Genomic DNA, 57,671 nt, shown 5'->3' on the forward strand with positions numbered 1-57,671 from the left:
AATAAGTGTTAATATCAAATAAAATTCCTCCTAATATAGGCCCTACTACACTTCCTAGGCTTACATATGCATTGTTCATACCCGCAATAAATCCTTGCTCATTATTAGCTAATTTGGATAGTACTGTATTGATAACTGGACGCAGAATGGAAGTTGCTGTATATAGTAAACAAGTCAGCAATAAGATACTCCAAATGCGTGTGGTGAACAAGAGAAATAAAAAACTAACCCCACCAGCTATCATTGTTCCGTTCATAACCTTCGATTCACCAAAGAGGGAAACCAGTTTATTCGTTAATAACAGTTGCACCATAACACTTACAAATGCTGCAATTGTAATTACCATTGCAATATCCTTTGCCGTATAGCCGAATTGTTTGTCAACAAACAGTCCAAAAATTGCTTCAAAAATGTATAAAGATACACTATAGAGAAATACCAAAAGCAACGGAACAACGTAAGGTACCCGAATGGAGCGCAATATTTGCTGTACCATTGGTTGGGGTGAAACGATGTCCGCTTTCGTCATCTCCGTCTTTTTTTCTAACGTTTCAGGAAGTAAAAAAAAGGACAGTAAAAAGGAAACAAAAGATAAAACAGTTGCAAAATAAAAAGGTACATATAAACCATACGTTGTTAGAAAACCTCCAATTCCAGGCCCTATGACAAAACCAAATGATATGGAAGCATTAAGGAAACTTAGCCCCTTAGCACGTTCTTCCTCTGTCGTTATATCAATAATACATGCCATAGCACCGGGAATTAAAAGTGATACTGCAATACCTGTTAAAAACCTCCCTAAAAAAAGCAACCAAAAATGAACTGAAAAAGCAAAGACTAATTGAGATAAAGTAAGACAAATTAAACCAATCTCTATAATTCTTTTTCGACCATAGCGATCAGCAAAACGTCCAGCAATTGGAGATAAAAAAAGCTGAATAATACCGTATGTAGCTACTAGTAATCCCATCATTTGTCCGTTTGTATTAAATTTTCCCATAAAGTCGGGCAATATCGGGATAATTAACCCAAATGCAGCCGTAGCGATAAATACACAAACCATTAAAAGAAAAAGTGTTTTTATTTTACTAGGTTTAGATAGCAAATCATCATTCACCTCTTTTTCTAGATGTTAAACTGTAGTGTTAATAAAGTGTAAAATTCAAAGGAAACCTTCAAAATATGAGCTTCCATTATTCTTGTCAAAATAACACCCTCCGCTAGAATAAAATTAAATTTTTAAAACCATTAAATCTTCGTCAAAATACTTCCCGTTATCTTTTAAAGCATTCTTTTCTACTCCGTAATTTTGGAATCCTATGGATCTGTATAGATTCTTCGCAGGCTCATTATTGGATATCACTGTTAAATTAATTTGTTCCAAGCCGATGCAATCTTTTGCCTTTTTTAACAGTTCAAGCAAGAGCAACTTCCCTAATCCTTGTCCTCGCATTTCTGGCTTCACAAACATTCCGAAAACATTCCCTTTGTGAGCAGTTTTAAGACTACTTTCACGCACAAAAGTCACAATTCCCACTAATAAATTTCTATCCTCAAAAGCACCCAAGACAAATTTGTTATCGTTTAGTTTTAATCGTTCTGCTACAGTTTCAAGAGTGAACTTAGCCTCTCTCTCATAAGTTGAGCCAAATGCTTCAGGGTTGATTTTTAATGCACTTAAACGTAATTCTTGGTATAATTGAGCATCAGACTCATTTAAAATTCGAATAGTCATTAGCTTCTCCTCATTTCTTTTTCTCCACTTAATAATCATATTACTTCTTAAACTGGTATAGATGCTATTTCAAATACTAAAGTGGACCCCAATGTCAAGACAATACTTTTTTAAATAATAAGGTAGGTTAATAGATTGTGTCTTTACCTTTTCACGGTTAAAGCGAGTACTTGCCTCACTGAAAATGGGAACCACTTTTTCGATGTTAGAGCCAGCCTCAGCGACAGCTGCTTGCCGTTGACCGCCGCGCCCGATTCTTAGCAGGCGATATAAGGGGGGCGGGGCCCCGCCAGCGAATGCTTAGAATCGATTTGTCCGTGTTACAATTTAAAGCAGAATCAGCCCCTTCAGGCTATTTTTTGGGTATCCTGCGTGGGCTCAATGAACACGGGCAAAAGCAAGGTCAATGGTGGTGGACAACCGGCAATCCACCTACCCGAAATAAATAGATGCTGGTGTTTTATAGTTTAATGACTGATGGGGACGTTCGTGATTGTAAAAATCTATATAGTCCCTTATATTTTTCCTTGTTTCCCTTGGAGTCTCGTATTCTTTTAAGCAAACCTCCTCGTACTTTATGTTTCGCCAAAAACGTTTGATAATAATATTATCTAGTGCACGCCCCTTTCCATCCATGCTGATTTGAATATTCTTTTCATTTAACCAATATTTTAGACTAGTAAAATGGCTTATTTTAATGTTTTTGTGCCATTTGAATAACATCTTTAAATTTCACTTTTCCGCTGTAATTCATGACGCCGTTCACGTAAATTCTACTTGCCAAGTGGTTAATGATTGCAATGCTAGCTAGAAGAATGACGATGGTAATGCCCATCTCCGCATAGCCCGCTTCGCCGGATACGATTCTTGAAAATGTCACAATCGGTGATGTAATTGGGATATAGGAGCTAACAACAACAAGTGTTGATACAGAGTTAAAGATGGAGCTTATTCCGATAAAAAAAGCAACCATGATGCACATAATAATCGGGAAAGAAACTGAACTTAAGTCTTCCGTTCGGCTTACGACAGCACCGACTGCTGCATATCCAATCGCATATAATAGATAGCCGAGAATAAAATAAATGATAAAGGAAGCAACCACGATTCCGGTTAAATTGCTTAGATCAATATCAAAGCCGAAAAATGAAAATTGTTTCCCATCAATCCAACCTAAGGAGTAACTTGCAAGAAAGCCTAGAAGCATGATAACAATTTGCACTAGTCCCGTGACTAACTGTACAAGAATTTTTCCATACATCATATAGATTGGCTTTACTTTCGGTATCATGATTTCCATAACACGTGATGCCTTTTCGGCAGTAATGGTATTTGCAATCATTTGACCTTGACCGAGGATTAACAAATACATTAGGATAACAAAAATATAAACGATCCCCACTGTTCCAGTCGTATCTTTTAATGCTTTGTTTTCTACTGAAACGGGTGTTACCAGTTTAGCCGCAACCTCCGGGTTAACGTTCGAATCCGCAATTGTTTTATTGATCCCTACTTGTTGGATTTTTTGAGTTAGGATGGACACTAGCTCTTGATCAGCAAAAGATTTATACGTGTACGTCAATGCGGGTAAACCGTTCTTTTCTTTCATTTCGATAATGCCATCGAGCTCCCCGTCTCTAACTTGTTTCTTTAATTGCGCCATATCGCCTTCTTCTTGTAAAAACAGTTTTACCGAGTTCAGGCCTTTATTTAGCTGATCGATATTTGTTTTGTAGGACGTTGGATTAATGAATGCGACTTCATCCTTTGACCCGTTCGACGAAAAATGACTAAAGCCAAAAATCCCAAGTACAATTACAATTGTAATTAGATTACCGAAGATAAATGACTTCGAAGTCAATCCGTCTTTCAAATGAAACTTAAAAACGGTCATAAATTTCCCCATATTATCCTACCTTTTCAATAAAGATTTCATTTAATGTCGGCTCTAGCATCCTGAAATTGCGAATGGGGATCGAGCGTTCCTCGAATCGGTTGAGAAGTTGAATCGCTTCTTTATCATCCGTCACTTTCACGACGATGTCCGCTTGTTCTTTTTCAAAAGATATTTTCCAATCATGAAGTGCAGCTTCAACAGCTTCACTGTTCGAAATCGTTAAATTAGGGAAGCCGTAATCTTGTTTAATTTGATCCAATCTCCCTTTAACGATCGCTTCTCCTTTTTTCATTAAACAAATATGCTCGCAAAAGCTTTCAACTTGCTCCATTCGATGACTCGACAGAATGACGGTTTTTCCTGCTTTTATTTGCTCTTCAATAATCAAGGATAACAGATTGGCATTTACTGGATCTAAGCCACTGAATGGTTCGTCTAAAATAATCAATTCCGGATCGTGTAACAATGTTGCAATTAATTGAATTTTTTGCTGGTTTCCTTTTGATAATTCATTTGCTTTTTTTGTTTTATATTCGGTTATTTCAAGTTTTTCAAGCCAATGATCAATTGCCTCATCAACTTGTTTGCGGCTCATACCTTCAAGCTCACCAAAATAACGAAGTTGTGTGACAATCTTCGTTTTCGGATAAAGTCCCCTTTCTTCAGGAAGATAGCCGATTGAGACATTTGCCTGATCAAGCCTTTTTCCTTCCCACGTCATTTCCCCTCGATCCGGTGATAATAAGCATAGCAACATTTTAATTGTAGTTGTCTTGCCCGCTCCGTTTCTTCCAAGAAGTCCAAGTACCTCCCCCTTTTTCAAAGAGAAGCTAAGATTTTTAACAGCTATCGTTTCCCCAAATGACTTACTTAATTGGTAAATTTCTAACCCCATACATTGCACCTCTATTCTATTAATATTTTTTCTGATAATAAAAAGCTGCTTTCACAACTTCTCATGCATCACATTTTCGTCATGAGTTCTGCTGAGCGATCTGAATAAAATTGCCGCATGTATCGTCGAAGACAGCTATTGTAACTTCCCCCATTTCTGGCGGTTCCATGGTAAACTTCACTCTAAGTTTCACTAATCGTTCGTTCTCTTTTTGAACATCTTGAACTCCAAATATCGTTGCTGGAATGCCTTCAGCATACATCTTCTTTTGATACTCTTTCGCAGCTGAATAATAAATTGCAATGCGGATTTCATACTTTTGGAGAGTTTGATTACATGTTTGTTTTCATGTAAATTAAAATCAGTTAACAGTTCTTTTGCAAAATTCATGAATAATTTGTGCTTTTATCTCTTCAATGGGAAACTTCTGCGGATAGGTAGATATCATCAGCATGCTGCCTTGAAGCACGGACGAAAAATATAGCGACCGTTTCCTCGGCTCATTTGTTCCCATTCTTTCAAATATTTCACATTGAAACTCGAATTGCCTGGCATTTTCTTCAATAATGAGATAACTGTATTTTATCAACTCTTCATCAGCTTCTGGCTGAGTTTGCAAATGAAGATAGAACCGATGAACTTCCGGATTTTGATAAATGTTATCAATGGCGCCATTGACTATATATTCAAGCTGTTCACTAGCAGTCTCTAAAGTGGTTGCTTCTTCCATGACTTCAACCACTTCTCTGATTCTTGTCTCTACCATTTCAGCAAGCAGCTCTTCTTTTCCTTTGTAATAGTTATAGAGCAAACCTTTCGAAATCTCCCCTTGTTTAGCTATATCGCTTATAGAAGTAGCGTAATATCCCTGTTTCATAAATAACTCCATAGCTGCAGCTCTAATTTTTTCTTTGGATGCTTGGCGAATACGATTATTCTCTTCTGGTGTACGTGGCATTTTAACTTCATTCCTCCATAAAAGCAGTGATTGCCTGATTTAACTCTTCAGAATGTGTCAGAGTCAAGATATGATCAGCATTTGGTATTTCAATAAAATTGATATTTGGAATTTTTCTAAAGTGTTCACGAGCAAGAAAATTTTCAGGTAAATCCTTTTCGCCAATAATAAATAATGTTTTGGCAGTCAACTCTTCTAATCGGTCGATGGCAGGAGGATTGGGCCATATCATTTCAAAAGCAGGTCCACCCAACACTCGTTGAAACTGATCTTGAAGCATTTGCGTGGCAAGACTTCTTTGCGGACTATGGATAACGACTTGATACATTGGAGAATGCAGCATCAAATCTACCATCTTCTCCACATCCGGGGCAGCCCCCATCACCTTTTGCATTATTTGCTCATATTCTGTGTAACCTTGAAATCCTGATAAAGCAGGAGCAATTAAAACAAGATTTGTGACTTTTTCCGGATAAGTTAAAGCGAATTCAGTTGCAATTTGCCCACCAATGGAATGACCGATGATGGTTGGCTTATCAAGCTCAAGCTCATCTATAAAAAACCGCATATCTTCCACATAGTTAACTTGGTCTTTCGGAGTTGGTGATTGACCAACACCTCGACCATCAACAGAAATTACTTGATAATGTTTAGCCAGTAAAGGTGCCAAGTAATTCCATTCCCGCAAATCAGTACCTCCGCCATGGATCATAACAACTGGAAGTCCAGTACCATTAATCTCATAGTACAAATCCATTAAAATCCCCCCATAAAATTCAAGTTTATTAACATTTTATCTTTGAATGAACATTTAGTCAATAGAAAAAACTATTTACTTTCAAGATAATTGGCTATCTACACTAAGGATTGGTACGGTGAAAACGATCATACTGATTGGATTGTAAAACATGGATACAGGACACTTCTTAAAAAGGGCAACAGAGATGTATTGGGCACCTTTGGGTTTGCAAATCCCGATTATGTGAATGTTAACGACTTTGCGCTGGGTGCTACGTCCATTTCCATTGGGGAGAATTTGGCCTTTTCCTGTAAGATTGAAGCAAAAAAAAGCAACCAAGGTACGGCTCGAATATAGCATTGATTATGTGAAAGCAAATGGTAAGCGAAACTGTAAAATATTCCAAATATCCGAGCTTTTTTAAAGAAAAACGAGAGGAAGGCTTATACAAAAATCCATTCCTTTGCAAATCTAAGTACAAGAAAGCATTACACCGGCCTCCATCCGGTTACGCTTATTGTGAATGTCACCGAGCAAAGTACGCTGAATTTTGAAGTATTAACTGCTAAATAGTATACTCTACCAGCAGGCTGTTGAGGCTGCTTTCTTTAGGCTACAAATTTCGCGGTGTAGACAAACTCATTTATGACTGTCATAAGCTCAATATTAAAGTGTATTTGGCAAGTAAAAAATGTATGAAATGGCATTTAAAAATGCATGCCACTTGTCGCCTCCAATTATTGCTGTATTAATGATTCTTTATAACGAAAACTCTCACCGTTAAAAAGTAGTAAATGTGAATGATGAATAAGTCGATCAATCACAGCCTCTGTTAATATTGGATCCCCAAAAACATGATTCCATTGTCCAAATTGAAGGTTGGTAGTAATCACCAAGCTTTTGTTTTCATAACACATAGATATCACCTGAAACAATAACTCTGCACCTTCTTTGTGAAGAGGAATATAGCCTAGTTCATCTAATATAAGTAAATCCAGTCTTTCAAGCTGTTTAATCAGCCTGGGGAGGGAACCATTTTGGTTCGCCTCTATTAATTTATTTGCTAAAGATGCCAACGTAAAGAACTTCACTTTGGTGCCATACCTATGTATGGCATTTAAGCTAATTAATGTTGCCAAATAAGTTTTCCCTGTGCCGACTCCACCATATAAAATCAGATTTTCCTTTTCATGAATAAATTCCCCTTGGAGGATCTTATCACGATCAATCCCTTGAGGGATTTGAATATGTTCCCATTGAAAAGGTTGGTCGCCTGTCTTTGGTAATTGTGCTTGCTTTAGTAATAAGTTCACTTTTCTTTCCTCTCTATTTTCAACCTCCCTTTCAAATAATTGAAGAAGATAGTCATAATTATTTTCAGCTTTAATTTCATGGTAATGCTCTCTTATCCAACTTAACTTCAAGCGTTTGGCATGTGCTTCAATTTGCTCTTTCATCAAGATACACCTCCGCTTTGAAGTAAAGAATCATAATGAGAAAGCCCTCTGGTTGCCGCAGGCATAGTTGGTAGATTAATAGCTGGACTTATCTCCTTATATGTATTGCTTTGATTTATTACAGTGTAAAAACAATGCTTGATTTGATCCGTACTTGGATGGCCATGAGATGAAGCCATCGTAAGAGCTTCATTGAGTAATGAAAAATCATCATTCTTTAAAAGTTCTCCTAATAGGCGTAAAGCATTTTTTTGTTCTTCTTCTGTACAGTTCTTTAAATAGTCCGTCCAAATAGATGGAAACTGGTTGTAAATACTTGAATATTTTATAGCTCTTGGTCGTTTGGACAATAAATCTAGATAAGGCTGCCAAATCATAGATTTCCGCCTTACACCATAGAGTCTGGTGTGTTTGGCAATCACTTCGTTATCTTCGTTCAAAATGGCAATTTCGTTATAAGTAATACGGACTCTAATTTTTTGTTGCGCAAACCTTGGAGATGTCGAATATTGTTTTGTATCTACATTGACGATTCCATATTTGTCTGATTTCAATTCCTCATATCGAGCACATTCAAATCCCTTTTCAGGCAACATAAGAAAGCTATTTAAATCCTCTTCAAACAATTTTGACTGAAGGATCTTTTTATCGTAATGTAGTCGATCACGATCTTTTTCTGCCATTTCCCATAATGTTTCATTGAAATGATCAACGTTTATAATCCTATTTTCCGGTAATAAAAAGTTGTTTCTTACATATTTCACCATGGCTTCTACATGGCCTTTTTCATTGCCTTTACCTGGATTACAAAACTCATACTGAAAACCAAAGTGTAATACAAAGCGTTCAAATGTATCTGTTAATTCACGTTCCCCTTTAGAAAATATTTTGTTCACTGCAGGGGATAAATTATCAAATCGTATCGTCTTCGGAACCCCGCCCATATGTTGAAACATCCGTTGTAAACCTTCCAATAAGCATTCTGTATTTTCCGAAGGAAAAACTTGAAAATAAAAGCTATTACTATACGGAAACGACATCACTAAGTACGGTAAATCGATCGTTTCTGAATCATAGTTAAATGGCCCAGTTCCAAAGTCAACTTGAGCTGTACCTGGTATAGATTCAAGAGGTAAGGCTGCTTCTGTCATCGATTCCTTTAATTCCTTTTTTCTTTTGGATACATAATCGCGTACAGTGCGGTCTGACCCTGTAAAGCTATGAAAATCTCTTAATTGCTCATACATTTTTTTAGCTGTTCTCTGATACTTCTTTTTCTTCTTTAAATCTTCTTTAATCCACTTATCTATAATGGGCTTAACTGGCTCCATTACCCGTGCTTTTCGTTTTTGCTTTTTCTTTCTTTTGAACTCTTCCTGATTTGCATACTTACTAACTGTACGTGGGTCAACTTCCATTCTCCTTGCCACATCGGCATAGGATTCACCTTTTTGATTTACCTCATGTCTGATATAATCAATTTGTGCCACTGCTAACATCTCCTAATAACCTCCTGTCGAACGTTGTTGGTCCAACGAGGAGTTTAAAGTTATTTGGAGGAGTTGGCAAGTGGCGTATTTAATTTATGTATGCCCTACGGGCCATACATAAATTAAATGCCAATCCCTACATTATTAGTTTGCCATAAACATATTAAAGCGGCTAGTCTTTGATTCCGTCAAGGTGCCCTTACCATTTTCAATATGTACTACTTCTGTCCATGTTACTTCACTTTTTATAAAAATACATAAAAGGCTATAAATCCTTGTATAGTAAGGATTTATAGCCTTTTAAAATAAATTTACATTATTTCCCAATCATTCCCACTCAGTACTTCGCCAATACAATATAGTGAAAAATCGTTGATATGATAGGATTTCGGGAAGTATAAAAAACTATAAAAACATAAAAATTGATATAAAGTGTGCCACGACTGTGCCACTGATTTTAATAAATCGGAAAGCTGGAATGAGAAATCATTTCGGCTTTTTATTTTATCTTGTTTACTATAAAAACTATTAAGAGTTTCATTTTTATAAATAAACTTTTATAGATACCAAATTTCACAGTACTAGAATCACTTTTCCAATACCTCCATTAAAGACTTTTCATATTTCTCGGATACTTTTTTCAAATTGACTTTTTCTCTATTTTCATCTCTATAATTTTTATACATCTTGAGACTATCTATAATCTGCACACCAAATTCAAGTTGTGTTATATTGTTTTCGCGTATAGGATAGCATGTATTATTTACTATTGCTAATCTTTTTATTGGGTTTAGATTTAATATATTACTCAACTTTCGCAGCTAGAAAGAAGCATTCAATTTAACTAGCCGTAAAGCTTATTACTGTTCAAATATGGTCGTTGACATTAGAAATAGGTATAAAAAAACACCTCAACTTTTGGTATAGTGTAATTGACTAGAAAACACTACCAATACAGAAGAGGTGTCTCCTATATGATAGCGAATAATGACCAAAATAATCAACTACCAAATGAACTTTCTTCCATCTTTAAAGAATTAAACGTGTATAAGCATCTTAGAAAAGCTGGTATTACAAAGTCTGTCGGTTTTACTTGTGCCTATCTTTTTCAATTGATTTTTTGTTTGATCTTTGAAAATAAGAACTGGTATCAAATACTTCAAAGTAACAAAGCGAGTGATTGTCCAGAGAAGAATGCTGTCTATCGTTTTTTAAACAAATCTACCTTCGCTTGGAGAAGGTTCTTACTATTTCTAAGTGCTCATACCATTGGAAAAGTAACCAGCTTAACGCGTCATGATCGCCCCAAAGTATTGATTGTAGATGATTCTTCGTATGATCGTAACCGCAGTAAATCGGTTGAATTATTAGCTCGCTGTTTTGACCATGCATCCCAAAAGATGCGCTTTTATAAAGGGTTCCGTATGCTCACGCTTGGTTGGTCAGATGGTGCAACGTTCATTCCCGTAGACTTTTCTTTATTGAGCTCGAAGAAAAGCCAAATAAATGGCATATCATCAAAAATTGATAAGCGTAGTTCCGGTTATAAACGCAGAGTAGAAGCATTACAAACCGCACCTGAGCAACTACCAAGTATGGTGGAACGCGCGATGAATGCCGGTATCGATGCTTCCTATGTGCTGATGGACTCTTGGTTCACGTATCAGCCTCTCGTTAAGGAGATAAAAGAGCAAGGCTTGGACGTCATTGGCATGGTAAAGAACTTGAAACAGCGTTACCTTGTGAATGGCCAACGTGTAAGCTTAAAAGAACTTTATCGTTTTGCGAAACCAACAGATGGAAAGAAAGGCATTCTTCGTTCGATTCATACGACACAAGCGAATGGCATTCCTATTAAAGTTGTCTTTGTTCGTAATCGGAATAAAAAGAGCGAATGGTTAGCTATTCTAAGCACCGATTGTACACTTAGTGATCAAGAAATCATTCGTATTTATGGGATGAGATGGGACATTGAAGTTTTTTTCAAAACAACAAAATCTCTTTTAAAACTTCAAAAAGAGTTCCAAAGTCGTTCGTATGACGGCTTAATTAGTCATACGACCATCGTATTCGCACGCTATATTGTTCTCTCGTGGCAAAACCGATGTAGCACAGACGAGCGAACACTTGGCGGCATGTTTTATGAATTGTGTGATGAAGTTAGTGATCTCGATTGGGCTGTGGCACTTCAGCAGTTGATCGAGCTTCTTGAAGATGCCTTGAAAATGAGCAATAAAAAGGTACAAAAATTAATCAAAAGTCAAGTCCAACAATGGATTGCAGGTTTACCCAGCTATATCAGGGCTTACCTGCCTATTTCAGTGTGCGAAAGTTGAGTTAATTATTAATTCCAAAATCATGAGAACAAAAAAAATGAAAAAAAACATCTTTTGACTCAGAGTTTCTGGACGCAACTTGAGTTTCCAAATTTCTTAAATGCAGTAAATCCCAAGCCATAGCATTAATTTTAGAAATTACATTGTTTGAAGTTTCTTTAATACCACCAAAAAAAGAACTGATTCGTTCATCCTTGTCAAAAAATAGGTATGCTATATATAACTCATTCTCTGTATATGCAAATAGTTCTTTATTTACACATTCCAGTAATTCTAACATTTTATTTTTTGCACTTTTTTTAGATTTAAAGTTTATTTCATATATTTTAAGTAATAAACAGTAGATTAAATGATACTGTGGTAGTTGCAACAACGGTACATCTACTTTAATTGCTTGCATTACTCTAGAGACATTTTTAACGATTTCGCTATCATTTTTAATAGTATCAAAACTATAACTATCAAATTCCTCTATGCTTTGAGCTTTATCAAATGCAAAAAACGAAACTACACTCTCAAATATAAATTCAGTGTCAACATCATGTCTATTGGCACCAGCTTCTAATATATATGGACTACAACTAATTTGTGCTCCTGAACTTTTTAAATACACTAATAGCTTTTTAAATGAGGGGTCAATTTGCTTATATACTAAATAATTTCTTAAATAACTAATTATGTTAGAATCAAAGTCAAAGCAGCGATGTACTTTAATTTTTCTAAAATACGATTCAAAGTTATATTTATCAATGACCAAAGTGTTCTCCAAACTAGAAAAACTATGTACAATATATTTATCTATCTGCTTCGAGGTAAAATCCATACCAAAGTTATTGATCTCATTATCAAAACAAAACAGTCTAATATCTTGAGCAGAATAATAATTTTCCTTAAAGCTTTCCCAAGGCGTATCTGTTGTTAACAATTCTTCAATTATTTTTTCCATCAAATGCCCCCCTGTTTGATAACGATTTAATTATCTTTATACAGTTTCAATTATTTTTTCTATAAATAAAAAAAATGTCCTTGCCCAATATAAAAATCCTTATTTTCTATATTGAAAGTACACAAACGATATCTAAATAGAAGATAAAGATATGATACCAGTTTAACAATAACCTATTAGAGATACCAGAATTAAATAATCCATGCATTGCAGAATTTTATAGAAACTCGATTTTTTGGCATTTGGGATATTCTCATCTGACATGATTTTTTTTGGATAAAAACATTGGGAGACAGAAAGTGAATTTTGAGCAGAATTTGTATAATCGGATCTTAGGTAATGCACAGTCCTTAATGCATATGATAATTGTCTTGATTGGTATTTATTTAGTATTTAGGCTTGAGTATTTCAAACTGACTGTTTTTTATTATTGCTTTGGTTGCAGTAGGATTAATCTTTAATGCAGCTGGTTTAAAAGACGTATTGTTAAACTTATTCAATCGAATTATTGGTGCGTAGCTCAGATTTTTCATGATAAAATAAAATATATATTTTTTATTATGAAAGGATTTATAAATATGTTTACAGATGACCAGTTTAAATCAATATTAATTAAAACACTAGAAAGAAAGAGCTCTTCAAATTATCATGAAGGAGTTAATAAAATTGTTTCTAAAATAAAAATATCAGATGTGACTTTAGATGAGACTGAAGATTTTACTTATTATAAAGGATACATCAGGGGATGGAATACACTTTGTACCTATCTTAAAATAAAAGTTCCTTTTGATGATTTAGATTTTTTTGAAAGTCATAAAGATTTGCTCACCCAGACAGCAAGCTCTATATATGATAAACAAGGTGATAATGTATTAGTAGATACTATTTTAGTACCACTTCCAGAGAATTACGAAGTAATCGACTTTAGTCCGTTGAAAATTAGTGATGTGGTCTCACAAGCCATAGAAGATGCTGAGTCTTTCATGAGTAATGGTGAATATCCACGTGCATTTGATAGAGTGCACACCGCTTTTCATGGATACTTAATTGAAATACTAAAAAATTTTGGAATTACAGCCCCTAGAGACGAAAGTCTATCTAAATTATATAATAGGATACAAACGTTAATTGAAAAAGAAATTCAACCTGCTGACCTTGCTGATATGGTGAAGACAACAATAAGGTCATCAAATGGAATGATTAATTCTCTTAACGAAGCAAGAAATAGACATTCACTTGCACATCCTAATACAAATATTATTGGAAAAAGAGAAGCAAAACTAATAATAGGTATTGCAAGTACAGTTACAGATTACATTAGTGGATACCTTGATAAGTAGCGTCATTAACTGACTGCTACTTTTTTTATGACTGTTTTTATAAAAAGGACGTGATAACCAATGAAAATGCAAGTCTATATTGCGAAATGAAGAATATGTAATCCATGAGTACACCCCTATTACTGAAATCAATCGTTTGAGTGCTATGGTACAAGATATCGAAGGAATTCCGCTTTATGACGCTCTTGTCGAAATATAAAGTTACTGGTTTAATAGCGTTGAAGAAACACTGGAAAATCTAAACAGTATTATATGTTACAGCGGTTGTGATTCGATGGAAGATTTGGCACTTTACTATATGAAAGTATCAGGTCTACTTGGTGAAGTACCTACCAATTTATAGAATTATATTGACTATCAAGCACTCGGACGTGATATGTAAATCAAGGGTAATTTTCTTGTTACTTCTCTTGGTTTATTTGAATATATACCTTAATTTATACTAAAGAACTTAGATTAAAAACTGATTTCATTTTAACTTTTTGCTAAATGTACGATAATAATAATAGAGGACATTTTACAAGGAGAATAAAAATGATAGAAAAAATGCTGATTCATAAAATAGCTACGTATAGTAATCCTGTAGAAATACTTCCTAAAAAATTAAATTTTATATATGGAAGTAACGGAAGTGGAAAAACTACAATTTCTAATTTAATAGGCAATTTCGATTTATCTGATGATTGTTTGGTAGAAATGAAAAATTCGAGTAGCATCAAGACTTTGGTTTATAACAAACAATTTGTAGAGGACAACTTTAGCCAATCTACCAGTAGTGTAAAAGGGATTTTTACTTTGGGTGAGGATTCTATTCAAGCTCAAGAGGAGTTAAAAAAACTAGAGACTGAAAATCAAGAAAAATCGAGTATGATTGATAAAAAAGAAGAAACTATTAAAAAATTTGATGAAGAAATTACTTCAAAAAAAGGGTTAGTTATGGATAAGTGTTGGAAGCTCCAACAAGACATAGGGAATAGCTTTAGCAACGCTCTAGTTGGTTACAGAAAAAGCAAACAAAAATTTTTTGATAATTGTATTAGTGTTTATGAAAAATGGGATAAGAAAGGTGCTGAAAGCATAGATAAAATAAAAGAAAAGTACGATATTTCATTTTCTAAAGAAAGTCAAGTTTATACTAAGTTTCCTACTATTGATATTACTGAAATTCGAACTATTGAAGAATCTGATTTACTTCAAAAAGTAATCACAGGTAGTAAAGATACCCCAATGGGACAATTGATAGAATTACTCAAAAACAGCGATTGGGTAAAACAAGGGTTAGAATATATTCCTAATTCAAATCAACAATGCCCATTTTGCCAACAAACATTGTCTAAAGAAATCCAACAAGAAATTGTAGGTTATTTTGATGAAGAGTATGAAAAAGATTGCCAATCCATTAAAGAATTTATTTTTAATTATAATACTTATTTTAATAGGATTGAAAGTACTCTTTCTGAAATTTTAAAAACAACAATTCCATTTATTGATACTTCGAAGCTAGAAACCGAATATGAATTATTTAATAGTCAATTGAATGAATTTCATAATTGCTCTTTTTAAAAATACAAAGACGAACAGAATTTTCGAAAGTGTATTTTAAAAAACAAAAATTATGCAGCTTGTTGTTGCTGAATAAGCTCCGCTTGGATGCGATCCGCAGCTAATTTGGAAGCATTGTAAATCAAAGCGACCATGTCAAAATGGACTTTCGCACGCTTTCCAGTGCGATAGCGAACATTATTTAACTGATAGAACTCTTTTAAATAAGCGTTGACACGTTCTACTGCTGTCCGTTGTTTAAAAATCTTTTTCCAAGCTCTTGATCCGCGCGCAGGCGCCGTATAACGTCTTAAATCGGTGGTTATTTTGACTTTATACACTTTTTGACAGATACCTTCATTTGCAAGTGGGCAGTTGCTACATTCCTTAGGTCTGGTATACTTCAATGTTTCGTATTTCGGATCAAAGCTGTCATATTTATAGGAATGTTCTCGCAAACAGGTCGGGGCAAAATCCTTATCAAACCCGATCATTTCGCCTTCATTGCGTTTATTATAGGCAATGACAGACTGTTGTCCCATGCGATGAATTTGTTCATAAATCGGCTCGAAATCATAGCCCGCATCCAATGTCTGGTAAGAAGCAGACGTAAGCGGAAGTCGTTGATCTATCCCCTTCAATAGGGCGATAGCGGCTTTTCCATCATTTAAGCTGCCGGAAGAAAACAAGGATTGTAGAATATACTGGCTTGATGCCCCAACTGCGAGGTGTCCTTTGTAGCCAAACCAATACTCGTTTTTACCATCTGCATTCTTTTTCACACCCCATTTTGGGTTCTGTGGCACTTCTGCACGCAATACGTCTAATGGAACGTCTAATTGAGCTTCTATTTTCTTTTCATACAATGGAAGATTCGCTTCTTTTTCTGCTTGTTCTTTGAGATATTGGTCGCGTTCTTTCTTGGATTTACGCCCACGCTTTTTGGGTCTGATTTCCGATTTTTCTTCTTTTTGAACGGGCGCCTTGTCCCGGGCTTCAAAATGGGTTGCGTCAATGGCGATGACTTCATCAGCGATAAATCCTTCTGTGATAGCTGCCAGTGTTACGTTTTCGAAGGATTTCTCTAAAATATCTGATTCACTCAGTTTTGTAACCAAGCGAGAATACGCAGCTTCTGACGGTGTAGAATCGGAAACAAGAAATCCGCAGTTCATTTTAAAGATAAAGTCATCATTTAGACGCTTGATTAAGTCTTTGATCGTTGGGATGCGCTCGATGTAGCGAATAAAAAAAGAAATAATCATCCCTGCATAATTTAGCTCAACAGGCGCTCCAAGCCGGGATTTCTTATTAATCGCATGATAAATACGATCCAGATCAATCGCTGAAATAATCGCTTCATATTTTTGGGTAGGTTCCATGTCATATAATTCTTGGATGCCAAATAGACTCGGTTGTCGTATAATGGTCATAAGAAGTACTCCTCCAGTCTTTTTATGGTTTTGTGGTTATTACCATTATACAAGATTTGGGGAGGTACTTCTTTTTTTATGCCCTGAACTCATTGGGACGCAAGGGTTAAGAATTATGAAATTCACTCAATTGAAATTAAACAACGAAGAATTGCAAAAAAAATTAAACTCACCGTCAAACAAAATTACTATAAATAGTGTTAAAAAACTAATTGAAGAGATGAACCAAATTATAGAAGCATATAACAATGCAATTATTTCTAATAATAATATTGTAAAAAATCAAAAACAAGAACAAATAAATTGTAAAAACTTACTTTGGGATTACATTGTTAATGAATTGAAAGTAGACTTGGAAGATTATCTAAATTTTACAAATGGAAAGCAAAAAGCTAAAGATTCTATTGGACAACAAATTTCAACCTTAAAAAAGAAAATTCAAGATAATAAAACTAACATTGAAACTATTGAAGATTCTCTAACTAGTGTTGTACCAACTGTTACAGAAATTAATAACATTCTTACAAAGTTTGATTTCAAAGGATTTCATCTTAAAGAAAATGAAAACCAAAAAGGTACTTACCTCATTTTAAGAGATGATGGTACAAATGCTAGCAGCACACTTAGTGAAGGAGAATATAATTTTATTACATTTTTATATTTTTACTATTTGGTATATGGAAGTCAGGAAAAAACAGGGATATCGGCAAATAAAGTAGTTGTAATTGATGATCCCATTTCTAGTTTGGACAGTAATGTTCTATTCATTGTAAGTACATTAGTAAAGAATTTAATTAATGATTGTAAAAATAATGATAATGGCATTAAACAAGCCTTTGTCCTTACTCATAATGTCTACTTCCATAAAGAAATTACTTTTTTAGGCAGTCGAAAACAATTTTCTAAAGAGGAAGCTCTGTTTGGTATTGTGAGGAAAAAAGATAATGTAAGTACTTTTCACATCTACGATACAAATCCTATTGAATCAACTTATCAATTGATGTGGCGTGAGCTTATCTCTGATAAAATATCAACAGTAACTTCTTTTAACACTATGCGTCGAATATTGGAGTATTATTTCAAGATTATTGGTGATATGGATTATGAAAAATGTATTAATGAATTTGACGGTACAGATAAGATAGTTTGCAAAGCTTTAGTATCCGGTATTAATGATGGCTCACATTTTATAAGCGATGATTTTGTTATAGCCTTTGATGAAGAAAATATTGAAAACTATAAACGAATATTTCGGTTAGTATTCTACAAACTAGGACATATTCAACACTATAATATGATGATGGGTGTACCCACTCCTTAAAATTATAGTTGGCGATTTTCTTAAATAGCTCTTTTTTTACGATTAAAAAATAGTGTAAAAATCAGATTATCCGCATAATTATTGGATTTATCAATGCTTTTCTAGGATTAAGTAATCTTTTTTACCACTAATTTACTACTTTTGAAAGAGTCTTGATACGACTATACATCCTAAAAAAGTGAAGAACAATAAAAGATACTTCCATTATGAAAATTAAATAAGAAATAGATAGGCACTTCAAAATGAGGTGTCTATTTTTTTTAAAATTATTTAGAAACAGACAGTTGTTTTGACTAATTTAAATGAAAAGGAGAATGAGCATGATGTCTTTGAAAGAGCAAGAAATATATGAAGATAAAGTCATGCAATGGATTGACGACAATTTTGTATTAAATGAGATAGAAATTGAAGATTATCCGTTTTTTCTTCATGGGAAATTGGTTCGTGATAAACAAGGAGAAACAATGGTTGTGTTTTGGTGTGTGATTTATGGACGAGTAGATTATCGTTTTCAAGACGCATAAGGAGCGATGAATCATGCAGATGTTTAACTCTCGCTCCCCTCCCACTCCCTTTATGTCTAATTATGAACCATGAATCAAAAACTAAAATTAGAAAAGAGGTCTGTATCATGGAATTAAAATATGTAATACCGAACATGGAAAAAACATTCGGTAACTTAGAATATGCAGGAGAAGGCAAAGTCGAACAGCGACGGATTAATGGACGAATGACCACTCTATCTCGTAGTTATAATCTTTATTCAGATGTTCAACGGGCAGATGATATTGAAGTCATACTCCCTAATGAAGCTGGCGAAAAATTCTTTGAACATGAGGACAGCGTAAAATTAGTCAATGCACGTATTACCGCAGAAGGTTATAAAATTGGGGATCGTGGGTTTACGAACTATATACTACATGCAGACGATATCGTCAAAGCATAAGGAGGAATCACAGGTGAGATTAGCACAAGGCATTATTATTGATAAAGAAAAGACTTTTGGAATATTGAAGTTTTCGGCATTACGAAGAGAAGTCTTTCTTCAAAATGAGGATGGTACGGTTTCAACCGAAGTGAAAGAACGTACCTATGATTTAAAATCGAAAGAACAAGGACGGATGATTCAAGTCAGTATACCTGCTTCTGTCCCCTTAAAGGAATTTGATTATAACGCACAGGTAGAAATGGTCAATCCTGTAGCTGATACAGTCGCTACTGCCACCTTTCGTGGAGCTGATTTGGATTGGTATATCAAGGCAGATGATTTGGTGTTAAAAGGAAAAGCTGCACCAGTTAGTGATAAATCCGTAAATAAACCACCCGATAAGGATAAATAAATATGAAACTTCTTAAAAGACGAGGGAAACGGATTAAAGAAAAAGACGCTTCTCTCGTTTTTCAGTTTGTATTTACTCGGTTAGTTGGAACATGGCTTCTCTTTTTTACACCCTTTCACCTATCCTTTTTACTATCTACTAAATGGCAGCTTGATATATTTCAAGCTCATTTTATTAGTACGTATGGATTAATGACGCTGCTTATCAGTCTTGTATTGACGGGCGGTTGTGCTTTTGTCTATTACTGTTATCGGTATGACCACCTCAAACAGATTATTCACCGTCAAAAACTCGCTAAAATGATACTTGGAAACGGTTGGTATGAAACAAAACAAGTCACCAAAGAAAGTTTCTTTAAAGACATCCCTTCTGATAAAGCAAAGGAGAAAATCAGCCACTATCCTAAAATCTATTATCGTTTTGAGAAAGGATTGCTGCATATTCAAGTGGAAATTACACTCGGAAAATATCAAGAGCCATTATTAAATTTGGAAAAGAGGTTGGAAAGTGGCTTGTATTGTGAGTTGGTATCAAAAGAATTACATGATTCCTTTGTGGAGTATATCCTACTTTATGACACAATTGCGAACCGTATTTCTATTGAGGAAGTTATTGCTCAAAATGGTAGCTTAAAGCTCATGGAATCAGTGTATTGGGAATACGATAAGCTACCGCATATGTTAATTGCTGGCGGAACTGGCGGTGGCAAAACATATTTTATTTTGACACTCATTGAAGCCTTACTCAAAACAAACGCTAAACTATATATCCTTGACCCTAAAAACGCTGATTTAGCAGACTTAACCACTGTAATGTCAGATGTGCATTACAAGAAAGAAGATATAATGGCATGTATTGACCAATTCCATGAAGCCATGATGGCTCGAAGTGAAGAAATGAAACAAATGGAAGGCTATAAAACAGGAGAAAACTATGCTTATTTAGGATTGTCCCCACACTTTTTGATATTTGACGAGTACGTAGCGTTTATGGAGTTGCTTACTTCCAAAGAAAATACAGCCGTTTTAAGTAAGTTGAAACAGATTGTCATGCTTGGGAGGCAAGCAGGCTTTTTCCTAGTCTTAGCCTGTCAACGTCCAGACGCAAAATATCTTGGGGATGGAATAAGAGATCAATTTAACTTTCGGGTAGCTTTAGGTCGTATGAGCGAACTCGGATTCGGCATGATGTTCGGAAGCGACGTACAAAAACAGTTTTTCCTCAAACAAATCAAAGGACGTGGTTATATTGATAAAGGGGATAGTGTGATCTCTGAATTTTACACGCCGCTTGTGCCAAACGAGCATGATTTCTTAAAGGAAATCGGAAAACTCGCAAACTAAAGGCTGCCCAGTGCAGCGGCGTGCAACGCAAAAGCCGCTGTGCTGGGCTAAGCCTTAACCCCCCCGTTTCTAACAGGGGGGTAGAAAAACAATAGGAAACTGTTTCAAAAACCCATGAACCCTTATGCCACAAAGGTTTGAAACACATGAGTAAGATGTCAGCTTTTACACTCTAGTTGACATCTTTTTTTAGTTGGGAGGAATGCACATGAATCATATGCCTTGGTATCAAGTATTAAAAGACAAACGGTTAGAATATGGTGTATCACAAAATAAGCTGGCAGTACATGTTGGCATTACAAGGCAATATATAAGTGAAATCGAGACAGGAAAAGTAACTCCTTCTGATTCCTTGCAAAACGCCTTGTTTGAGGTGCTGGAACAATTTAATCCAGATTCACCACTGGAAATCTTGTTTGATTATGTGCGAATCCGATTTATCACTACTGATCCACTTCTAGTGATTGAGGATATTTTACAGTTGAAAATAGAATACATGCTACATGAGGATTTTGCTTTTTATTCGTACCTTGAACAATATGTCTTTGGCGATATTGTTGTCATGGTTTCGCCTGATGAAGATAAAGGCTGCTTGCTCGAATTGAAAGGAAAAGGATGTCGTCAATTTGAAAATTTTCTACTAGCCCAACAGCGAACATGGTTTGATTTCTTTGTCGATGTCTTTCGTGTTGGTGGTGTATTTAAACGCATTGACCTTGCGATGAATGATAAGACAGGCATTTTGGATATTCCATTACTCACGAAGAAATGCCATAACGAAGAATGTATTTCTGTTTTTCGCAGTTTTAAAAGTTATCGCTCTGGGGATTTGGTACATGGTGAAGATAAACCAGACATGGGAAACACCCTGTATATCGGTTCTCTAAAAAGTGACGTATATTTTTGTCTCTATGAGAAGGACTATGAACAATTCGTTAAATATGGTATTTCACTGGAAGATACAGAGGTGAAAAATCGCTTAGAAATCCGATTGAAAAATGATCGTGCCTATCATGCGATTGTTGATCTAATGAGTTTTGAGGACGCTGGACGAACCGCTTTTTCTATCATCAATCGCTATATACGATTTGTTGATAAGGATGAAAAAAAACGTCGAAGTAGTTGGAAAGTAAATGCGGCATGGCAACATTTTTTAGATTTAGGAGAAAATCGAAAAATATCGTTAACCACAAAGCCTGAACCCTATACCATTGATAAAACATTACGGTGGCTAGCAAGACAGGTCGCACCCACATGGAAACTGGCAACAAAGCTGGATGAAGTCAACGAAACAACGGTAATGAAGGATATGCTGCAACAGGCTAAATTAACCAAGCGTCACCAAAAATTGCTTATGCAGCAAGCAATGATGACCGATGATGTGATTCGGATTTTCAAAGATGAAGATTAGAAAGGAGCAAAACATATGAATTTCGGGCAGAATTTGTATAACTGGTTTTTAGATAATGCACAATCTTTAGTTTTAATGGCAATTGTGGTCATTGGTATTTATCTTGGTTTCAAACGGGAATTTTCTAAATTAATTGGGTTTCTCGTCATTGCGTTGGTAGCTGTCGGATTAGTCTTTAATGCGGCAGGCGTAAAAGATGTATTATTAAACCTATTTAACAGAATTATTGGGGCTTAAAAAATATAGTCATTAGTTTGTATGCTTGCTATAATTAAATGTAGCGTATATTCGGAGAAAGAAAGGGAAATGATTTAATGGCTGATTATACTAACGAATTTTTACAAGACACTTTTATGAAACTACTAGAAGAGCAATTAGAAAAAGCTAAAACTCAAGAAGAAGCAGATGAAATAATTAAAAAATTTGAGGAAGTAGATTTAGATAAAATATTTAAAGATATGTACACTAGGATGGCTAATGATACTACAGGTTACATGAGAGATACTATGTATGAACAAGTAATGCTATTTCGTGCTGAAGAACAAGAGTTTTTATCGATTCAAGAGCAAAAGTGGAACAAAGCATTTGTAGCTTCTGAGTCAATGTATATCATGGTAATCGAAGCAGCTCAATCATATGTTGAACATGTAAATAACTTACCCCAAGACCAATTGCAGGAATCTTCTCATGTTTTCACAGCAATGCAACATATACATGGTCGAGCAATGCAACAATTTCTTGAGATTATTACATTGATGAAAAATGGTTTTGCGGATGGAGCATATGCTAGATGGCGTTCTATGTATGAGCTTGCAATAATCTCTTCTTTCATTAAAGAACATGGTGAACCAGTGGCAAAAGCATTCATACAATCTTCTAATACAGAAGATCGATATGAATGGGCAAGAACAAGTGGTGTTTTTCCAACAATAAAAAGATTTATAAGCTTTAATGATATACAAAAAAATTGTGATATTAATTCTACTGTTTGGAGACGCCAATATGATTTAGCAAATAAAATAGTCCATGCTTCTCCTCAAGGAACTTTTGCCAGATTAAGCAATATGACACCCAAAGACGTTATTCCATCGGGAAGAAGTGATTTTGGTATTACAACACCAGCAGAACATTCAGCAATTTCTTTAGCTCAAATCACTACAATGTTTTTAACTATTCATCCCTCAGGAGATAGTCTTGTAGCAATAAAATATATTCAAAATTGGATTGATATTATCAGAGAAATATATTTTAAGACACATGATTTGATATTTCCTGAAGAAGAAAAACTATGGGATGAAAGTATGACCAGTTATGAAGATGAAGTTAACAAGGGGAATTAAATCGTACCTGTTCTTTTATGAAAGATAAGCGATTTTCTTATGTTTCGTAAAAAACTGGTGATCCAAACGGAGTGCGGAAGGGATTAACAAGCCCATTTTAAGTATCAGCAAATACCTTGCTGGTGCTTTTTTTATGGCAATTTTTTATAAAAGGATGTGATAACCAATGGAAATGCAGGTCTATATAGCAAACCTCGGGAAGTATAACGAAGGTGAATTGGTTGGTGCTTGGTTCTCCCCTCCTATTGATATGGAGGAAGTAAAAGAACGAATTGGCTTAAACGGTGAATATGAAGAATACGCCATACACGATTTTGAATTACCATTTGAAATCCATGAGTACACACCTATTTCCGAAATTAATCGGTTATGCGAAATGGTACAGGAAATCGAAGGAACTCCCTTGTATGACGCTCTGTCAGAAATTGATGGATACTGGTTTAATAATATCGAAGAATTGTTAGAAAACAAAGACGATATTATTTGTTATTCCGATTGTGACAACATGGAGGATGTAGCAAGGTATCTGATAGAGGAATCAGGAACACTAGGAGATATACCTGCTTATTTACAAAACTATATTGATTATCAAGCCTATGGGCGTGACCTTGAGATTGGAGCGAATTTTCTTGTCACTAATCATGGGGTATTTGAATATGTCGGATAAACGGATAAGCAGCTTGTTTCCTAACAGGCTGCTTCTTTCTTTGGAAAGGATGAATCGAATTGAAGAAATTAAAAAGCTACACTCGCATTTGGTCAGTAGAGAAAATCATTTATGCGATTAATGATTTTCGTTTGCCATTTCCCGTTACGTTTAATCAGATGACTTGGTTTGTGCTTTCTCTTTTGGTCGTCATGTTATTGGGAAACCTCCCTCCACTCTCTTTGATTGATGGTGCATTATTAAAATATGTTGGGGTTCCTTTGCTGCTAACGTGGTTTATGTCTAAAAAAAGTTTTGATGGAAAAAAACCATATGGATTTCTTAAATCCGTAGTGACGTATTATTTTCGCCCGAAAATGACATATGCAGGCAAAGCGGTAAAACTTCAAAAACAAACTTTTGATAACTCTATCACTAGTGTAAGGAGTGAAGTACATGGGCTATCCGATTAAATATATCGAGAATAACTTAGTATTTAACCATGACGGAGAATGTTTTGCGTACTATGAGCTGCTGCCATATAACTATTCCTTTCTGTCCGAAGATGAAAAGATTCAGGTACACGAACATTTTAGACAGTTGATTGCACAGAATCAAGACGGGAAAATACATGCTTTACAAATTAGTACGGAAAGCAGCATTCGCACTGTACAAGAACGAAGCAAAAAACAAGTGACAGGAAGGCTTCAAGAAGTCGCTTATGAACGAATTGACGACCAGACAGAAGCACTTACCTCTATGCTGGGCGAACATCAAGTGGATTATCGTTTCTTCATCGGCTTTAAACTTTTACTAAATGAAGAAGAAGTCAGTATCAAGTCAATGGGGAAATCGGTGACATCCTCTCTTTCCAGTTTTATACGTGACGTGAACCATCATGTTATGGGTGACTTTGTTTCTATGCCCCATACTGAAATTGAACGGTTTTTGAAAATGGAATCGTTGTTACAAAATAAAATTGCTAAACGTTTTAAAGTACGCCCACTCACCAAAGATGATATGGGGTATTTAATCGAACACCTTCATGGACAATCAGGTATTGCCTTTGAAGATTACAATTATGAACTTGCTTATGAAAAAGGCGAAAAAGAAACCTATGTGAAACAGTTTGACCTGATAAAACCCACTCGCTGTTTAATTACAGAAAATCAACGTTATATTAAATTGGATCAGGAAGAACAAACAACATATGCTGCTTACTTTACGATTAATTCGATTGTTGGCGATTTAGAATTTCCTAGTGATGAAATCTTCTATTACCAGCAACAACAGTTTGATTTTCCGATTGATACCTCTATGCACGTTGAAATCGTCACTAACAAAAAGGCGTTAACAACCGTAAGAAATAAAAAGAAAGAGCTTCAAGACTTAGATAATCATGCGGCAGAATCCGATAATGAAACGGGCAGTAATGTATTAGAAGCCTTAGAACAAGTGAACGAATTGGAAGATGTACTCGATCAAAGCAAGGAATCCATGTATAAGTTAAGCTATGTCATTCGGGTATCTGCTTCTAACTTAGATGAGTTAAAACAGCGGTGTAATGAGGTCAAAGATTTTTACGATGATTTAAACGTCAAACTCGTTCGCCCATTTGGTGATATGTTAGGGCTTCATGGTGAATTTATTCCTGCCAGCAAACGTTATATGAACGACTATATTCAATATGTCACGTCAGACTTTTTGGCGGGGTTAGGTTTTGGTGCAACGCAAATGTTAGGGGAAACGGAAGGTATTTATTTTGGTTACAATTTAGATACAGGGCGTAATGTCTATTTGAATCCTAGCCTTGCTAGTCAAGGGGTACAAGGTTCTGTCACGAATGCGTTAGCTTCTGCTTTTCTCGGCTCGCTTGGTGGTGGGAAATCCTTTTCTAATAACCTGCTTGTTTATTATGCGGTGCTATATGGTGGTCAAGCACTTATCGTTGATCCCAAATCAGAACGAGGAAATTGGAAAGAAACCTTGCCTGATATTGCCGAAGAAATTAATGTGGTGAACCTCACTAGTGAAGAAGCGAATAAAGGCTTACTCGACCCTTATGTCATTATGGAAAACAAGAAGGATTCCGAAAGTCTGGCGATTGATATTCTTACCTTCCTTACAGGCATATCCAGTCGGGACGGAGACAAGTTTCCTGTTTTACGAAAAGCAATTCGTGCGGTTGGACAGCAGGAAGAATGTGGCTTGCTTCTGGTCATTCAAGAGTTAAGGAGTGACCCGAATCCATTAGCTGCCACGATTGCTGACCATATCGAAAGTTTTACCGATTATGATTTCGCCCACCTTCTCTTTTCAGACGGAACGGTGCAAAACTCAATTAGTTTAGAGAAACAGCTCAATATTATACAGGTGGCAGATTTAGTTTTACCTGACGCAGAAACCAGCTTTGAAGAATACACGACAATGGAGCTTTTAAGTGTTGCCATGATGATTATTATTTCCACGTTCGCCTTAGATTTTATCCACTCTGACCGCAGCATTTTTAAGATTGTAGACTTGGATGAGGCATGGGCTTTCCTTCAAATCGCTCAAGGAAAAACGCTATCTAATAAACTGGTACGAGCTGGTCGTGCCATGAATGCTGGTGTATACTTTGTTACCCAAAACTCGTCAGATTTAACCGATGAAAAGCTCAAAAATAATATCGGTGTCAAGTTTGCCTTTCGTTCCAGAGACAGTACAGAAATTCAAAAAACGCTTCAATTTTTTGGGGTGGATTCGGAAGATGAAGAGAATCAAAGACGGTTACGAGAACTAGAAAATGGTCAATGTCTCATGCAAGATTTATACGGGCGTGTTGGGATTATACAAGTCCATCCTGTTTTCGAAGATTTATTTGAAGCCTTTGATACCAGACCACCTGTCGCAGAAAGGCAGTGATGAAATGGATAAACGAAAATTGAAAAAGATTGTTATGGTGGCGGTGCTCCTAAGTGCGGTCATTTTTTTATTGTTTCTTTCTCTGCTTACAGTTACCAATGCTGCTGGTTTGGTCGATGATACGGTTTCCGAAGATAATCTTTATTCCCTTTATCCACTTGACCATTACCAATTAGATTTTTTCGTTGATTCTGGCTGGGATTGGCTGCCTTGGAATTGGGATGACGGGATTGGAAAACAAGTCATGTATGGGCTATACACGATTACTAACTTTATTTGGATTATCAATCTTTATTTATCCAATGCCACAGGATACTTGGTACAACAAGCCTATTCTCTTGATTTCATCTCGGAAACCGCCAACGCAATCGGTAAAAACATGCAGACCCTAGCTGGCATTACGTCACAGGGGTTTGGTGAAGATGGCTTCTATGTCGGCTTCTTGCTACTATTCGTGCTTATTATCGGAATCTATGTCGCCTATACAGGCTTGTTGAAACAAGAAACGACCAAAGCCATGCGGGCTGTGATTAACTTCTTGGTTGTCTTTATTTTGTCAGCGTCTTTCATTGCTTACGCTCCAACGTATGTCACGAAAATTAATGATTTTTCTGCGGATGTGAGTGAAGCTGCTCTTGATTTAGGAGCAAAAATGCTTATGCCTAGTTCCAACAGTCAGGGACAAGATAGTGTCGATATGATTCGTAATAATCTTTTCTCGATACAGATAGAACAACCATGGCTGTTATTACAATTTGATAACTCGGATAAAGAAGCCATCAGGGAAGAGCGAGTAGACACGCTGGTTTCCACCAGTCCAGACGCTAGAAATGGAAAAACACGTGAGAACGTGGTGAAAGCAGAAATTGAAGATCATGATAATAAGAATTTAACGATTACTAAGACCACTACTCGCTTAGGGATGGTCTTTTTCTTGTTTCTGTTTAATATTGGGATTTCCATATTCGTATTTTTGTTATCTGGAATGATGATTTTCTCCCAACTGCTTTTTATCGTATTTGCGATTTTCCTGCCAATCAGTTTCTTATTGTCGATGATCCCCAGCTTTGAAAACATGGGGAAACAGGCAATCATGAAACTGTTCAACGTCATTATGTTACGAGCTGGTATTACACTCGTCATAACCGTTGCTTTTAGTATTTCGTCCATGCTATATAGCCTTACCAGTTCGTATCCGTTCTTCTTAATTGCCTTTTTGCAGATTGTAACTTTTGCAGGTATTTATATGAAACTCGGTGACATCATGAGTATGTTCAACTTACAGAGCAATGACAGCCAACAAGTTGGGCGAAGTGTTATGCGGCGTCCAAGACAGATAGCTCACCGAAGCACTCGACGATTACAGCGTTCGATTGGTCGGACATTGACAGGGGCAACTGCTGGGGCAGCAGTCGGAAAAATGATGAGTCAATCGGGAAAAACAAAACGTTCTTTTTCTCCCTTACGTCCTTTACAGCATTTGTCAGCCAACAAACAGAATCAGAAGGAATCAAACAATAATGCGAAAAAATCATTAAGTCAGAAACTCGGGCAATCGACTGGAAAGGTATTAGATACCAAAAATCGGGTACGTTCCAATATTCAACACCGAAAACAGCAAGTCAAAGATTTACCAACAACCGCAAAGTACGCTGTCGCACAAGGAAAGGAAAATATTAAACGATCAGGGAAGGATTTTAAGAAGGGAATATCTCAAACCAAAGAAAATAGGCAGCGTGAAAATGTGGAACGTACAAGCAAGCACCGAAAAACCATTGCGGAAAGACGACAAGCATTGGATCACCAACAAAAGAAAAAAGATTTCTCCAAGAAACAAACCATACAAAGGAAGCCTGTTTCCCCTCTAGCCAAAGAGAAACAGCAAATAAAGCCTAGAGACAAGACCATTCCTAACAACCAACCAAGACAAGTTCCTGAACAAAAAGAAAGACCACAAGCATTAAACAATAAGCAAAATAGAAAAGCAAAACAACCTTATACAGCTACTAACAGAAGAAAGAAACAACATCCTAAAACAACTCCTAATCGGCTGCCAAAACAAACGTTACAATCCAAAGAAAAGCGAATGATTCAACGTCCTTCCCTTCCACGAAAACAGACAAAACAACGACAAAAACCTGTCCGCCTACGACATGCGGTTAGGAGGAAACGCCAATGATGTTTTTAAAGGCGAAAATCACGTTGATTGTTGGAGGGATTGCTTTCTTAGCTTTTCTCGGTTTACTTGCTTTTGTCGCCATTTTTATATCCGATGAAGATGGCGATTTCGATACCTCTATGGATATAGGTTTCTCTGATGAGCTTAACAACACAGGGCTATCAGAAGATGCGTTAGCCCATCAGCCAACCGTAGAGAAATATGCAAAGGAATATGATATTAGCGAACATGTTCCTATCTTGCTGGCGATTATCGCAGTTGAAAGTGGTGGTACTGCCGAAGATGTTATGCAAGCCAGCGAATCGCTAGGACTTCCACCTAACACATTAGATACAGAAGCGTCGATTGAACAAGGCACAAAATATTTCGCAGAGTTATTACAATCAGCCGAAGCGAAAGAACTAGATACAGAAACCGTCATACAAAGTTATAACTTTGGTGGTGGTTTTATTGATTATGTGGCAAATAACGGAAAAGCATATAGTTTTGACTTAGCGGAAAGTTTTGCGAAAGAGCAAGCAAATGGAGAGAAAGTAACGTATAGCAATCCCATTGCAGTAGAGAAAAACGGGGGTTGGAGATACAGCTATGGAAATATGTTTTATATGGATTTGTTACAACCTTACTTGACGGATTCCAGCGAATCTCCTTCTTTTGAAGATGACACTTTTCAGGCTGTGATGGAAGAAGCATTAAAATATGAAGGTTTCCCCTATGTTTTTGGCGGTGATAATCCTGACACGTCTTTTGATTGTAGCGGACTAACCCGATGGGTCTATCAAAAAGCTGGGATTGAACTGCCACGAACTGCCCAAGAACAATATGACGCTACGGAGTCCATTTCATTATCCGAAGCAGAACCTGGCGATTTAGTGTTTTTTCATTCGACTTATAACACTGCAAACTATGTGACCCACGTTGGTATATTCGTTGGAGATAATCAAATGTATCAAGCAGGAGACCCAATCGGCTATGCTGATTTAGCTTCATCTTACTGGCAGGAACATTTAATTGGTGCAGGTCGTATCAAAAACTAATGGAGGGATAGTTAACATGAAATTGCCTTTTCGTAAAAAAGAGAAACAAGCCAATCCAAAGAAAGAAAAAAAGAGAAAAATAAAAACGGTTGGGAAACGTAAAAAATCAGTCATCTTTTTATGGATATTGCTTCTTAGCAGTTTAGCTTTTGGAATCTATAAAAACTTTACAGCGATTGATCAACATACGGTACATGAAAGAGAAATTGTGGAAAGTCATATCGTAGACACAACAGCGATTGAAAGTTTTACAAGAAATTTTGTGAAGGACTATTATACATGGGAAAATGAATCTGAAGCATTGGAAGCACGAACCGAAAAACTGACAGACTACCTAACAAAAGAATTACAAGCCTTAAATACGGAAATGGTTCGAGAGGATATCCCGACCAGTTCCAGTGTTCAAAATATAAATATTTGGTCGGTATCGGAAGAAACGGAAGATACTTTTTCAGTGGTTTACTCTGTTCAACAAAAAATTACCGAAGATAAAGAAAGCTCTTTCACAAACGCTACCTATCGCATTGTCCTCTATCAAGATGAACAAGGAAACTTAGTTATTACGCAAAATCCTACTTTGTGGAATAGCCCGAATAAATCAGATTTCACACCCGAACAGGTACAAAGTGATGATATGATAGAAGCTGAAACAGTGGAAGAAGTCACTGAGTTTTTAGAAACCTTCTTTGCTTCCTATCCTGCGGCAACAGAGAAAGAATTGACCTATTATGTGAAGAACAATGCTTTACCCGTTATTGAGAAGGAATATACGTTTTCAGAATTGATTAATCCAGTTTTCCAAGAACAGGATGATCAGGTTAAAGTATGGGTTACTGTGAAGTATTTAGATGAAGCTACAAAAGCGATACAGCTTTCACACTATGAATTGACTTTAGAAAAAGATTCTAACTGGATGATTGTAGAATAAACTATGCAGCGCGTATTCTCGTTAAACAATCTTGAATACGTGCTGTTTTACTATTTTTATTAGTCCTCACCAGTTGCTTTTCTTTTCACCTAAATATTCTTTGAAAAACTCCTTTGCTTTTCTCCAAGCGTCAGCATGAGCAACCGCATTGTCATGAGGGCTTCCACCAAGTAGCATTGTGGAATTCGAAGCAAAAGAAATCTTATCTGAATGGGTTGTTGGCATGCCAGGAGCAATAAAATAATGCCCCGCACTGGGATAGGTTTTATGTTCAAAATAAAAGGGATGATTGTTTCGCTTTAAACGCTCTATTACTCTATCAGACATTATATCTGATGGCCACAATTTATCATCACCACCCGAAATCAAGAGAACAGGACCATTTATGTTTTCTACTGAAATTTCGGCATTCGTTTGTCCTTCCGCCAAATGCTGATACCAATCCCGAAAAATTAAAGGCTTTCCTGTTTGTATACAATTTCCTAAAGAAGCCCCAACCTTTTCAGGTATTTTCCCTTTTGCATAGGGAATTTCCTCTCCTTTATAATTCCAAGAGGAAGAACTTCCATTTTTTTGACTAATACCAGGATAGACAACCGAACTTGGTACATACCCCACCACTGCCTTAATTGCTGGAAACATGGAGGCTGACAATAGTGCTAGTTCTCCACCCTTTGATGTTCCCATCATACCAAGTTTATTAGAATCTACATTCGGTTGACTATTTAGCCAGTTTATAGCTTTTTCAATATTATCAATTGGAATATTAACCAACTCATCTGGTAAATCTTCCATACCAAAGTAAGCTAAAGCTAGTGTGTTAAACCCATAGGAAGCTAAAAGTGCCGCCTGTTCCTCATGTAAACCACCCTCAGACCCGCCAAGCACAATAATGGTTGGAAGTGGTTCCTCTCTCGAGTGGTAAAAAAATGTTGCGACTAATTCCTGTTCACGAATAGGGGTTCTTTTAACTTTGGGTAAAACAAAATGACGTTTCAATGAGATTACATCCAATATTTCTTTTTGTCTTATCAATACTAATTTGGTTTCCAAGGGTTCTAATGATATTTGTTTGTTTGATTTTATATTGGAGACAGGCAACATAGACCAAAAAAGCCCTGTTTCATCGACTTCAGTATAAGTTCCTGACATTGGTTGTGCAGTCCTTAAATCAATTTTTCCGTCAGAATCAGCTTTAAATATAGCATGGGATTCCCATTCTGTTCCCAAATTATCCCGCATTTTGGCGTTAAGCGTTACAACATCATATGGAGAGAGACCAGTAATAAAGATTTTCATCTGAGAATCAATCAAAATGCTATTAGATGAAAAATGAATTTTAGGCAGTTCCATTATCTCACTCCTTCTTTACACTACAATTTATAATAATGGTATGAAAATTACTCGTTTTATAATTATTTTAGAGTGAAAATAGATTGTTTTGTTTCAATTAATTCATATGGTAAAAAAATTATTTTTTGTCTGGGTTGTTCATCCGTTTTTATTTAGTAAACAATCCGCAATTATTAATTATTTCATCTGTTCCTAATAGGGTAGCTTCTGCAATTCCTATGTTATTTTCTTTCATAAAAGACTGTACAACTTGGAATCCTACAGCATAACCAGCAAATGGTGATAGCCCCACAGGTTGGTATCCTTGTTCCACTGAAATTTTATCTCCGAACATGTAGCTACTAACTTCCGCAAACCCCTTAACATCTAATGCGTCTTTTATTACTTCGGTAGAATACTCTAAGTCTTCTTTATCAAAAGAGGTCACCCAAGGTCCTAAAAGCTCATCTCCATACAGTTCTTTTGCAAATGATTCTGCCAATCCTTCTATGATTAAATAGTCACCAACAGTTACATTGCCATGATCCCAATCAAAGTAAGAAAAACGGATATTATGGTTAAATTCATGTGCAATGACAGCAGGAATTTTAGGGGTATTATAGGAATCGGGATAAATAGATACTTGAATAAATCCTGGAATTCCACCAAATCCGCAATAACCTTTTTGTAGTTCTAGTTTCTTCGGGTCAGCTATATACATTCCAAATCTTAATTCATCGGCATTTATATTTAAATTATTTTTTTCAATAAAATGAACGCAATCATTTAACGTATTACGTGCTGTTTCAAGGGCTTGAATTTTTTTCAGATTTTCTAATGCTTTTCTTCCAGTATTAGTTTCCGACACATGTAGATAGCCAAGCATATTTGTAGCCATGATGACATCATAACCATTAGGTTCTTTCGCTTTTAATGGAACACTAATCGTGTTCCACATCTTTTCAAAAGGTTTCATCATGGAGTACCGAAAATAATTTTCTCTATCTTCGTCCATAGAGAATAACTGTTCATATTGTTCAATTGTGTTTTCTATTATTAATTTCATTGTTACCACCTTTTTATTTTTGATTATCTACAAAGACCTTCATTGCTTCACTCATCAATCTTGTTAATCCTGCACCATACTGTTCAATGTTTTTTGTAAATCGTTCATCTTCCATGTAAAGCAGACCTAGTCCATAAAATTCATCAAGAGAGTAGTTCTTAAAATTTTCATTTAAAAAATCATACCATTCTTTTATGATAGCTTGTACATCTTGAGATTCGGCAGAATAGTCACAAAAGAGGGCAAGTTTTTTAAAAATTGTAACCCATCTTTTCGATAAACTATTTTGTTCAGCCTTTGACATTATTTTTATTTTCTCATTTAAATGTTCAACAGATTGATTTCCCCAACGTTTACGTGCTTCTTGTTCATATGCTTTATGACTAAAGTTAATTCCCTCAAATTTTTCTTCATTTGTCATCTTTATTTCACCAGACATATGTTTAATTGTTTTATCGACAGTTTTTATCATCTTATCGATATTATTTCGTTTCTCTACTAACATTTTTAGTTGGAGAAGTAATGCCTCCTGTTGATTAAATGAAGGACTAAAGATAATCTCTTTTATTTCCTTTAGGGGAAAACCAAGCTCTTTAAAGAACAAAATTTGTTGTAATGTTTTAAGGTTTTCTTCTGAGTATAATCGATAGCCAGCACTGGTAGTTTTTTGGGGAGACAACAATCCAATTTGGTCATAGTGATGTAGTGTGCGAGTACTAATACCGATTAAATCAGCCACTTCTTTTACTCTCATTGTCACTTTTTGCACCTCCTTCATTTGGAACTATAAGGTATTACGCTGCGTTAAAGTCAATAGAAAAGTAAAAAATACTATTTATAGCAACTTATTTATTGCTCAAGCTAGCGAAAGGTTCTTATTAGAGGGGATCAACATGCAATTTATAATAATAAACTTGTTTGAAAGAATTCTTAATGAAGTTAGATACAGTATGGTAGAAAGAAATTTCATGTGAAATGGAGTAGATTTGACTATTATTTTCTCTTTATGGCAACTACATTATGCATGGCATTAGGCTTCAATCACTATATGTTTGTTATTTAGGGTATTCGGAAAATAGTGTGGAAAGAGGGCTAAAAAGAACCCTCCTCCATTGCCTTAGTCAGTGTGGAAAAATCAGCACCATAGATTTCTTCATACACCCATTCATAGCCAGTTTGTGACCAATCTGGGAATTGATCAGGTAACATTTTTCCGAAAGTAACTTCAACTTCTTTGAATTTCTTTTTCTTTTTAACTTTACGATAGCCTTGTGTGAATAAAATCTTTGCTCTGAGAGCTTCAAAAGAGTATCCACGGCCAATATATGATTCATTGTCTTAATTAAGCGATTTAGGGACTCTGTATAGGCGTTTGTAATGGGTGAATTGAAATAATTGAATATCTCTTCTTCCCAGTTGTTCATTGCCTTAATCAGATCCTCAAAATAGGTAATTAATTCTTTAGGAACATTTGAAAGCCAGTTTTGATACAGTTTATAGGCTTCCTTCAGTGATTCAGCTTCATAAATGTCAAAGAACTGCTCCTTAAGTTCGTATGCTTGACCAAGTAACGGGAATTTATCAGTCCATACTTGCAATCTAATTTGATCATCGAAATCTTTTAGATCCTTTCGTCTAGTAAGAAGCGCATAGCGATCTCTCATAAGTTGTCTGCGTTCTTTGGCTGACACATTTTGACGGTTAGCTTTTCGGATTTTTTCTAACGCTTCATTGGCTAATTTAACAACATGAAACTTGTCGATTACGATTTTGGCATGTGGTATCACTGTATTAACAGCACTTTTATAAGGATTCCACATATCCATTGCTACAAGTTCAATTTTATCAATATCTTGGAGTTTTGAAAGGTAACTGATAACAGTATCTTTATTACGTTTTCGTAAAATATCAATTACAGACTTGTTTTCAACGTCTGTAATGACACAACGATAGTTCTTAAGCAAATGGACTTCATCAATACCAAGCCATTTGGGAATTCTAAGGTCTGTTTGGGATTCAAGCTCTCCCACATAGTCATTAAAGATATTTCGGACGGTCTTTTCATCAACCCCGATTTCTTCTGCAATACTGGTAAAGGTCTTTTCAAGACTTGCTTGTTGAATCCAATCTATAAGCCTGTTAGTAACAGAACGACTGACATCCATATCAGGAAGATCTTCAAAGAAGGTTTCTTTGCATTCCAGACATCTGTACCGTTGTCGTTTAGTAATTAAGCCTACACGTTTTCCGTGCATAGGCAGATCAAAGAATAGTTGATCTTTCTTACCACGCTTGTAAAAATTAGGAAATGTGCCGCATTTAGGACAATGTGAAGGTGGTGGAGTATTTGACTTTATTAAGAATCTGTAATCATATTCACTCTCTTTCATATCAAGAATCTCAAAGTTTGACAGGTTAATCATATTGGGTAACATTTATTCTATCCTTTTCTCAAGTTGGGCATTGGGATTGTGTGGAAAAGTTAGTATCATAAATTTCTTCAAACACCACATTAATATTAATATCCAATTATATAAATACTTTTTTTCTTATCATGGTTTCTGCAATGCATAAACTGATCACCCAGCATAACCATACAGCAATTGTGTAGGAAGTACCATATGAAAATTGCAAGGCATTGTGTAAAATGGCCACAATGATGTAGATGATCATATTGGCAAAGGCAAGAAAGAAGCTTCTTGACATCCATGAACTATGCTTTATCACGTTTTTTCTTCTAATATTGATATAGCCTAGAATTGTTGTACCAAACCATAGTGTATTTAAAACGAGAAATCCAATGGTGCTCAACCATCCTCCTGTTGCAAAAAAAGAAACATAAACACCAGGGATAAAATTTAACAAAATAGACAGCGAATAGACTCGACCATTCCAACGATGAAATTGGATAGATTTAATTCGTAATTTCTTGATCACACCCAAGGGTCCAGTGATAAGGGAGATAATAGCAAAAATTATATGTAACCTGATCATAAGTATCCACAACGATTCGTTAGTTAGAACTTCATCTTTTTTAGCAAGAAAATCCTGAAAAGTGGGATCAACCATGAAGTTTTTTGAAAATGTATGCATGACCCACATGAACGACACGATTAAAAAAATGATCCAAATGTTCTTTTTCATTTATCGTTATCCTTTCCTCTTATATTTAGGCAAATAAACCACGATTTGTCATAACAAAAACAACAGTAAAAATAAGCACAAATGTAAACCAACCGAGTGTATTTAGTTTGGCCTTATTTCGTTGTAACGCATTGTCAGGATCCTCTGCAAGAATGACTCGTTTCAAGTTATTTTGTATCATACCTATCAAAGCACCAATAAGCATAAGCAGGATTAATGATAGCACCACCCATAACAAAGAAGGATAAGTGGCATATCCCATTACCATCCACCCTCCTGTAATGATTAACAAAATTAATGCATAATGGCCAAAGCGGGTAAAACCTACCAATGTTTTAACAGATATTTTTAATTCATTACCTGAACGTGACAAAAGAGATTTAAACGCAACTGGAAAAGCTAGAAAACTACCGAGCAATAAAGCACCTATTACATGAACAAATACAATAAATGAATACATAACTACAACTCCATTCTTAAGAAATACGATGTCCAATTAATTTTGATGAGGGAAGCATACCAGCCTTTGCTTCACCATACATATTGTTTCCATCTACAGAAACGATAAATTTTAATGTAAGACGCATAGGCTTCGTCACTTTCATGGACCATTTTAATTGATTCCCTTCCAGTACAGCGTTGTTCAGCGTAGCAATGTTCTCCCCTTGTTTTGCAGTTCCCACTATACGACCATCTTCAGAAGATAAATCTAATAAAACGGAAAGATCGCCAATAGGAGTGGAAATCGTAGTATCCCATTTTCCTTGGAAATTAAAGCTCTTATCAGTATCAGTTTGATTAGAGGAGCGAGAACTTGTCGTTTCCATTGGATTTTCATGTTTGCTTTCTTTAGGTGCATGTCCTTCAGCTTTCCAAACTGTGCCCCTGCGCTCGTACTCAAATAGTTGTTCCACAGCATGTGCTATACGGGAACCTAACTCTCGCTCAACTAAATAAAGTGCAACATCGAGCCCTGAAGTAACGCCACCGCCAGTAACAAGATCGCCATCATCTACGATACGGGCACTAACTGGAATAGCGTTGGTAGCACTTAATAGACCCATTCCCATATGATGCGTTACTGCATGGCGGCCTTCTAATAAACCATCCATTGCTAAAATGAGAGAACCGCCACAAACTGTGGAAAGTAAAATATCGGCTTTCTTCATTGCTTCTCGTAGTATATTATTTAACTCGGTTTCAGTGGCTTTTTTTAATTTTACTGGAATGGAATCTGGCCCATTATCATGAACAGAACCGGATGCCCCTGGTACAAGAATGATTCCTTTAGAGGATAAATCAATTTTGCCGCTTGCTTGGAGTTGTAATTGATTCACCCCACTTGTCACCATTCGTTCACCTTCAGCGGAAACTAGTTTAACTATTATTTCCTCCTCTGAGTACATTCCAGCTGCAACAAACACTTCATAAGGAGCAATTGCATCCAATAAATCAAATCCATCAAATAACACAATTTGAACATTCATACATATGTCCTCCATTTTTTTTAAAATTTTAATCAAACTTTCTGGCAATTAATTTGAGCCCTTGCCACAAGAATCGTTCTTTTATTTTGTAAGAAGCTCTTTCAACCTTTGATACTCAGCTTCATTAATTTCTTCCTTGGCTAACCGATTTTTAAGAATCATGGTTATGTCCCTGTCTTTCTGATTGGAATCTTTATAACGATAGCGAATTTCAAAGATTCGAACCGCCATAAAGCAGAAAAGTGTAAGGCAAAACAAAGCACCGAATGGAAAGAATGAGAAACTGTGAGTTTCGAAACCCATTTGTGTAACCCCCTTCGAGTAATAAAAGTAAGGCGAAACACTTTATTTATAGTGAATATTCGCCGATCGTTTCACAATTAAACAATAACCTTTAAGTGTCTCAAATGATGGTACAAAAAGGTCACAAAACAATCACAATCCATCACAAAAAAGTGATGTGAAGTCATCATTGTTGAAACAGTGATATACTGAAAGTAGATTTCGATGGAAGGTTCGTTTCTTAAACTAGCATCGAAGGGAAGGTAGGATTTTGTGAAGGAAAAACAGACGATTATGGTTGTAGATGATGATAAAAGCATTGTTGAACTATTAAGAGACTTCTTGGAAAATGACGGTTTCTATGTAAAAACTGCTTATAACGGCGATCAAGCACTGTCCGTACTTAAGCAGGTTACAATTGATTGCATCATTCTTGACATCATGATGCCGGGACTAAATGGTTTCGAGTTCTGCCGGCAGGTACGGGAGGAGAGTAACATTCCTATCCTCTTCCTGAGCGCTCTCAGTGATGATGTAGATAAAATTCGTGGGTTGGCAATTGGGGGGGATGATTATATAGTTAAAACCGCATCTCCGGGTGAGGTTATTGCCCGAGTGAAAGCTGTATTGCGACGCTCTAGTTCCCAGAAGGGATTTAGCGGGAAAATCTTGGATTACGGTGGTCTCACTTTGGATTTATCCACAAGAGAAGTATTTGTAGAGGGAAAATATATCTCACTTACACCAAAAGAATATGAATTATTGCGACTGTTTGCCGAGCATCCGCAAATTGTTTTTACTTATGATCAATTACTTGATAAATTTTGGGATGGAATTGGCGATAAACATACTGTCCGTGTCCATATTAGCCGCCTACGTGAGAAAGTTGAGTACGATCCAAACAAACCAAAATATATATTTAATGTTTGGGGTATAGGTTACCGTTTTAAAGGAGAATAAAATGAGATCAATTCGTATTCGTACATTATCTATATTTAGTTTGCTTTTAATCTTGATGTTGCCATGGGTATTTTACGTAACAGCCCACTTATTAACAACAAAATCACTTAGTTTCGATACGAATGAAGCTGAGAAGGAAGATTTAAATAAAATGAGCCACCTCATTGAAACAAATACAGAAAAATGGTCTGACCCCCAATGGCAAGAAAATTTAAGAGGAAAGTTACAAGCAGAGGATATGGGTGTAAAAATTTTAACCGAATCAAATCAAGAGATTTTCCAATTTTCCCCTAAGAAAGTTCACTCATTTACGCGAGCAGAACAGTTTTCAATTATGAAAGATGGTCGCATAGTTGGAAGAGTAATGATTTTTCAGCCAAATTCAAGAGGGGTTCAGATGATTGTAGCATTTACAGGATTATTGTTAGCTTTTTTTATCATCGGTTATGTCATGAGAAGGTTTATTCTCACCCCACTTGAGAAAATGAGCTTGGCAGTCCGACAAGTCGCGGAAGGAGATTTGGACGTCCAATTACCTGAGTCCCCGATCAAAGAAATTACGGAAGTTCATGGCGGAATTCAAATAATGACAGATAGTCTCCAAGAATCCATGCAAAAACAAGTGGAATTGGAGGGAGAACGCCGATTTATCATTGCTGCAGTCGCCCACGATTTACGGACACCATTATTCGCCTTACGAGGTTATTTGGATGGTCTGGAAAAAGGAATTGCTGATTCACCGGATAAACAAGCAAAGTATCTGGCGGTTTGTAAGGAAAAGTCAGCACAATTGGCCCGTCTTGTAGAGGATCTTTTTACATTTACAAAGACGGAATATTTGGAGATGGAACTCAAAAAAAACACGGTTAATCTTCCGATTTTATTAAAGAAGTCGATTGATAGCCTGAATCCACTAGCTAAGCAAAACAACATCTCTTTTATCGCAAACTATTTTGGGGACGATTGTATGATCATGGGCGATTCGTATTTATTAGAGCGTGCCATAAATAACTTATTGGATAATGCTGTCAGACATACACCACACTCTGGTAAAATTTTTATACAATGCTATAAGGACGGTAACAGAGTGGTCTTTACTGTTCAAGATACAGGGAAAGGTTTCTCTTCAGAAGAGATTCACCGTGTTTTTGATCCACTATATCGTGGTGAAGCATCACGAAATCGTTCAACCGGAGGGGTCGGGTTAGGGTTGACTATTGCAAGAAGGGTCGTTAGACAACACGGGGGTGACCTTGTCGTAGATAACCATTCAGAAGGTGGTGCACTGATAAAAGGTTGTATACCAGCTCACTGTTCTAATGCTTGATAACCCTTATCTTAAAATAAAGTTAACTAAAATAAACCTTAACAAGCTAGTTTCAGTTTAAGTTAGAGCCTAATCTTGAAAAAAGATTAATCAAATAGTCCCTCAAAACTGTTACCAAATTATTTATTAATAGAATCATCCTTTGGGCTGTTATGTTCTTCTACACGATAATCCGAATTAATGCTATGTGAACATTTATTAGGTAAAATGAGTTTTCCACACTAAAATCCGAATACCCGTTATTTATATAGTAAATTTCTTGCCTAAATATAGGAGAGAAAATGAAGGTAACTAATTTACGGGATTAATTAGATTGCTTTTTTACAATTGACTTTAACGCAGCGTTATACTCTACCCTTGTGATAAGGGGGGTGAATGATACTGTTTACAACAGGAGAAGTTTTTAAAATGACAGGATTAACGGAACGCTCTATACGTTACTACGCCAATTTAGACTTATTGAAGGCAACAAAGAATGATAAAGGTCAACTGGTTTTGTCAAAGTCAGACCTAGAAAACATTGTTCAAATTCTTGCTGCAAAAATGACTGGTTATAAACTAAAAGATTTAATAGAACAGCAACCTTCATTAACTCTAATTAAAAATGACATGACTCGAATGATTACTGATCTAGAAAATGTATTATTTTATTTAGACCTAGAGTTCTCTGAGGAAAATCTTATAAAAAATATTAAGTTACTTCAAAATTACAACATAAGGTATTTGCGAAAGAAATAATTGTAATAATCTCATCTGAATGAAAAATTAGTGAAGTTTTAATTTACCATTTTGGGTATATGAACATAACCTAGATTAGTTACTTTGGTAAAACAAAACGACCTATAAACCGTTGTTTAGTGGAGTAAACTATGACTGTTTGCTTTTGACTGTAAAGAAGATCAATACGTACCTTATAAGCGTCTATCCACTATACAGAAAGGTTTGGTGAATTCCAAGAAGATTGAAACGAAACTATTTACAAAGGAAACAGATGGAGAACAACATTACCAAGTTGGAAGAATGGATTTAGCTTTCAATGAAATTATCAAATTTCTCAAAGCATAATGATTTTACTTTTACAAATTAGTTTATCAAGCAAGTACTGTATGGTATGATTCATTATTGTTTCTGTTCATACAGACAAAAAAAAGAAATCTATAGAGATGAAGAAACAATTACTTCTTCATCTCTATAGATTTCTTAATACCATTTGCTAAAGATTCCAATAATATTAATTCTTTTTCTGTAAAATTGTCCATCTGTTTTTCTATCCATCTACGTCTGGAACTTTTAACTGTATTCATATCGGGTAAGAAAAATTCATCAACAGATACATTGAGTAGCGAGACAAGATCATAAAGCACCTGTAAACTTGGGTGCTGTCCCTTATTCTCAATATTCGTTAAATAACGTGGGTCAATCTCTATCAATGATCCCACCTGTTCCCTAGTTAAATTTTGTTTTATACGGGCTTCTTTTATCGCGAGTCCAAATTTTTTAAAATCATATTTATCTTCTTTTTTACGCATGATAAACCACCTCTATACATTTTACTGTTCCTATTTAGACGGAAACAGGTATAGAAAAACGTATTATATGGTTAATCAGTTCATATTATAAATATTTTCAAAGAAAAGTTACTGGCAGATAACAATAAAAAAAAACCGTTATCTGGCAGTACCCTTTTCATGCCTTAAAAGTATATTCTATTTCCCAGACGACGGTTAAATAGCTGTCGTCTCTCTTTTTGGACAGAATTGGTAGCTAGTATAAGAATCTTTTTTCAATGAGATGGCGGCTTTTAGGAGGTAGTCGTCATGCAATATATTGTTAAACAACAATATTTGCTTTTTGAAATCTTATCAAAAAAGATTATCCATCCATATTGGATAATAATATCCTTAAATGTGGTTTTTTAGGACATATAGAGAGAATTAATAAAACACATGTACAGATTAAACCATCTGTTTATGTGTTTTTTTGTTTGCTGAAAACTTTTTTAAAAGTTTTTTTACCAGAAATGCAACAAATCGCCCTTTCGTGTCGGGACTTAGTACAAAGGGAGAAAAAAGAGCTATGCTCGCTTCCTTTCATACCACGAAAGGGGGTGATAAAATGAATCCATCTTCTTTTCAAACAACCATAGAAAATCAGTTTGATTATCTCTGTAAACGTGGGATGGAAGATGAACGCATAGATTATTTCAGACATCTATCAAGAATTTCAAAACAAGAAGTTTCCTTCTCTGATACAGGAGATTATCTTATCAATCAGTTCTCTACTGTCGATCACTATGCTACTGATTTACAAATGTTCACATTATATGGTTTGAGAATTGGTGTGGAAAGTGATTTGTTAAGTGAATCCTTACGGAATCTAACAAATAAAAAACGGAACATCATTTTACTGTATTACTTTTTAGATATGAGCGATTCGGAAATTGCAACATTATTAAAAGTAAATCGTTCAACAGTTTACCGTCACCGAACTAGTGGACTAGCCTTTATTAAAAAATATATGAAGGAGCATGCCGAATGAAATCAACCTATCCTACGGTTCCCTTTTCTCTTATTGTACAGGCTGCGGACGGTGATACAGAAGCAATTAACTACATTATCAAACACTATCGAGGTTATATCACAAAACGCTCCCTCCGCCCAATGAAAGATGAGTATGGGAATCAATATATGATCGTTGACGAAGTGCTGCGAGATCAAATGCAAACTCGATTGATCACCAAAATTTTGTCCTTTGAAATCAAATAATTACGTTACCAGCTTTGGAAGCGTGTTGGAGCGTTACACGCTTCCTGACTAGAGGTTTACCATTCTATCAAAGCATACTTGTTTCCAGTATATTTCGATAGGCTGATAAGCCAATGTTCTTTGAAAATTAAATAACTAAAATCAGATACATTCTACTGATGGCTAGCTTTCTGATTAGTACGCCAAGACTTCCAAAAATGGAACGAGCGATACATACTTTGTCTCATGTAATCGTGGTGGATTACTGGCGATAACCCATCAGCTAGGATAATGATACTCCCCTATCGTCATGGTTCGAGCGTTTAAAGCGTCGCAAGCAATGAATAGGGCTGGAAGAAATACTTGCAGGAGTAAAATTCTCGTGGAGCTGTAACCAGCAGCCATCTGATTTTTCAAGTTCTCTCTATCAAAAAATATTAAAAAGGATGATATAATAAATATATATTGTATTGGCTCGACCGGGAAAGGAGTAATATGATCATTACTATAACCCGCAAAGACTTAATAGCTTTAGGTTATGGTCCTTCCTTCTCTCGTGACATTATCCGTCAGGCTAAATGTCTAATGGTGCAGAAGGGATACAGCTTTTATAACACGAAAAAACTGGGTCGAGTACCTGTGGAAGCTGTAGAGGAAATATTGGGAATAACTCTTAATCAAGAAGATTTATTAAAATCATGTGGTTCCAGTGAGGCTGCTTTAATCAAGGAAAGGAATTCAAATGATTAAAGTAAAGAAAAAAGCTAATGGAACGTATGAATTTAGGGTAAGTTTAGGAACAGATCCAGTTACAGGAAAAAGAATTCAAAAAAGAATGAGCGGGTTTAAAACCAAAGCTGAAGCGGAATCTGCTTATGCTAAACTTATTTTAGACAATAGTGAAGGTGCTTATAACCCGAACAGTAGCATGACTTTTGAAAAGTTTACCGAGGAATTTTTCGTACCTTGGTATAAGAATCAAGTGAAAGAAAGCACTTTTGAAAATAGGCAGCATACAATCGATAAACACTTCACCTATTTTTACAAAGTTAGTCTTTCGGACATCACACCATTAATACTTCAACAATGGCAATTAAAGGCTACTGAAAAATATTCTAGTCAATACGTTCGAGGCATACAAGGGTTATTATCCTTAGCTTTTGATAGAGCGATTATTTTAGGATTGATGAAAGAAAATCCATCAAAAATAATTGGAAATGTCAAAAAGATTAAAACTAAAATTGATTTTTGGACAAAGGAAGAATTTGAAACTGTTATTTCCAAAATATATCTTGGTGATTACTTTCAACATTTTCAATTTATTATTATCTGGCTTTTATTCATGACAGGTATGCGTATTGGTGAGGCTTCTGCATTACAATGGGAGGATGTAGATTTTGAGGAAGGAACGCTAAACATTTCTAAAACGCTATATTATAAGAATGCATCCAATTACAGTTTTACAGAACCTAAAACAAAAGCAAGTATTCGTTTGATTGCTTTAGATTCTGATACACTGCATTTATTACAAAATTGGAAAGAAATCCAGCAGAAACAATGTAAGACCAATTTTATTTTATCGTATAATGGCATTCCAACTCAAAAACATACTATATCCTATGCGATTACTCGCTTTGCCAAAGCTGCAAACATCCATCGAATCAAAATTCATGGACTTAGACATTCTCATGCTTCCTTGTTAATTAGTATGGGAGAAAACCCTTTAGTGATTAAAGATAGACTTGGACATGAAGATGTACAAACAACTTTAGGCACTTATGGGCACCTTTATCCAAACAGTAATTTTCAAGTTGCCGATAGATTAAGTAGTTTTATTCAGTTAAAAACAAGCGATGATACACAAATTGAACATTACAGCAGCAACCAATATATGAACACCACTTATCAAAGTGTGCCATAACTGTGCCATGAAAAATATAAAAGCCCTAAAAACCCTGTTTTACCAAGGCTTTTAGGGCACCTGTTACTACTCCCACTCGATCGTTGCTGGGGGCTTAGAGGTAACATCATACACTACTCTATTAATATTATCCACATCATTCACCAAACGAGTAGAAATCTTCTCAAGCACATCCCAAGGAATTCTTGCCCAATCCGAAGTCATTCCATCAATCGAAGTTACCGCACGGATACCAATTGTATGTGCATACGTACGAGCATCTCCCATGACACCAACACTCTTGATGTTTGGAAGGACAGTGAAGTATTGCCAGATATCGCGGTCAAGACCTGCTTTAGCAATTTCTTCACGAAGGATAGCATCGGATTCACGAACGATTTCTAAATGCTCTTCGGTTACTTCACCCAGGATACGGATAGCAAGTCCTGGTCCTGGGAATGGCTGGCGCCAAACGATACGGTCAGGAATGCCAAGCTGGGAGCCCAGTTCACGTACTTCATCTTTGAATAATGTGTTTAATGGCTCAATTAATTCAAATTGCATATCCTCCGGCAGGCCGCCTACATTATGATGTGATTTAATGGTTTGTGCTGTATCTGTACCACTTTCAATCACGTCTGTGTAAAGCGTTCCCTGTGCCAGGAAATCAATATCCTTTAATTTAGCTGCTTCATCATCAAATACATAGATGAATTCATTTCCGATAATTTTACGTTTTTGCTCTGGATCGGAAATGCCTGCTAATTTAGATAAGAAACGATCCTTTGCATCAACCTTGATAATGTTCATGTGAAAGTCTTCTGCAAAGACATCCATCACGTCATCTGCTTCATTTTTACGAAGAAGGCCGTGATCAACAAAGATACAAGTCAGCTGGTCGCCGATTGCTTTATGGATTAAAGCTGCTACAACAGAGGAGTCTACGCCGCCGCTTAATGCGCAAAGTACTTTACGGTCTCCGACAGTTTCTTTGATTTTTTCTGTTTCCATTTCGATAAAGTTAGCAATCGTCCAGTCACCTGTACATTTACATACATCGAAGACAAAGCTGTTTAATAAATCATTTCCATACTCGGAATGACGTACTTCCGGATGGAATTGTACACCGTACATCTGTTTATCCTGGTCACTGATTGCTGCAACCGGTGTTGACGGGCTTGTTGCATCTACGATGAAAGAAGGCGGTGCTGCTGTTACTTTATCACCGTGGCTCATCCATACCGTCTGTTTTGTCGGTGTATCTTTAAATAAAGCCGGGCTTTCATTTAGTTCAATTAATGCTTTTCCATATTCACGGTTTTTGGACGCTTCTACTTTTCCGCCAAAATGCAGGGACATCAATTGCATGCCGTAACAAATACCAAGAACAGGGATACCCAGTTCAAAAATTTCCTCATCACAACGGAAGCTGTCTTCGCCGTAAACGCTGTGCGGTCCGCCGGAAAGTATGATTCCTTTTGGATTCATTTCTTTAATTTCTGCAGCGGTCAGTTTATGTGAATGAAGCTCACTATACACACCAAATTCACGAATGCGGCGTGTGATTAATTGGTTATATTGACTGCCAAAATCTAATACCAGTACTAATTCATTATTTTCCATAACTAGACTCCAATCTATATCTTTTCTAAAGGATAACTTATGAACTATACGTTCTTTTGCCTCTGTTTCACCTATAAAAAACCGGATTTCACCTTTCTATTTCTTGCAGCTGGCGCCACAAAAAAATATAGAAAGGCAGAATCCGGATAGCATAAACGAACCTTCTTCTGCCTTCATAGTCGAATCATTTACGGTGACTCGGTAGAAACTTTCGAACCTTATTTTCGAGGATATACGAAAGGCATATTCAAACGAATAATTTTATTACTTAGATGTTAATAAGCATCTATGTGATGTGCAGATTTTCATCTTTCCTACACTATTTCCTTTTTCATTCTACTAATTGATGCTCCCCGGGTCAAGCCATTATTTGATTGATTAAATTTTTCCATAATTGAATTATCTCTTCTTTTTCACCTGTTAACCGCTTACTGTAAATCATCCGCTCATAAACCCCGGTCAGTTTGCTCATTTCCCTCGTGCGGAAGTCATTATCTATTCTTTGGGAGAATTCTCTCAACGTTTCATCACTGCCCCGCTGATAACCTTTTTTATCCGCAAGCTTTAACAGGTAGAGATAAGCTTCCTGGAAGGCTGCATCATCAAAATGCTGCTCCAGCTTTCGTTGGATGAAATAGATGCGTATCTGTCTTCTCTTCCAGTAAGCAGCAAGACATGCAAGCAGGAGAATCATACCTATTCCAATGAAAGCATAGACTATTTTTGCAGAAACACCAGTCTCTTCATCAGATACAGCAGCGTCTTCATCCTGTTCCACTGCCTGGTCTGTCTCCTCTTCCTCTTCGGGTTCTTCCTCCTGTTCCACATCAGGGGCTTCCAGCGGATCCTCTTCTTCGTTGATAGGTGAATTATTTTCTTCTACATTCGCATCGAAATCAGCCATATTTGTAAAACCTTGTGTCGGTTCAAATGGCACCCAGCCAATCCCGGGAAAATATACTTCTACCCAGGAATGGGCATTGCTATTCGTAATCTGGTTCACGTGATTTTCTTCTTCTAAATTCGAATCAATCCGTTCCCCGCTTGTAAATCCTTTCGCCCATCTGGCTGGTATGCCCTCTGACCTGAGCATAACAACCATTGCTGTGGAGAAGTTGTCACAATAACCGACCTGCGTCTCAAATAAAAACTGGTCGACATAGTCCTCTTCTTCTCTTGGCCGTGGAATATTTGTTGTCTGGTATTCAAAACCGTTTGCGCTGAAATAACGCTCGATAGCTCTTGCTTTATCATATCTTGTCTCATGTCCGGCAGTTATTTCTTCTGCTAAATTGCCAACTCTGGCCGGGAGATTCTCAGGCAGCTGTGTATAACGATCCTGAATCGATCTGGAATCCTGTTCGGAATTATCCTGAAGTGCATCAATATCAAAGGATGGGTTCTCGTAGGATACTTCATAAGAATCCAGAACTCTTTCTTCTCCATTTAGCGTCGTTTCTATAGACTCCATACTTTCATCAAGCTGGAATTCTACATCCTCCCCCGTTGTAATGGAGGAAACACCGTAAGGATAGACCAGTTTGGGCAGCCGGCTATTTCCGGTAAAGCTGATTGCTGCTTCTAATGATTCCGTCTCCACATTGTTACGGAAGGTCAATAATGAAATTTGGCCATCGATCTGGTCAAGAAGGTTTCTCTCCTGAGATACCTCCCACCCTTTTCCTGTGTATACATCCTTTGTTTCTATCCGCCAATAATGATCTTCCTCGACCACCGCTTCGAATAGAACTGTATCATCCTGGGAGAAGGAGCCTCCCAGCTGGGAGTCATCCTCACCATATCCGACCCGTCCTGTTCCAAAACTGCCATTCCCAAAACTTCCTGCAGTTCCTTCTAAGAAGGGCAGCGGGTCCGGCCATTGTGGATCAGCTTTCGGTGCCTGATAACCAATGAAGGTAACAACGGCAACTAATAAAACTAGCGGCAGCAGCCAATATTTCAGCCTTTGCCCGACTGAGATAGAAATATCCTTATTTTCGATTTCTTTGCTCAAGCTGGACATTCCGAGAGCAATAAAGGAAATAATAAAAATACGTACAATTGCTATGGAGCCTTCATATACCGTAAATGTATCAAGTATCCCTATATAGAAGAATGTCAAAAGAATAAATAGAATAATATTTTTCATTCTGACAAACCAATAATAGAGCAGGTAGCTCATCAGCCAAATAAGAAGCAGAAATAGTACGCTTCTGAAAAAGGTAGTGAGCATGTACCATTCTCCCGTGAACATCAATCCTATATTATAAGTCATCTCCTGAATCGTTTCTGCAAGCCAGTCAACATCTAAAAAGCTTGTATCAAAGTAAAGCAGATGGATAATAAAAAGCAAGCCAAACCCTTTTATAGGTATACTGATCAGCCAATGCAATTGAAAGTAGGAAATAAAAAAGCAATATAGTGCAAACAAAACAAATACTCCGATGCTTGTATCAGAAATATCCCCAAGCGGATAGAGCCATTCTAAGAAGAGACAAAATCCGGCAAGATATAATAGCAGCGTATGCAGCGTCTTTACTTGTTTCTGGCTCTTCTTCATCTGAAATTCACCTCAACAGGGTCCGTGGCCAGCTGCTCCAGGCTTAATGCCTGTACAGCAACCCCTGAAAAACGGAGCGGCTCCAGCATATGCTTTTCTTCTCCGGATAACAGCTTTTCCGGGTGGATATAAATAACAGCAAGATACTTGATACGCTGTCTTGCTTCTAAAATGGCCTCTGCCAGAAAAGGGTCCATGGATGTTAAAACCAGAAAAATACTGTCGACTTTATTTAAATGAGACATTTCTTCGCGGAATCGTATCGAAAAAGCTTTTTTATCTTCCTGCCGGACTATCAGCAGGTAGTTCTTCATTAACGATTTCTGATGCTCATTATGCCCCAGCTCAAATAAATGTCCCCGTTCTCCAATAGAGAGAAAGCTTGTTTCATAGTCTTTCTTTTCCAGCTTTTCCATAAGCGATAAACTCATTTCAATGGAAGCTTCATAGAGCAGCTGATTTTCCTTCTCATGCTTATAATTATCATGAATCAGCAAAATATCTGTGCTCTTCTCCCGGTCAAACTCCTTTGTCATCATGGTTTGTTTCCTGGCTGTCTGTTTCCAGTCAATCCATGTAAAGCGGTCACCCGGGGCATATTCTCTGCTTCCTGAAGCGACGGTTGTATTTGTCTGCTGCAGCTGATTCGATATCACTCCGCCCTGTTCATAGCTTGCCATATCACTTATTAAACGGATATCGTGTACATACGGGTAGACGGCAAATGTATTTTGGACCTTAAAATCATAGCTTTTTTTAATAAAACCAAAAATTTCTCCTGTTTGAATTGTTACTTTCTCCAATGTATGCTCTCCGCGTGGTAAGGATTGTAATACATAGCTGAATGTGAAGTTTCTGCGGAATAGAGGAAATAACATGCGTATCAGTCTGCGGGAAACTGTCATTTTCCCGGATGTTTGGGAAGTAAGATATTTCTTTTTCTTCGTATCTTCCTTCATTAACGACTGCGGAAATTTCTCTTCGAAGGTACAATACAGTAATGGAAAAGGGAGTCTCCGCTTCATATGCACCTTCACTACTATTTCATCTCCAGCCTGCCGGACCGGCTGTTCGATTTCCCGGTAAACCTGCCATGTCCGTAATGGATAGCAGGCAAACAGAAGCTGATATATTCCGATCGGAAGGAATCCGTAAAATAAAAACCAGCTTACAAAGCCTCCCTGGAACATTGCATAACAGAAAAGAATAATCATCAATGCTAAAACGCCAATGCTGCGAAAGATGATACGAAGATTTTTCTTCATTCTGCGATGCCTTTCTTAATCGGAATATGTGCAGATTGAATAATAGAATCGATTAAAGCTTCACTGGACGTTCCTTGATAACGTGCTTCGGCCTTCAGTATAATCCGGTGGGATAAAACAAACGGTGCCAAATACTTCACATCATCCGGGATAACATAATCTCTGCCCTCGATATAGGCATAAGCCTTCGAAGCTTCCATTAAAGCAAGCGATCCTCTGGGGCTCACGCCTAAATAAATAGAGCTGTGCGATCTCGTGCGGGTAATAATATTCAAAATATACGCCTGAATGGTTTCATCCATATAAACATTCTGTGCCTCTTCCTGTGCTAAAAGCAGCTCCTTCTGAGACATGACTGCCTGGATTTCTTCTATTGGATGATGGTTTGTGTTTCTCGCAAGCATCTCTAATTCATCCTCATAGGCTGGGTAGCCCATGCGCAGCTTTAACAGAAAACGGTCCAGCTGTGCTTCCGGCAAGGGATAGGTCCCTTCATATTCAATTGGATTTTGAGTTGCCATGACAAAGAAGGGACTCTGCAGCCTTCTTGTCTCTCCGTCTACTGTCACACTTTTTTCCTCCATTGCCTCCAGCAGTGCTGACTGGGTCTTTGGAGATGTCCGGTTAATTTCATCTGCCAACAGAATATTGCCAAAGACAGGTCCCTCCCGAAATTCAAATTCTAATTCCTTCGGGTTGTATATAGAAACGCCTGTCACATCAGATGGAAGTAAGTCTGGTGTAAATTGAATTCTAGTAAAATCACAATTTACCGATTTTGCCAGTGTACGGACAAGCATTGTTTTCCCTACACCAGGAACATCCTCAAGCAGGACATGACCTTCCGTTAATAAGGCAACTAAACTAAGCTTTACAATCTCTTCTTTACCGAAAATGACACTATTAACATTATTTAAGACTTCTTGAATCTGTGTATTTTCTATTACTTTCTCCTGTTCCATCATCACCCTCCTCATCTGCCTGATTCTTTCTACCTTTTATGTTACTATAACAGGCCTAATATTTAAACGAATTGACTTTTTAAATTAGTTATCTTTTATTATTGACAAATTATGCTGCAGCTATTCAGCTTCCCTCTTTTCACTTCAATAATAAAACCTTACAGGATAAAGTAAACTTCAGGTCAACGAATAACTCTATCTTTTTTTATTTTTAGAATAGATTCTCTTCATTCCTAAATAAAGAGCAGCCAGAGGTTCTCCAGCTGCTCCTATTCTGATATACTATGAAAATTCTTCATTACTTTCATTGCCATAATGTTAGGGGCTGTTTAGAAACAGGCTCTGGATACACATCATTTATATGCTTCAAATCCTGCTCTGTTAATGAAATTTCAGCTGCCTTCATATTATTCACCACATGATCAGGGTTACCCGATTGTGGGATAGCTATTGTTTTTCCATTCCGAATGGCCCAGGCCAATAAGATTTGAAATACGTCTGCATTATGCTCTTTCGCAATATCCTTCAGTACCTGCTGTTTTGTTAAATCCGCACCAAAGCTGTCGCCGCGGTCAATCGGTGAATAGGCAATCACAGGCATGTGATGCTTAGCCATCATGGGCATTAAATCATATTCAATGCCCCGATTTGCTACATTATAGCGTACCTGATTCGCTTTACAATTTTCTCCCCCGGGTAATTGGATAACCTGCTCCAGATCATCCACATCTAAATTAGAAACTCCCCACGCTTTAACTTTACCTTGATTTCTTGCATTCTCTAAAGCTTCCACCGTTTCTTCCAAAGGAATATCTTCCTTCCAATGGAGTAAATATAAATCGAGGTAGTCTGTTTCCAGTCTTCTTAAACTGTTCTCAAGGCTGATTGGCAAATCCTTTTTCGACGCATTGGCAGGAAGGACTTTAGAAATAAGAAACAATTCTTCACGGGAATAAGGCTTAATAGCACTTCCTACCAGCTTTTCAGCATTCCCGCTGCCATACATTTCGGCAGTATCGATTAATTGGACACCGTTATCAATCCCTGTACGGATTGCCTGCACTTCCTGATCAAATGTGTCAGCTTTATCCCCCGTGTTCATGGTGCCTAATCCGATTGGCAATACCTCTCTTCCGGCGATTTTCACCTTGTTCATTATCCTCACTCCTTTTTTAATCTGCTTTCTATGTTTGTTCCACTCCTGGAGGGTGCTGAAACACGAAAGCGGTACTCGAGGAAAACCAGCTGTTTTTTAAACGAGTTTAATGGATGATTAAAATAAAAGTTTGGTCCTCTGTATTAAATCGATACATAAATATACAGCACTAATAATAATTACTTCATTTTATCCTCTAAATTCGCCAGGAATTTTGCAGGATTTCCACCAACAATCGTATCCGGCGGGACATCCTTGGTAACAACTGATCCTGTCGCAACAACGGAATTTTTACCTACTGTTACACCAGGAAGAATGGTTGCATGAGAACCGATCCATGTTCTCTCCTTTAACTCAATCGGTTTAAGGTACATCGTTCCTCTGTTTGAGGGATTATAATCATGATTTATGGTTGCGAAAACAACATTATGCCCGATTAAGCTTTCATCACCGATAATAATTTGGCCCTGGTCCTGAAACCGGCATCCAGAATTAATAAATACATTTTTCCCTATCTTCAGGTTCTTTCCAAAATCAGAGGTGAACGGAACAAATAAAGAAAAACCTTCATCTAATTCTTGTCCGATAATGTCAGATACCTGCTGCCTGATTTCCTCATCGGTATAAACACCATTATTCAGGATGGCACATAAACGTCTCGTTTCATTTGATACGGCAACCATCGCTTTGTTGACTTCTGAACCGCCCCGGATTACACCTTCTGCTGCCATTTTTGATAAAAGTTCTTCTAATTCCATTTTAACCGTTCCCTTCCATCTATCTTTTTTATATTTCATCCGCTATTCAGACCAGGCCTTGTTATGTCTATGTTTCCCGGCCAAACTTACTTTTATTAAAACATAGCCGTGAACGCTTTGCCATTATTTCATAATGCCTCTTTACCTTATTTGTCCTTCCAGATGAATAAATGAGGTGATGATTAAAATTTTCAACAAATTTTTGAGCAAGGGCTAGGAAAATTAAAAATATAAAAACCGCCTAAACAAAAGTTAAGTCAGGCGGCTTCTTATATAATCTATTCATTTTTGGGTAAAATTTTTACTGTTGCACTTACCGGTCCTTTTCCAATCATAGGTGCCAGATATCTGCTGGAACTATATTTTTCTTTATATGCCTGGTCAATTTTTTCAGTTAGTGCAGCGTCTGGTTCTATCGGCTCGAAAAAGACGTCATATTCCTGACCTGCTAAATTTATTTTTCCTGCTTTTTGTTTCTCTGCTGATTGATACCATCTGGAGTTCTGTCCATTATAGGCTCTGACATATAAGTCATTATCTGCTACTACAGACCAGATCCAGGTTGGTGTTCCAGGTGTTTTTCCATCATCATAGAATGGCGAGATATACATATCATCAGCTTTTGAAAATATTTGAAGCTGTTCCTGTGTCCAACTATTTCCCATTATTACTCATCTCCTTTTTGTATTTAATTATTATACTAATACCTCGAGTCGACTTTAAGTCAAGTAATTGGTTTATGATTTCGTATGAACAGCTGATTTTAAAATTGCTTCCTCACAGCATGATTAGAAAAAACCATGAAAAGCAGGAATGCTCTTCATGGTTTTAAGTTTATCCGTAATGAATTGGTCCATTTGGTCCAAGCGGAATGCCAAGCCACATCCAGACAATCAGCATAATTGTCCAGCCTATCAAGAAGAAGATAGAGTATGGAAGCATCGTTGAAACCAAGGTTCCTATTCCCATTTTCTTATCATATTTCTGGGCAAAAGCAATGATGACAGCAAAGTATGTCATTAATGGCGAGATAATATTTGTTGCTGAATCAGCCACACGATATGCCATCTGTGTAAATTCCGGCGCATAGCCGAGCTGCATCATAATCGGAACAAATACAGGAGCCATCATGGCCCATTTTGCAGATGCACTTCCGATAAAGATATTAATAAATGCTGCAATCAGAATAAACAGCAGAATTAATCCAATACCGCTAAAGTTAACACTGTCTAAGAATTCTGCTCCGTAAACACCGATAACTAATCCCATATTTGTTTCATTAAAGTAAGCAACAAATTGTCCGGCTGTAAAGGCTAAGACGATAAACATCCCCATCGATGCCATCGTATCGCTCATTTGGGCAGCGACATCTTTATCACTTTTAATTGCTTTTGTTATTAAGCCGTAAACAAGTCCCGGTATTAAGAATAAAATAGCGATAATAGGTACAAGCGAGTCCATAAACGGAGACATAATAATACCGTCTAACCCTGGATCTTCTCCGCGTAATGGCGCACCCGAGGGAACAACAAGTAAAGCTGTTAAAATAACAGATATGACAAAAGAAACAGCAGTCCAGATTAATCCTTTTTTCTCTATTGCCGTAATTCCTTCGATGTCTTCATTTGCTTCCCCTTTATACGAACCGAGGCGAGGCTCTACAATTTTTTCTGTTACCCAGGCTCCAATAATTGTAAGAACAAATACGGAAACAGCGATAAAGCCCCAGTTCATCGCAATATTCATTTGCTCTGCATATGCCGGATCAATAATTGCTGCGCCGGCAATTGTCATTTCCCCAAGCATCACATCTGTTCCTGATAAGAATAAGTTGGCGCTGAATCCACCGGAAACGCCGGCAAATGCTGCAGCAAGACCAGCCAGCGGATGCCGTCCGAGTGCTGCGAAGATTAGTGCACCTAATGGCGGCAGCACGACATACCCCGCATCAGATGCTACACTAGACATCACACCGGCGAAAACAATGCCTAATGTGATAAAACGGTTTGGGATGGCTAATACAAACCCTCGTAATAATGCGCTGATCAGTCCCGTCCGCTCAGCTACACCGATACCCAGCATGGTAACAAGTACCACTCCAAGAGGTGCGAATCCAATAAAGTTATCCGTCATACTGCTGAAAATATATTCGATCCCCTCCGCATTCAGAAGATTTTTAATTTCTACTGCCTCTCCCGGATCTCCTGGATTTTCAACGCTTATATTAAATGGCTGTAAGGCCGCTGACAGCACTAAAACAAGTAATGCTAAGATGGCAAATAACGTGGCTGGATGCGGCAATTTATTTCCTACTACCTCTACAACATCTAAAAATCGTTGAAAAAGATTCTTTTTCTCTTTCGACATATTGATGCTCCTTTCATTTTTTAAATTCGATACTATTCTGACAATAAATGGTATGGAAGACGATTCCCATTATACATAGTTTACACAGTAATGAAAACCCTTTCCTGAAAAGTAATAGAAATGTAATTAGAGGTAATTTTAGGAATACTGTCACTATTATTTTCCCTAACAAATAGAAAAACCCCCTGGAAGCTGTCTTTCTCTGCCAGCTTTCAAGGGGCATAAAAGTATTAATCTTGAAAATAAGGATTTCCGTGCATTCCCTGCCATAAATCACTGTACTCTGTTTCGTGAGCAAGCTGCAAAAGGCGATGCTCCTCCCCTTTTCCTGCAATTACCTGGACACCAATTGGCAATCCATCCTCTGTCAGATAAAGCGGCAGAGAAATCGCAGGCTGTCCTGTTAAATTCGCAAGCTGCGTAAATGGCGTATACGTTAAGCTCGGTAAAAACATGTCATAAATAATAGCTTGCTTATCTTTTTCTGCAGCCATTCTCTCCTTGAATTCCTGTTCCTTTTGTTCTGCCATGGTCAATTCTCCAACTTTCGGAGCCTGGAAAGCCGTTGCCGGAGAAACATAAAAATCATACGTCTGATGGAAAATAGACATGATTTCAGCTGCCCTGTCCCATGATGCCAGACTGTCAGAATAATCAGCAGCCGATACGGTTTTTCCTGCTTGATGAAGCAGCCAGGACTCTATTTCCATATCTTCTGCTGTTAATGAAGTTCTCATTGCTTTCTCCAGCCCGCGAACGACCGTATTCATTTCACCGCTGTTCATTACATAGTAATCGCGCATTAGCTGTACACCCTCAACCGGAGCTTGTTTCTCTTCTACAATATGTCCATCCCGCTCCAGATAACGAACAAATTGCTGCACCGCTTTTTTGGCATCCTCTGATACAGGAGTTCCTGCCGGCGACTCTGTGCTAAAGGCAATCCGCAGCTGTTTAGGAAGTTTTTCAGACATGGTATTTCGATATCCCTTTTCATATAATGGTGTCTGAAAAGCGGCATGCGGTTCAACAACCTGTAATTGATCCAGCATGGCTGCACTGTCACGGACTGTTTTTGTTAATACAAAATTAATGGATGCTCCCTGCCACTGTCTGCCGACTCCCGGACCAACCGGTGTTCTTCCCCGTGTCGGCTTTAATCCAACCAGTCCGCTGAAGGATGCAGGTATCCGGATTGATCCGCCCCCGTCACTTGCCCCTGCGACCGGAATAACACCAGAGGCAACCGCAGCTGCAGCTCCTCCGCTTGAGCCTCCTGGAGAATAGGCTCGGTTCCAAGGATTTCTGGTCGGACCATACAGCTTTGGTTCGGTAATATTTTTCAAGCCGAACTCCGGACTGTTCGTATGTCCCATAAATAAAAATCCTGCATCCTTAAATTTTTTCACAAAATAATTATCATGCTTCTCCACCTGGTTCTGCAAAAGCCTTGAGCCGGAGGTTAATTTCTCGCCTTCGATAGACTGAGATATATTTTTCATTAAGATCGGCACGCCTGAA

The 57,671-nt window shown here is 36.9% G+C and carries 53 protein-coding genes, 3 pseudogenes and 1 riboswitch (2 of these 57 cut by a window edge); of the genes and pseudogenes, 26 read left to right on the forward strand and 30 right to left on the reverse strand.

Annotated elements, in window-relative coordinates; genetic code table 11:
- The 10 genes and pseudogenes from BN1068_RS17920 to istA form a co-directional block, all read right to left on the reverse strand.
- Positions 1 to 1,105: the 5' portion of an MFS transporter gene (locus tag BN1068_RS17920; protein ID WP_254846828.1), read on the reverse strand. The gene continues 83 nt to the left of window position 1, outside the view; 1,105 of the gene's 1,188 nt are visible here — the first part of the coding sequence; its start codon is at positions 1,103 to 1,105; the stop codon falls past the left edge of the window.
- A gap of 126 nt (positions 1,106 to 1,231) precedes the next feature.
- On the reverse strand, positions 1,232 to 1,735 hold the full coding sequence (locus tag BN1068_RS17925; RefSeq protein ID WP_077604228.1) for a GNAT family N-acetyltransferase: 504 nt from the start codon (positions 1,733 to 1,735) through the stop codon (positions 1,232 to 1,234).
- A gap of 432 nt (positions 1,736 to 2,167) precedes the next feature.
- Positions 2,168 to 2,425 (reverse strand): annotated as a pseudogene (locus BN1068_RS17930) (integrase core domain-containing protein); the annotation flags it as partial.
- 4 nt (positions 2,426 to 2,429) lie between these two features.
- Complete coding sequence (locus tag BN1068_RS17935; protein WP_077604230.1) at positions 2,430 to 3,641, reverse strand: ABC transporter permease; 1,212 nt, start codon at positions 3,639 to 3,641, stop codon at positions 2,430 to 2,432.
- Position 3,642: 1 nt separating this feature from the next.
- Complete coding sequence (locus BN1068_RS17940) at positions 3,643 to 4,527, reverse strand: ABC transporter ATP-binding protein (RefSeq protein ID WP_077604231.1); 885 nt, start codon at positions 4,525 to 4,527, stop codon at positions 3,643 to 3,645.
- 79 nt (positions 4,528 to 4,606) lie between these two features.
- Positions 4,607 to 4,837: a VOC family protein gene (locus tag BN1068_RS24085; protein WP_368483306.1), complete on the reverse strand. Its 231-nt coding sequence runs from the start codon at positions 4,835 to 4,837 to the stop codon at positions 4,607 to 4,609.
- A 51-nt stretch (positions 4,838 to 4,888) separates the two neighbouring features.
- Positions 4,889 to 5,485, reverse strand: coding sequence for a TetR/AcrR family transcriptional regulator (locus tag BN1068_RS17950; protein ID WP_077604232.1), 597 nt, complete (start codon positions 5,483 to 5,485; stop codon positions 4,889 to 4,891).
- 7 nt (positions 5,486 to 5,492) lie between these two features.
- Positions 5,493 to 6,242, reverse strand: coding sequence for an alpha/beta fold hydrolase (locus tag BN1068_RS17955; protein ID WP_077604233.1), 750 nt, complete (start codon positions 6,240 to 6,242; stop codon positions 5,493 to 5,495).
- Between the two features lie 719 nt (positions 6,243 to 6,961).
- Positions 6,962 to 7,681, reverse strand: coding sequence for an IS21-like element helper ATPase IstB (istB, locus tag BN1068_RS17965; RefSeq protein ID WP_064467641.1), 720 nt, complete (start codon positions 7,679 to 7,681; stop codon positions 6,962 to 6,964).
- A complete protein-coding gene (istA, locus tag BN1068_RS17970; protein ID WP_077112926.1) occupies positions 7,681 to 9,180 on the reverse strand; it encodes an IS21 family transposase in 1,500 nt (499 codons plus the stop codon). Before istA ends, istB begins: the two co-directional genes overlap by 1 nt.
- 965 nt (positions 9,181 to 10,145) lie before the next feature.
- Between istA and BN1068_RS17975 the strand changes: the two genes are divergently transcribed.
- Positions 10,146 to 11,507: an IS4 family transposase gene (locus tag BN1068_RS17975; RefSeq protein WP_077600813.1), complete on the forward strand. Its 1,362-nt coding sequence runs from the start codon at positions 10,146 to 10,148 to the stop codon at positions 11,505 to 11,507.
- A gap of 1 nt (position 11,508) precedes the next feature.
- Here the strand turns inward: BN1068_RS17975 and BN1068_RS17980 are convergent, their stop codons facing one another.
- Positions 11,509 to 12,453, reverse strand: coding sequence for a hypothetical protein (locus BN1068_RS17980; protein ID WP_077604235.1), 945 nt, complete (start codon positions 12,451 to 12,453; stop codon positions 11,509 to 11,511).
- A gap of 299 nt (positions 12,454 to 12,752) precedes the next feature.
- Between BN1068_RS17980 and BN1068_RS24090 the strand changes: the two are divergent.
- The 4 genes and pseudogenes from BN1068_RS24090 (at position 12,753) to BN1068_RS17995 (ending at position 15,356) form a co-directional block, all read left to right on the forward strand.
- Positions 12,753 to 12,972: pseudogene (locus tag BN1068_RS24090) on the forward strand (hypothetical protein).
- 59 nt (positions 12,973 to 13,031) lie between these two features.
- Positions 13,032 to 13,793: an abortive infection family protein gene (locus tag BN1068_RS17990; protein ID WP_439822986.1), complete on the forward strand. Its 762-nt coding sequence runs from the start codon at positions 13,032 to 13,034 to the stop codon at positions 13,791 to 13,793.
- A gap of 88 nt (positions 13,794 to 13,881) precedes the next feature.
- A pseudogene (locus tag BN1068_RS24095) lies at positions 13,882 to 14,175 on the forward strand (antirestriction protein ArdA); the annotation flags it as partial.
- A gap of 152 nt (positions 14,176 to 14,327) precedes the next feature.
- Positions 14,328 to 15,356, forward strand: a complete 1,029-nt coding sequence (locus BN1068_RS17995) for an AAA family ATPase (protein WP_175637197.1) — start codon at positions 14,328 to 14,330, stop codon at positions 15,354 to 15,356.
- A gap of 50 nt (positions 15,357 to 15,406) precedes the next feature.
- On the opposite strand, the gene BN1068_RS18000 is transcribed toward BN1068_RS17995, so the two are convergent.
- Positions 15,407 to 16,768: a transposase gene (locus BN1068_RS18000; protein ID WP_077601279.1), complete on the reverse strand. Its 1,362-nt coding sequence runs from the start codon at positions 16,766 to 16,768 to the stop codon at positions 15,407 to 15,409.
- Between the two features lie 115 nt (positions 16,769 to 16,883).
- Between BN1068_RS18000 and BN1068_RS18005 the strand changes: the two genes are divergently transcribed.
- From BN1068_RS18005 to BN1068_RS18070, 14 genes are all read left to right on the forward strand, one after another.
- The gene (locus BN1068_RS18005) at positions 16,884 to 18,089 is read left to right on the forward strand and encodes an AAA family ATPase (protein ID WP_254846829.1); all 1,206 of its coding nucleotides are present in this window, start codon (positions 16,884 to 16,886) and stop codon (positions 18,087 to 18,089) included.
- 320 nt (positions 18,090 to 18,409) lie between these two features.
- Positions 18,410 to 18,613, forward strand: a complete 204-nt coding sequence (locus tag BN1068_RS18010) for a hypothetical protein (protein ID WP_077604238.1) — start codon at positions 18,410 to 18,412, stop codon at positions 18,611 to 18,613.
- Between the two features lie 107 nt (positions 18,614 to 18,720).
- Positions 18,721 to 19,035 (forward strand): YdcP family protein, encoded by a 315-nt coding sequence (locus BN1068_RS18015; RefSeq protein ID WP_077604239.1) that lies wholly within the window; start codon positions 18,721 to 18,723, stop codon positions 19,033 to 19,035.
- Between the two features lie 13 nt (positions 19,036 to 19,048).
- Positions 19,049 to 19,429 carry a YdcP family protein gene (locus BN1068_RS18020; RefSeq protein WP_077604240.1) on the forward strand — a complete coding sequence of 127 codons (381 nt, stop codon included), beginning with the start codon at positions 19,049 to 19,051 and terminating at the stop codon, positions 19,427 to 19,429.
- Positions 19,430 to 19,431: 2 nt separating this feature from the next.
- On the forward strand, positions 19,432 to 20,772 hold the full coding sequence (locus tag BN1068_RS18025; RefSeq protein WP_077604241.1) for an FtsK/SpoIIIE domain-containing protein: 1,341 nt from the start codon (positions 19,432 to 19,434) through the stop codon (positions 20,770 to 20,772).
- A gap of 193 nt (positions 20,773 to 20,965) precedes the next feature.
- The gene (gene mobT / locus BN1068_RS18030; RefSeq protein WP_373290646.1) at positions 20,966 to 22,183 is read left to right on the forward strand and encodes a MobT family relaxase; all 1,218 of its coding nucleotides are present in this window, start codon (positions 20,966 to 20,968) and stop codon (positions 22,181 to 22,183) included.
- 15 nt (positions 22,184 to 22,198) lie between these two features.
- Positions 22,199 to 22,420, forward strand: coding sequence for a hypothetical protein (locus tag BN1068_RS18035; RefSeq protein WP_077604243.1), 222 nt, complete (start codon positions 22,199 to 22,201; stop codon positions 22,418 to 22,420).
- 77 nt (positions 22,421 to 22,497) lie between these two features.
- Entirely contained in the window at positions 22,498 to 23,523 is a 1,026-nt protein-coding gene (locus BN1068_RS18040) for a DUF5677 domain-containing protein (RefSeq protein WP_077604244.1), read from the forward strand.
- A gap of 166 nt (positions 23,524 to 23,689) precedes the next feature.
- Positions 23,690 to 24,190, forward strand: a complete 501-nt coding sequence (locus BN1068_RS18045; protein ID WP_077604245.1) for an antirestriction protein ArdA — start codon at positions 23,690 to 23,692, stop codon at positions 24,188 to 24,190.
- A gap of 59 nt (positions 24,191 to 24,249) precedes the next feature.
- Positions 24,250 to 24,642 (forward strand): conjugal transfer protein, encoded by a 393-nt coding sequence (locus tag BN1068_RS18050; RefSeq protein WP_077604246.1) that lies wholly within the window; start codon positions 24,250 to 24,252, stop codon positions 24,640 to 24,642.
- Positions 24,626 to 27,073, forward strand: a complete 2,448-nt coding sequence (locus BN1068_RS18055) for a conjugal transfer ATPase TcpF (protein ID WP_077604247.1) — start codon at positions 24,626 to 24,628, stop codon at positions 27,071 to 27,073. Before BN1068_RS18050 ends, BN1068_RS18055 begins: the two co-directional genes overlap by 17 nt.
- A gap of 4 nt (positions 27,074 to 27,077) precedes the next feature.
- Entirely contained in the window at positions 27,078 to 29,252 is a 2,175-nt protein-coding gene (locus BN1068_RS18060; RefSeq protein WP_077604248.1) for a CD3337/EF1877 family mobilome membrane protein, read from the forward strand.
- Complete coding sequence (locus BN1068_RS18065) at positions 29,249 to 30,289, forward strand: bifunctional lytic transglycosylase/C40 family peptidase (RefSeq protein ID WP_077604249.1); 1,041 nt, start codon at positions 29,249 to 29,251, stop codon at positions 30,287 to 30,289. The genes BN1068_RS18060 and BN1068_RS18065 overlap by 4 nt, the downstream gene beginning before the upstream one ends.
- A 16-nt stretch (positions 30,290 to 30,305) precedes the next feature.
- Positions 30,306 to 31,217, forward strand: coding sequence for a conjugal transfer protein (locus BN1068_RS18070; RefSeq protein WP_077604250.1), 912 nt, complete (start codon positions 30,306 to 30,308; stop codon positions 31,215 to 31,217).
- A 66-nt stretch (positions 31,218 to 31,283) separates the two neighbouring features.
- Here BN1068_RS18070 and BN1068_RS18075 read toward each other — a convergent pair whose 3' ends face one another.
- The 8 genes from BN1068_RS18075 to BN1068_RS18110 form a co-directional block, all read right to left on the reverse strand.
- Complete coding sequence (locus tag BN1068_RS18075; protein WP_077604251.1) at positions 31,284 to 32,570, reverse strand: acyl-CoA thioesterase/bile acid-CoA:amino acid N-acyltransferase family protein; 1,287 nt, start codon at positions 32,568 to 32,570, stop codon at positions 31,284 to 31,286.
- Between the two features lie 148 nt (positions 32,571 to 32,718).
- Positions 32,719 to 33,615 carry a DUF2268 domain-containing putative Zn-dependent protease gene (locus BN1068_RS18080; protein ID WP_077604252.1) on the reverse strand — a complete coding sequence of 299 codons (897 nt, stop codon included), beginning with the start codon at positions 33,613 to 33,615 and terminating at the stop codon, positions 32,719 to 32,721.
- Positions 33,616 to 33,628: 13 nt separating this feature from the next.
- On the reverse strand, positions 33,629 to 34,375 hold the full coding sequence (locus BN1068_RS18085; protein ID WP_077604253.1) for a MerR family transcriptional regulator: 747 nt from the start codon (positions 34,373 to 34,375) through the stop codon (positions 33,629 to 33,631).
- A gap of 361 nt (positions 34,376 to 34,736) precedes the next feature.
- Positions 34,737 to 36,050 carry an ISL3 family transposase gene (locus BN1068_RS18090; protein WP_229720107.1) on the reverse strand — a complete coding sequence of 438 codons (1,314 nt, stop codon included), beginning with the start codon at positions 36,048 to 36,050 and terminating at the stop codon, positions 34,737 to 34,739.
- Positions 36,051 to 36,144: 94 nt separating this feature from the next.
- On the reverse strand, positions 36,145 to 36,759 hold the full coding sequence (locus BN1068_RS18095; protein ID WP_077604254.1) for a DUF2306 domain-containing protein: 615 nt from the start codon (positions 36,757 to 36,759) through the stop codon (positions 36,145 to 36,147).
- A gap of 25 nt (positions 36,760 to 36,784) precedes the next feature.
- Complete coding sequence (locus BN1068_RS18100) at positions 36,785 to 37,219, reverse strand: DUF2269 family protein (protein ID WP_077604255.1); 435 nt, start codon at positions 37,217 to 37,219, stop codon at positions 36,785 to 36,787.
- A 16-nt stretch (positions 37,220 to 37,235) separates the two neighbouring features.
- The gene (locus BN1068_RS18105; protein ID WP_077604256.1) at positions 37,236 to 38,246 is read right to left on the reverse strand and encodes a DJ-1/PfpI family protein; all 1,011 of its coding nucleotides are present in this window, start codon (positions 38,244 to 38,246) and stop codon (positions 37,236 to 37,238) included.
- A gap of 81 nt (positions 38,247 to 38,327) precedes the next feature.
- A complete protein-coding gene (locus BN1068_RS18110) occupies positions 38,328 to 38,549 on the reverse strand; it encodes an SHOCT domain-containing protein (RefSeq protein WP_077604257.1) in 222 nt (73 codons plus the stop codon).
- A gap of 252 nt (positions 38,550 to 38,801) precedes the next feature.
- Here BN1068_RS18110 and BN1068_RS18115 point away from each other — a divergent pair, with 252 nt between their 5' ends.
- The 3 genes from BN1068_RS18115 to BN1068_RS18125 all read left to right on the forward strand — a co-directional run bounded on the left by BN1068_RS18115 (position 38,802) and on the right by BN1068_RS18125 (position 41,553).
- A complete protein-coding gene (locus BN1068_RS18115; RefSeq protein WP_077604258.1) occupies positions 38,802 to 39,488 on the forward strand; it encodes a response regulator transcription factor in 687 nt (228 codons plus the stop codon).
- 1 nt (position 39,489) lies between these two features.
- Entirely contained in the window at positions 39,490 to 40,815 is a 1,326-nt protein-coding gene (locus BN1068_RS18120) for a sensor histidine kinase (protein WP_077604259.1), read from the forward strand.
- A gap of 375 nt (positions 40,816 to 41,190) precedes the next feature.
- Positions 41,191 to 41,553 (forward strand): MerR family transcriptional regulator, encoded by a 363-nt coding sequence (locus tag BN1068_RS18125; protein ID WP_077604260.1) that lies wholly within the window; start codon positions 41,191 to 41,193, stop codon positions 41,551 to 41,553.
- A 437-nt stretch (positions 41,554 to 41,990) separates the two neighbouring features.
- On the opposite strand, the gene BN1068_RS18130 is transcribed toward BN1068_RS18125, so the two are convergent.
- On the reverse strand, positions 41,991 to 42,344 hold the full coding sequence (locus tag BN1068_RS18130; protein WP_077604261.1) for a helix-turn-helix domain-containing protein: 354 nt from the start codon (positions 42,342 to 42,344) through the stop codon (positions 41,991 to 41,993).
- A gap of 586 nt (positions 42,345 to 42,930) precedes the next feature.
- On the opposite strand from BN1068_RS18130, the gene BN1068_RS18135 reads away from it, so the two are divergent.
- The 4 genes from BN1068_RS18135 to BN1068_RS18150 all read left to right on the forward strand — a co-directional run bounded on the left by BN1068_RS18135 (position 42,931) and on the right by BN1068_RS18150 (position 45,480).
- Positions 42,931 to 43,353, forward strand: coding sequence for an RNA polymerase sigma factor (locus BN1068_RS18135; RefSeq protein WP_077604262.1), 423 nt, complete (start codon positions 42,931 to 42,933; stop codon positions 43,351 to 43,353).
- Positions 43,350 to 43,580: a helix-turn-helix domain-containing protein gene (locus BN1068_RS18140; protein WP_077604263.1), complete on the forward strand. Its 231-nt coding sequence runs from the start codon at positions 43,350 to 43,352 to the stop codon at positions 43,578 to 43,580. Before BN1068_RS18135 ends, BN1068_RS18140 begins: the two co-directional genes overlap by 4 nt.
- Positions 43,581 to 44,057: 477 nt before the next feature.
- Positions 44,058 to 44,309, forward strand: a complete 252-nt coding sequence (locus BN1068_RS18145; RefSeq protein WP_077605157.1) for a DUF3173 domain-containing protein — start codon at positions 44,058 to 44,060, stop codon at positions 44,307 to 44,309.
- Positions 44,302 to 45,480 (forward strand): site-specific integrase, encoded by a 1,179-nt coding sequence (locus BN1068_RS18150; protein ID WP_077604264.1) that lies wholly within the window; start codon positions 44,302 to 44,304, stop codon positions 45,478 to 45,480. The genes BN1068_RS18145 and BN1068_RS18150 overlap by 8 nt, the downstream gene beginning before the upstream one ends.
- Positions 45,481 to 45,546: 66 nt before the next feature.
- Here the strand turns inward: BN1068_RS18150 and guaA are convergent, their stop codons facing one another.
- The 9 genes from guaA to BN1068_RS18195 all read right to left on the reverse strand — a co-directional run.
- A complete protein-coding gene (gene guaA, locus BN1068_RS18155) occupies positions 45,547 to 47,082 on the reverse strand; it encodes a glutamine-hydrolyzing GMP synthase (protein ID WP_077604265.1) in 1,536 nt (511 codons plus the stop codon).
- 156 nt (positions 47,083 to 47,238) lie between these two features.
- A riboswitch (purine riboswitch) is annotated at positions 47,239 to 47,340 on the reverse strand.
- A gap of 100 nt (positions 47,341 to 47,440) precedes the next feature.
- Entirely contained in the window at positions 47,441 to 49,642 is a 2,202-nt protein-coding gene (locus BN1068_RS18160) for a transglutaminase domain-containing protein (RefSeq protein WP_077604266.1), read from the reverse strand.
- The gene (locus tag BN1068_RS18165) at positions 49,639 to 50,907 is read right to left on the reverse strand and encodes a DUF58 domain-containing protein (RefSeq protein ID WP_077604267.1); all 1,269 of its coding nucleotides are present in this window, start codon (positions 50,905 to 50,907) and stop codon (positions 49,639 to 49,641) included. The genes BN1068_RS18160 and BN1068_RS18165 overlap by 4 nt, the downstream gene beginning before the upstream one ends.
- Positions 50,904 to 51,869: an AAA family ATPase gene (locus BN1068_RS18170; protein WP_077604268.1), complete on the reverse strand. Its 966-nt coding sequence runs from the start codon at positions 51,867 to 51,869 to the stop codon at positions 50,904 to 50,906. The genes BN1068_RS18165 and BN1068_RS18170 overlap by 4 nt, the downstream gene beginning before the upstream one ends.
- A gap of 304 nt (positions 51,870 to 52,173) precedes the next feature.
- Positions 52,174 to 53,025, reverse strand: a complete 852-nt coding sequence (locus BN1068_RS18175) for an aldo/keto reductase (RefSeq protein WP_077604269.1) — start codon at positions 53,023 to 53,025, stop codon at positions 52,174 to 52,176.
- A gap of 179 nt (positions 53,026 to 53,204) precedes the next feature.
- The gene (locus BN1068_RS18180) at positions 53,205 to 53,783 is read right to left on the reverse strand and encodes a DapH/DapD/GlmU-related protein (RefSeq protein WP_077604270.1); all 579 of its coding nucleotides are present in this window, start codon (positions 53,781 to 53,783) and stop codon (positions 53,205 to 53,207) included.
- Positions 53,784 to 54,061: 278 nt separating this feature from the next.
- Positions 54,062 to 54,448, reverse strand: a complete 387-nt coding sequence (locus BN1068_RS18185) for a DUF2255 family protein (RefSeq protein ID WP_077604271.1) — start codon at positions 54,446 to 54,448, stop codon at positions 54,062 to 54,064.
- A 169-nt stretch (positions 54,449 to 54,617) separates the two neighbouring features.
- Complete coding sequence (locus tag BN1068_RS18190; protein ID WP_077604272.1) at positions 54,618 to 56,150, reverse strand: AbgT family transporter; 1,533 nt, start codon at positions 56,148 to 56,150, stop codon at positions 54,618 to 54,620.
- Between the two features lie 230 nt (positions 56,151 to 56,380).
- A protein-coding gene (locus BN1068_RS18195; RefSeq protein WP_077604273.1) for an amidase crosses the window boundary here: on the reverse strand, positions 56,381 to 57,671 show its 3' portion. It continues 203 nt past the right edge of the window; 1,291 of the gene's 1,494 nt are visible here — the last part of the coding sequence; the start codon falls outside the window, past its right edge — the gene reads right to left on this strand; the stop codon is at positions 56,381 to 56,383.

It is taken from the genome of Oceanobacillus sojae (assembly GCF_900162665.1).
Classification (GTDB): Bacteria; Bacillota; Bacilli; order Bacillales; family Amphibacillaceae; genus Oceanobacillus; species Oceanobacillus sojae_A.

Coding starts and splice junctions, on each gene's coding strand:
- BN1068_RS17925 (WP_077604228.1), bottom strand. CDS start 1,735: ATGACTATTCGAATTTTAAATGAGTCTGATGCTCAATTATACCAAGAA.
- BN1068_RS17935 (WP_077604230.1), bottom strand. CDS start 3,641: ATGGGGAAATTTATGACCGTTTTTAAGTTTCATTTGAAAGACGGATTG.
- BN1068_RS17940 (WP_077604231.1), bottom strand. CDS start 4,527: ATGGGGTTAGAAATTTACCAATTAAGTAAGTCATTTGGGGAAACGATA.
- BN1068_RS17950 (WP_077604232.1), bottom strand. CDS start 5,485: ATGCCACGTACACCAGAAGAGAATAATCGTATTCGCCAAGCATCCAAA.
- BN1068_RS17955 (WP_077604233.1), bottom strand. CDS start 6,242: ATGGATTTGTACTATGAGATTAATGGTACTGGACTTCCAGTTGTTATG.
- istB (WP_064467641.1), bottom strand. CDS start 7,681: ATGAAAGAGCAAATTGAAGCACATGCCAAACGCTTGAAGTTAAGTTGG.
- istA (WP_077112926.1), bottom strand. CDS start 9,180: ATGTTAGCAGTGGCACAAATTGATTATATCAGACATGAGGTAAATCAA.
- BN1068_RS17975 (WP_077600813.1), top strand. CDS start 10,146: ATGATAGCGAATAATGACCAAAATAATCAACTACCAAATGAACTTTCT.
- BN1068_RS17980 (WP_077604235.1), bottom strand. CDS start 12,453: ATGGAAAAAATAATTGAAGAATTGTTAACAACAGATACGCCTTGGGAA.
- BN1068_RS17990 (WP_439822986.1), top strand. CDS start 13,032: ATGTTTACAGATGACCAGTTTAAATCAATATTAATTAAAACACTAGAA.
- BN1068_RS17995 (WP_175637197.1), top strand. CDS start 14,328: ATGATAGAAAAAATGCTGATTCATAAAATAGCTACGTATAGTAATCCT.
- BN1068_RS18000 (WP_077601279.1), bottom strand. CDS start 16,768: ATGACCATTATACGACAACCGAGTCTATTTGGCATCCAAGAATTATAT.
- BN1068_RS18005 (WP_254846829.1), top strand. CDS start 16,884: ATGAAATTCACTCAATTGAAATTAAACAACGAAGAATTGCAAAAAAAA.
- BN1068_RS18010 (WP_077604238.1), top strand. CDS start 18,410: ATGATGTCTTTGAAAGAGCAAGAAATATATGAAGATAAAGTCATGCAA.
- BN1068_RS18015 (WP_077604239.1), top strand. CDS start 18,721: ATGGAATTAAAATATGTAATACCGAACATGGAAAAAACATTCGGTAAC.
- BN1068_RS18025 (WP_077604241.1), top strand. CDS start 19,432: ATGAAACTTCTTAAAAGACGAGGGAAACGGATTAAAGAAAAAGACGCT.
- BN1068_RS18035 (WP_077604243.1), top strand. CDS start 22,199: ATGAATTTCGGGCAGAATTTGTATAACTGGTTTTTAGATAATGCACAA.
- BN1068_RS18040 (WP_077604244.1), top strand. CDS start 22,498: ATGGCTGATTATACTAACGAATTTTTACAAGACACTTTTATGAAACTA.
- BN1068_RS18045 (WP_077604245.1), top strand. CDS start 23,690: ATGGAAATGCAGGTCTATATAGCAAACCTCGGGAAGTATAACGAAGGT.
- BN1068_RS18055 (WP_077604247.1), top strand. CDS start 24,626: ATGGGCTATCCGATTAAATATATCGAGAATAACTTAGTATTTAACCAT.
- BN1068_RS18060 (WP_077604248.1), top strand. CDS start 27,078: ATGGATAAACGAAAATTGAAAAAGATTGTTATGGTGGCGGTGCTCCTA.
- BN1068_RS18065 (WP_077604249.1), top strand. CDS start 29,249: ATGATGTTTTTAAAGGCGAAAATCACGTTGATTGTTGGAGGGATTGCT.
- BN1068_RS18070 (WP_077604250.1), top strand. CDS start 30,306: ATGAAATTGCCTTTTCGTAAAAAAGAGAAACAAGCCAATCCAAAGAAA.
- BN1068_RS18075 (WP_077604251.1), bottom strand. CDS start 32,570: ATGGAACTGCCTAAAATTCATTTTTCATCTAATAGCATTTTGATTGAT.
- BN1068_RS18080 (WP_077604252.1), bottom strand. CDS start 33,615: ATGAAATTAATAATAGAAAACACAATTGAACAATATGAACAGTTATTC.
- BN1068_RS18090 (WP_229720107.1), bottom strand. CDS start 36,050: ATGTTACCCAATATGATTAACCTGTCAAACTTTGAGATTCTTGATATG.
- BN1068_RS18095 (WP_077604254.1), bottom strand. CDS start 36,759: ATGAAAAAGAACATTTGGATCATTTTTTTAATCGTGTCGTTCATGTGG.
- BN1068_RS18100 (WP_077604255.1), bottom strand. CDS start 37,219: ATGTATTCATTTATTGTATTTGTTCATGTAATAGGTGCTTTATTGCTC.
- BN1068_RS18105 (WP_077604256.1), bottom strand. CDS start 38,246: ATGAATGTTCAAATTGTGTTATTTGATGGATTTGATTTATTGGATGCA.
- BN1068_RS18110 (WP_077604257.1), bottom strand. CDS start 38,549: ATGGGTTTCGAAACTCACAGTTTCTCATTCTTTCCATTCGGTGCTTTG.
- BN1068_RS18120 (WP_077604259.1), top strand. CDS start 39,490: ATGAGATCAATTCGTATTCGTACATTATCTATATTTAGTTTGCTTTTA.
- BN1068_RS18125 (WP_077604260.1), top strand. CDS start 41,191: ATGATACTGTTTACAACAGGAGAAGTTTTTAAAATGACAGGATTAACG.
- BN1068_RS18130 (WP_077604261.1), bottom strand. CDS start 42,344: ATGCGTAAAAAAGAAGATAAATATGATTTTAAAAAATTTGGACTCGCG.
- BN1068_RS18135 (WP_077604262.1), top strand. CDS start 42,931: ATGAATCCATCTTCTTTTCAAACAACCATAGAAAATCAGTTTGATTAT.
- BN1068_RS18140 (WP_077604263.1), top strand. CDS start 43,350: ATGAAATCAACCTATCCTACGGTTCCCTTTTCTCTTATTGTACAGGCT.
- BN1068_RS18150 (WP_077604264.1), top strand. CDS start 44,302: ATGATTAAAGTAAAGAAAAAAGCTAATGGAACGTATGAATTTAGGGTA.
- guaA (WP_077604265.1), bottom strand. CDS start 47,082: ATGGAAAATAATGAATTAGTACTGGTATTAGATTTTGGCAGTCAATAT.
- BN1068_RS18160 (WP_077604266.1), bottom strand. CDS start 49,642: ATGAAGAAGAGCCAGAAACAAGTAAAGACGCTGCATACGCTGCTATTA.
- BN1068_RS18165 (WP_077604267.1), bottom strand. CDS start 50,907: ATGAAGAAAAATCTTCGTATCATCTTTCGCAGCATTGGCGTTTTAGCA.
- BN1068_RS18170 (WP_077604268.1), bottom strand. CDS start 51,869: ATGGAACAGGAGAAAGTAATAGAAAATACACAGATTCAAGAAGTCTTA.
- BN1068_RS18175 (WP_077604269.1), bottom strand. CDS start 53,025: ATGAACAAGGTGAAAATCGCCGGAAGAGAGGTATTGCCAATCGGATTA.
- BN1068_RS18180 (WP_077604270.1), bottom strand. CDS start 53,783: ATGGAATTAGAAGAACTTTTATCAAAAATGGCAGCAGAAGGTGTAATC.
- BN1068_RS18185 (WP_077604271.1), bottom strand. CDS start 54,448: ATGGGAAATAGTTGGACACAGGAACAGCTTCAAATATTTTCAAAAGCT.
- BN1068_RS18190 (WP_077604272.1), bottom strand. CDS start 56,150: ATGTCGAAAGAGAAAAAGAATCTTTTTCAACGATTTTTAGATGTTGTA.